General features: G+C 44.5%; 53 protein-coding genes (2 of these 53 cut by a window edge). 22 read left to right on the forward strand and 31 right to left on the reverse strand.

Annotated features, from left to right (window positions below; genetic code table 11):
* Both L3V32_RS04595 and L3V32_RS04600 read right to left on the reverse strand, forming a co-directional pair.
* A protein-coding gene (locus L3V32_RS04595) for an alkaline phosphatase D family protein (protein ID WP_237283889.1) crosses the window boundary here: on the reverse strand, positions 1-915 show its 5' portion. It extends 1,026 nt beyond the left edge of the window; 915 of the gene's 1,941 nt are visible here — the first part of the coding sequence; the start codon lies at positions 913-915; its stop codon lies beyond the left edge, outside the window.
* A gap of 9 nt (positions 916-924) precedes the next feature.
* Positions 925-1,275, reverse strand: a complete 351-nt coding sequence (locus L3V32_RS04600) for a hypothetical protein (RefSeq protein ID WP_182036576.1) — start codon at positions 1,273-1,275, stop codon at positions 925-927.
* Positions 1,276-1,512: 237 nt separating this feature from the next.
* Here L3V32_RS04600 and L3V32_RS04605 point away from each other — a divergent pair, with 237 nt between their 5' ends.
* Entirely contained in the window at positions 1,513-2,817 is a 1,305-nt protein-coding gene (locus L3V32_RS04605; protein ID WP_237283890.1) for a MipA/OmpV family protein, read from the forward strand.
* Positions 2,818-2,879: 62 nt separating this feature from the next.
* The gene (locus tag L3V32_RS04610; RefSeq protein WP_226977493.1) at positions 2,880-3,299 is read left to right on the forward strand and encodes a hypothetical protein; all 420 of its coding nucleotides are present in this window, start codon (positions 2,880-2,882) and stop codon (positions 3,297-3,299) included.
* Positions 3,300-3,378: 79 nt separating this feature from the next.
* Here the strand turns inward: L3V32_RS04610 and L3V32_RS04615 are convergent, their stop codons facing one another.
* The gene (locus L3V32_RS04615; protein WP_046875241.1) at positions 3,379-3,963 is read right to left on the reverse strand and encodes an FMN-dependent NADH-azoreductase; all 585 of its coding nucleotides are present in this window, start codon (positions 3,961-3,963) and stop codon (positions 3,379-3,381) included.
* Positions 3,964-4,148: 185 nt separating this feature from the next.
* Here L3V32_RS04615 and hrpA point away from each other — a divergent pair, with 185 nt between their 5' ends.
* The 5 genes from hrpA (at position 4,149) to L3V32_RS04640 (ending at position 11,975) form a co-directional block, all read left to right on the forward strand.
* Positions 4,149-8,135: an ATP-dependent RNA helicase HrpA gene (hrpA, locus tag L3V32_RS04620; protein ID WP_237283891.1), complete on the forward strand. Its 3,987-nt coding sequence runs from the start codon at positions 4,149-4,151 to the stop codon at positions 8,133-8,135.
* 182 nt (positions 8,136-8,317) lie between these two features.
* A complete protein-coding gene (locus L3V32_RS04625) occupies positions 8,318-8,797 on the forward strand; it encodes an outer membrane beta-barrel protein (protein ID WP_005394221.1) in 480 nt (159 codons plus the stop codon).
* A gap of 198 nt (positions 8,798-8,995) precedes the next feature.
* Positions 8,996-9,511, forward strand: coding sequence for an outer membrane beta-barrel protein (locus L3V32_RS04630; RefSeq protein WP_005394222.1), 516 nt, complete (start codon positions 8,996-8,998; stop codon positions 9,509-9,511).
* Positions 9,512-9,883: 372 nt separating this feature from the next.
* Positions 9,884-11,464 (forward strand): BCCT family transporter, encoded by a 1,581-nt coding sequence (locus tag L3V32_RS04635; RefSeq protein WP_005394224.1) that lies wholly within the window; start codon positions 9,884-9,886, stop codon positions 11,462-11,464.
* 121 nt (positions 11,465-11,585) lie between these two features.
* A complete protein-coding gene (locus tag L3V32_RS04640; protein WP_167426598.1) occupies positions 11,586-11,975 on the forward strand; it encodes an ATP-binding protein in 390 nt (129 codons plus the stop codon).
* Positions 11,976-11,994: 19 nt separating this feature from the next.
* On the opposite strand, the gene L3V32_RS04645 is transcribed toward L3V32_RS04640, so the two are convergent.
* From L3V32_RS04645 to L3V32_RS04720, 16 genes are all read right to left on the reverse strand, one after another.
* Entirely contained in the window at positions 11,995-12,633 is a 639-nt protein-coding gene (locus tag L3V32_RS04645) for a sugar transferase (RefSeq protein WP_005394228.1), read from the reverse strand.
* A 10-nt stretch (positions 12,634-12,643) separates the two neighbouring features.
* Complete coding sequence (locus L3V32_RS04650; protein WP_170902044.1) at positions 12,644-13,831, reverse strand: glycosyltransferase family 2 protein; 1,188 nt, start codon at positions 13,829-13,831, stop codon at positions 12,644-12,646.
* Positions 13,824-14,942, reverse strand: a complete 1,119-nt coding sequence (locus tag L3V32_RS04655) for a glycosyltransferase (RefSeq protein ID WP_237283892.1) — start codon at positions 14,940-14,942, stop codon at positions 13,824-13,826. The genes L3V32_RS04650 and L3V32_RS04655 overlap by 8 nt, the downstream gene beginning before the upstream one ends.
* A 220-nt stretch (positions 14,943-15,162) precedes the next feature.
* Complete coding sequence (locus L3V32_RS04660; RefSeq protein ID WP_046875245.1) at positions 15,163-16,596, reverse strand: chain-length determining protein; 1,434 nt, start codon at positions 16,594-16,596, stop codon at positions 15,163-15,165.
* Positions 16,593-17,717 carry a glycosyltransferase gene (locus tag L3V32_RS04665; protein WP_237283893.1) on the reverse strand — a complete coding sequence of 375 codons (1,125 nt, stop codon included), beginning with the start codon at positions 17,715-17,717 and terminating at the stop codon, positions 16,593-16,595. The genes L3V32_RS04660 and L3V32_RS04665 overlap by 4 nt, the downstream gene beginning before the upstream one ends.
* A gap of 115 nt (positions 17,718-17,832) precedes the next feature.
* Entirely contained in the window at positions 17,833-19,197 is a 1,365-nt protein-coding gene (locus L3V32_RS04670; protein ID WP_237283894.1) for an O-antigen ligase family protein, read from the reverse strand.
* Positions 19,194-20,624, reverse strand: a complete 1,431-nt coding sequence (locus L3V32_RS04675; protein WP_237283895.1) for a lipopolysaccharide biosynthesis protein — start codon at positions 20,622-20,624, stop codon at positions 19,194-19,196. The genes L3V32_RS04670 and L3V32_RS04675 overlap by 4 nt, the downstream gene beginning before the upstream one ends.
* The gene (locus L3V32_RS04680) at positions 20,617-21,789 is read right to left on the reverse strand and encodes a glycosyltransferase family 4 protein (protein ID WP_047008757.1); all 1,173 of its coding nucleotides are present in this window, start codon (positions 21,787-21,789) and stop codon (positions 20,617-20,619) included. The genes L3V32_RS04675 and L3V32_RS04680 overlap by 8 nt, the downstream gene beginning before the upstream one ends.
* A gap of 11 nt (positions 21,790-21,800) precedes the next feature.
* Positions 21,801-22,985 carry a glycosyltransferase gene (locus L3V32_RS04685; RefSeq protein ID WP_237283896.1) on the reverse strand — a complete coding sequence of 395 codons (1,185 nt, stop codon included), beginning with the start codon at positions 22,983-22,985 and terminating at the stop codon, positions 21,801-21,803.
* Between the two features lie 155 nt (positions 22,986-23,140).
* The gene (locus L3V32_RS04690; RefSeq protein ID WP_237283897.1) at positions 23,141-24,211 is read right to left on the reverse strand and encodes a glycosyltransferase family 4 protein; all 1,071 of its coding nucleotides are present in this window, start codon (positions 24,209-24,211) and stop codon (positions 23,141-23,143) included.
* Positions 24,186-25,709: a sigma-54 dependent transcriptional regulator gene (locus L3V32_RS04695; RefSeq protein WP_046875250.1), complete on the reverse strand. Its 1,524-nt coding sequence runs from the start codon at positions 25,707-25,709 to the stop codon at positions 24,186-24,188. The genes L3V32_RS04690 and L3V32_RS04695 overlap by 26 nt, the downstream gene beginning before the upstream one ends.
* A gap of 277 nt (positions 25,710-25,986) precedes the next feature.
* The gene (locus L3V32_RS04700) at positions 25,987-26,367 is read right to left on the reverse strand and encodes an Hpt domain-containing protein (RefSeq protein WP_005394262.1); all 381 of its coding nucleotides are present in this window, start codon (positions 26,365-26,367) and stop codon (positions 25,987-25,989) included.
* Between the two features lie 11 nt (positions 26,368-26,378).
* Complete coding sequence (locus tag L3V32_RS04705) at positions 26,379-27,065, reverse strand: AAA family ATPase (protein WP_237283898.1); 687 nt, start codon at positions 27,063-27,065, stop codon at positions 26,379-26,381.
* Complete coding sequence (locus tag L3V32_RS04710) at positions 27,065-29,167, reverse strand: SLBB domain-containing protein (RefSeq protein WP_046875253.1); 2,103 nt, start codon at positions 29,165-29,167, stop codon at positions 27,065-27,067. The genes L3V32_RS04705 and L3V32_RS04710 overlap by 1 nt, the downstream gene beginning before the upstream one ends.
* Positions 29,164-30,030, reverse strand: a complete 867-nt coding sequence (locus L3V32_RS04715; RefSeq protein WP_237283899.1) for an OmpA family protein — start codon at positions 30,028-30,030, stop codon at positions 29,164-29,166. Before L3V32_RS04715 ends, L3V32_RS04710 begins: the two co-directional genes overlap by 4 nt.
* Before the next feature lie 26 nt (positions 30,031-30,056).
* Positions 30,057-30,377: an STAS domain-containing protein gene (locus L3V32_RS04720; RefSeq protein ID WP_005394270.1), complete on the reverse strand. Its 321-nt coding sequence runs from the start codon at positions 30,375-30,377 to the stop codon at positions 30,057-30,059.
* 424 nt (positions 30,378-30,801) lie between these two features.
* Between L3V32_RS04720 and L3V32_RS04725 the strand changes: the two genes are divergently transcribed.
* On the forward strand, positions 30,802-31,647 hold the full coding sequence (locus L3V32_RS04725) for a DNA ligase (RefSeq protein WP_237283900.1): 846 nt from the start codon (positions 30,802-30,804) through the stop codon (positions 31,645-31,647).
* A gap of 15 nt (positions 31,648-31,662) precedes the next feature.
* Here the strand turns inward: L3V32_RS04725 and L3V32_RS04730 are convergent, their stop codons facing one another.
* Together L3V32_RS04730 and L3V32_RS04735 are read right to left on the reverse strand one after the other, a co-directional pair.
* On the reverse strand, positions 31,663-32,661 hold the full coding sequence (locus L3V32_RS04730) for a DUF3080 domain-containing protein (RefSeq protein ID WP_237283901.1): 999 nt from the start codon (positions 32,659-32,661) through the stop codon (positions 31,663-31,665).
* 133 nt (positions 32,662-32,794) lie between these two features.
* Positions 32,795-34,165, reverse strand: a complete 1,371-nt coding sequence (locus L3V32_RS04735) for an MATE family efflux transporter (RefSeq protein WP_005396222.1) — start codon at positions 34,163-34,165, stop codon at positions 32,795-32,797.
* A 394-nt stretch (positions 34,166-34,559) separates the two neighbouring features.
* Here L3V32_RS04735 and L3V32_RS04740 point away from each other — a divergent pair, with 394 nt between their 5' ends.
* A complete protein-coding gene (locus tag L3V32_RS04740; RefSeq protein ID WP_054867079.1) occupies positions 34,560-35,171 on the forward strand; it encodes a riboflavin synthase in 612 nt (203 codons plus the stop codon).
* Between the two features lie 75 nt (positions 35,172-35,246).
* Here L3V32_RS04740 and L3V32_RS04745 read toward each other — a convergent pair whose 3' ends face one another.
* Together L3V32_RS04745 and L3V32_RS04750 are read right to left on the reverse strand one after the other, a co-directional pair.
* A complete protein-coding gene (locus L3V32_RS04745; RefSeq protein ID WP_005396219.1) occupies positions 35,247-35,441 on the reverse strand; it encodes a CPXCG motif-containing cysteine-rich protein in 195 nt (64 codons plus the stop codon).
* Between the two features lie 253 nt (positions 35,442-35,694).
* On the reverse strand, positions 35,695-36,561 hold the full coding sequence (locus L3V32_RS04750) for a fructosamine kinase family protein (RefSeq protein WP_005396217.1): 867 nt from the start codon (positions 36,559-36,561) through the stop codon (positions 35,695-35,697).
* A gap of 224 nt (positions 36,562-36,785) precedes the next feature.
* On the opposite strand from L3V32_RS04750, the gene L3V32_RS04755 reads away from it, so the two are divergent.
* From L3V32_RS04755 to L3V32_RS04765, 3 genes are all read left to right on the forward strand, one after another.
* A complete protein-coding gene (locus tag L3V32_RS04755; RefSeq protein WP_005396215.1) occupies positions 36,786-37,760 on the forward strand; it encodes a response regulator in 975 nt (324 codons plus the stop codon).
* Positions 37,760-38,722: a GGDEF domain-containing protein gene (locus L3V32_RS04760; RefSeq protein WP_005396213.1), complete on the forward strand. Its 963-nt coding sequence runs from the start codon at positions 37,760-37,762 to the stop codon at positions 38,720-38,722. Before L3V32_RS04755 ends, L3V32_RS04760 begins: the two co-directional genes overlap by 1 nt.
* 190 nt (positions 38,723-38,912) lie before the next feature.
* The gene (locus tag L3V32_RS04765; protein WP_005396212.1) at positions 38,913-39,257 is read left to right on the forward strand and encodes a DUF3802 family protein; all 345 of its coding nucleotides are present in this window, start codon (positions 38,913-38,915) and stop codon (positions 39,255-39,257) included.
* A 44-nt stretch (positions 39,258-39,301) separates the two neighbouring features.
* On the opposite strand, the gene L3V32_RS04770 is transcribed toward L3V32_RS04765, so the two are convergent.
* Entirely contained in the window at positions 39,302-39,796 is a 495-nt protein-coding gene (locus tag L3V32_RS04770; protein WP_237283902.1) for an NlpC/P60 family protein, read from the reverse strand.
* Between the two features lie 134 nt (positions 39,797-39,930).
* Between L3V32_RS04770 and L3V32_RS04775 the strand changes: the two genes are divergently transcribed.
* The 5 genes from L3V32_RS04775 (at position 39,931) to L3V32_RS04795 (ending at position 44,015) form a co-directional block, all read left to right on the forward strand.
* The gene (locus L3V32_RS04775; RefSeq protein ID WP_237283903.1) at positions 39,931-41,949 is read left to right on the forward strand and encodes a methyl-accepting chemotaxis protein; all 2,019 of its coding nucleotides are present in this window, start codon (positions 39,931-39,933) and stop codon (positions 41,947-41,949) included.
* 283 nt (positions 41,950-42,232) lie between these two features.
* Positions 42,233-42,646 carry an NUDIX domain-containing protein gene (locus tag L3V32_RS04780; RefSeq protein WP_012841842.1) on the forward strand — a complete coding sequence of 138 codons (414 nt, stop codon included), beginning with the start codon at positions 42,233-42,235 and terminating at the stop codon, positions 42,644-42,646.
* Entirely contained in the window at positions 42,647-43,120 is a 474-nt protein-coding gene (locus L3V32_RS04785; RefSeq protein WP_237283904.1) for a hypothetical protein, read from the forward strand.
* 236 nt (positions 43,121-43,356) lie between these two features.
* Positions 43,357-43,737: a hypothetical protein gene (locus tag L3V32_RS04790; protein WP_005396203.1), complete on the forward strand. Its 381-nt coding sequence runs from the start codon at positions 43,357-43,359 to the stop codon at positions 43,735-43,737.
* A gap of 47 nt (positions 43,738-43,784) precedes the next feature.
* On the forward strand, positions 43,785-44,015 hold the full coding sequence (locus L3V32_RS04795; RefSeq protein WP_170902029.1) for a hypothetical protein: 231 nt from the start codon (positions 43,785-43,787) through the stop codon (positions 44,013-44,015).
* A gap of 90 nt (positions 44,016-44,105) precedes the next feature.
* On the opposite strand, the gene L3V32_RS04800 is transcribed toward L3V32_RS04795, so the two are convergent.
* Complete coding sequence (locus L3V32_RS04800) at positions 44,106-44,927, reverse strand: sterol desaturase family protein (RefSeq protein WP_167426585.1); 822 nt, start codon at positions 44,925-44,927, stop codon at positions 44,106-44,108.
* Between the two features lie 149 nt (positions 44,928-45,076).
* On the opposite strand from L3V32_RS04800, the gene L3V32_RS04805 reads away from it, so the two are divergent.
* The gene (locus tag L3V32_RS04805) at positions 45,077-45,826 is read left to right on the forward strand and encodes a tRNA-uridine aminocarboxypropyltransferase (protein WP_237283947.1); all 750 of its coding nucleotides are present in this window, start codon (positions 45,077-45,079) and stop codon (positions 45,824-45,826) included.
* A gap of 173 nt (positions 45,827-45,999) precedes the next feature.
* The gene (nagK, locus tag L3V32_RS04810; RefSeq protein ID WP_006742573.1) at positions 46,000-46,908 is read left to right on the forward strand and encodes an N-acetylglucosamine kinase; all 909 of its coding nucleotides are present in this window, start codon (positions 46,000-46,002) and stop codon (positions 46,906-46,908) included.
* 204 nt (positions 46,909-47,112) lie between these two features.
* Here nagK and L3V32_RS04815 read toward each other — a convergent pair whose 3' ends face one another.
* The 6 genes from L3V32_RS04815 to L3V32_RS04840 all read right to left on the reverse strand — a co-directional run bounded on the left by L3V32_RS04815 (position 47,113) and on the right by L3V32_RS04840 (position 52,087).
* The gene (locus tag L3V32_RS04815; protein ID WP_005377584.1) at positions 47,113-47,379 is read right to left on the reverse strand and encodes a DUF2960 domain-containing protein; all 267 of its coding nucleotides are present in this window, start codon (positions 47,377-47,379) and stop codon (positions 47,113-47,115) included.
* Positions 47,380-47,453: 74 nt separating this feature from the next.
* The gene (locus tag L3V32_RS04820; protein ID WP_237283905.1) at positions 47,454-49,232 is read right to left on the reverse strand and encodes a bifunctional molybdopterin-guanine dinucleotide biosynthesis adaptor protein MobB/molybdopterin molybdotransferase MoeA; all 1,779 of its coding nucleotides are present in this window, start codon (positions 49,230-49,232) and stop codon (positions 47,454-47,456) included.
* Complete coding sequence (mobA, locus tag L3V32_RS04825) at positions 49,229-49,816, reverse strand: molybdenum cofactor guanylyltransferase MobA (protein WP_025534433.1); 588 nt, start codon at positions 49,814-49,816, stop codon at positions 49,229-49,231. Before mobA ends, L3V32_RS04820 begins: the two co-directional genes overlap by 4 nt.
* Positions 49,794-50,513 (reverse strand): energy-coupling factor ABC transporter ATP-binding protein, encoded by a 720-nt coding sequence (locus L3V32_RS04830; protein ID WP_074191453.1) that lies wholly within the window; start codon positions 50,511-50,513, stop codon positions 49,794-49,796. Before L3V32_RS04830 ends, mobA begins: the two co-directional genes overlap by 23 nt.
* Before the next feature lie 50 nt (positions 50,514-50,563).
* Entirely contained in the window at positions 50,564-51,262 is a 699-nt protein-coding gene (locus tag L3V32_RS04835; protein WP_005396188.1) for an ABC transporter permease, read from the reverse strand.
* 6 nt (positions 51,263-51,268) lie between these two features.
* Positions 51,269-52,087 (reverse strand): substrate-binding domain-containing protein, encoded by an 819-nt coding sequence (locus L3V32_RS04840; RefSeq protein ID WP_005396187.1) that lies wholly within the window; start codon positions 52,085-52,087, stop codon positions 51,269-51,271.
* 333 nt (positions 52,088-52,420) lie between these two features.
* Between L3V32_RS04840 and L3V32_RS04845 the strand changes: the two genes are divergently transcribed.
* The 3 genes from L3V32_RS04845 to L3V32_RS04855 all read left to right on the forward strand — a co-directional run.
* Positions 52,421-53,872, forward strand: a complete 1,452-nt coding sequence (locus L3V32_RS04845) for a sigma-54 dependent transcriptional regulator (protein ID WP_005396186.1) — start codon at positions 52,421-52,423, stop codon at positions 53,870-53,872.
* Positions 53,862-55,901, forward strand: a complete 2,040-nt coding sequence (locus L3V32_RS04850; RefSeq protein WP_237283906.1) for a cache domain-containing protein — start codon at positions 53,862-53,864, stop codon at positions 55,899-55,901. Before L3V32_RS04845 ends, L3V32_RS04850 begins: the two co-directional genes overlap by 11 nt.
* A 217-nt stretch (positions 55,902-56,118) precedes the next feature.
* Positions 56,119-57,671: the 5' portion of an ABC-F family ATPase gene (locus tag L3V32_RS04855; RefSeq protein ID WP_012841837.1), read on the forward strand. The gene runs 40 nt beyond the window's last position; the window shows 1,553 of its 1,593 coding nt (coding positions 1-1,553); its start codon is at positions 56,119-56,121; its stop codon lies off the right edge, out of view.

A 57,671-nucleotide genomic window follows, 5' to 3' on the forward strand; every position in this document is an offset into this window, starting at 1 on the left:
TTCTTCGCGCCATTGCTGTTGCCATTTGGGTTCGAGAGTTGCTCCGCCGACAGTAAACTCATTTTCTAATAAGCGATCTGTCCGAATAAGCTTCCATAAGGTCGGAGACCAAACCAATAAGTACATTGCAAAGCATTCGGCAAAGCTTATTAGATGGTTTTCACACTCTTTGGCGCTGAATATTGGCGTCCCTCTGTGCGGGAAAAACGTACTCAGTAAACTGCCATCATTCACATAATGAGGCAACAATTTGTCCCGACCATAATAACAAGCTGAGTGCTGGTAGAGGGCATTGGTATTTTTTATCGGCGCTTGCTCGAATTCTTCGCCCGGTAAACCGAGTAGGGCAATGACTTGTTCGATGGCGTCCAGAGTAGGGCCTGCAACATGGTCTGCGTAGATTTGGTCACCACTCATGATGAGCATATCTGGTCTTTCTTCGATGGTTTGAGATGCGATTTTATGATCCGCAGCGACCAATGTATCTTTACTGAAGTGGTGGGGATTCCGGCACGAGCCATGCAGGACATAATCTGCTTTTTTGCTGATTAGGAACTCAACGCCCAAATTTGGACTGTTATCTCGTTCATAAGTCAGATGAGGAAGCAGTTCCGTTACTAAACCGTGTTGCGTTTGTATTTGATAGCGTAACGTTTGATGGGGCGGAAACTCGCCCTTTAATTGCAACAAACAGCACCACGCATTGAGACCGATTTGAAGCTGTTCTTTTTGCTCACTTAAGGGGGCTTGATGAAGGACGGAGGCGTTTTCATCCGTAATTTGCACCATACCCTCCAAGCGTTGGGTGGTGACTAGCCAAATATTGATTTCAGTTGCAGTCACTTTGCGCAAAATCGGACCTGCAACGATAAGAGGAAGTGAAGATGTTTCAGTCGTATTCATCAATGCTGGCAAAACGGCTCCTTATGTGTCAGCTTCTTCTTCTAATATTTCGATAACTTGTGAACTGCTAAGTTCATGTCCCATAAGGAATAAACCTAGCATGGCATCGGCTTTTGACGCGTTATCACTGTCTTCATCCAAAATCTGCTGAAGTCGCGTTCTGATTAGATCTATTTCGTGCTCGACGAAGCCGCGTCCCTCTTCGTCTCCCTGACCATCTTCTGGAGCATTATCAAAGTGCAAAAATAACATGTCACCATCAAGTTGAGTCCCTATCAACCTTTCAGGCAGCCATGCTTCTCCCATCACAATGTCTGGGTCCGTGTCTGCGGGTATATGATTCAAGGTAGAGATAAGTTCTGATGCTTTCACTTTTTACTTCATTATGTTTGATTTGGAACTAAGCTAGAGTTTTAAGAGCTTGTTACGATAGTAAAAATATTCACAAATAAGCTCATCTAGTCGTGCAATATTAATATAATCTTGGGACTCAAACTGTCACGAGGATGACAACATTTGTCATTGTAACGGCTATCATCAGAAGAACATAAGCTTTAAATGGCAAATCATTGATGTTTGCCTGCTTCTCAACCAACATTTTTCGAACTCATGAAGAGATTAATTCTAACAACACTCACTTTGCCTTTAGCTGCGATGGCTTCTTCTGCGTATGGTGTAGAAGAGCAAACGTGGGGAATTGCAGCGATGTATCGCACTGCATCGATCCCGTTTTATACCGCCGATAATGACTCGACGGTGAGTACATTTGTACCAATGATGTTCTTTGAAAACGAGCATTTGTATATCAATGGCATCGAAGGCGGCGTTTTTCTGTATGACGAGAGTGATTCTGATTGGCGCGCGAGTGCGATCATGCGATTGAGATTTGTTGATATTCCCATGTCGCTACAAAATGCCAATGAAGGGGACAGAGTCGACTTTGGTGGTCAAGTTCGTTATAGCATTAACGACAACTGGCGCACAGAAGTAGAAGTAATGACGGACGATGAGCTCCAGTTTCACTCTAATTATCGCCTTGCCGCTAATTATGCGTTTGGTGATTGGGAGTTAGAGCCATCTATCACGATTCGATACAAAGACGCTGACTTCAACAGTGAATATTATGCGTTTAAAGATGTTACTGGGGAAAGAATTGGAGCAGGACTTGATGCCAACCTCGGCATCAAAGCGCGTTATCATGTGACTTCCAACTTGTATTTATTGGGGGAGACGAGTGTCACTCGCTTAGATGATAATGCCTACAACAGCCAGCTTGTAGAGGACCGATATCAAGGTGAAGTGTTTGTCGGTTTTGGCTTTTTCAACGATAAAGGCAAAGCTCCGAAATCAACACTGAGCAATAAACCATACCTACGTATCGCGCATGGTTGGGCGACGCCTTCAAATATTGGTGAAATATTTAGCTTTGAGAGAGAAAAAGACCCATACGACAATCAACTTACTTCATTATTTTATGGGCACCCGCTAACGGACGAGTTGTTTGGCTTTCCTCTTGATATTTATTTAACGCCAGGTTTGGTTCATCACTGGTCGTCCAGTGTTCAGTCCGCGAGCACAGAATACGTGATGGCGATTAAGGCTTATTATACAGTTAATTGGCCAACGACTTGGCGATTTGGTGTTGCGGAAGGTATGTCATACGTCGACAACATTACCTACATCGAAGGAACCGAAATGGAAGACAAGGGTTATACACCAAGTAAGCTACTGAACTACTTAGACTTCTCGTTTGATGTAAATATAGGTGACTTATTCAACCAAAAAAACTGGGAAAATATGTGGGTGGGTTATTCATTGCATCACCGCTCAGCAATTTTCGAAAGTGCGTCCCAGTTTGGGCGCATTAAAGGCGGGAGCAACTACAATACCATTTACTTCCAGTTCGAGTTTTAGAGCATCGTAAGATGCATATAGGTCGGATTTGCAACTGACTTCTTTATCGCCCATTATGAGTAATGATGAATAATACAATGCTGCTTTCAACGCGAACCTTCGTGTATCGTGCCAAAGTTAAGGCTGTTTGTGATGCATCTGATGAATCGGATGGCATGAGCACCATGAGTATCGACTCCTCATTCAATATTCAAATTGAGGCGATAAACTGTACCAACGATGAATTTGCCAAGCGCTTTTTTGTCGTCCACGGGGAAGGACATTTAGAGGGTGATGAATGGTTAGTGTTGTACGTCAATTCTCTTGAGGTTGACGTTGGAGACGATCTCGAAATTCCGAGTGATGTCGCGTTTGATGCGATGATTGAGAATATGATAAACGAAGCTGAGCAGTCTTTGGAGAAGCTCTATCACGAAGCGCTACACAACTTAGAGAAAGTGAATCGCTCTGGGAGAAATAAGATAACTTCTAAACACGATTAGGGTATTTTGATCGACAAGGGATTGGCGCGAACCAATCCCTTGTTATTTGTATTCTACTTGTTCTTGAACTTAGGCCAATTTACGCTATCGCTGCAAGTTGGCTCTGCGCTTCAGAAATGCCTTTCGCAGCGAAATCTTCACCCATGTTTAGCGCTTCCGCATAAACAAATTCCACATCAGTGATACCAACGAAACCTAGCACGGTACGCAGGTATGGTGTGACGTTGTCTGTTGGTGAATCTTTATGGATACCACCGCGAGTCGTGATGACAATCGCTTTCTTACCTTCGATCAGGCCTTGAACGCCGTTTTCTGTGTATTTGAATGTCACGCCAGCGCGAGCAATCAAATCAATCCAGTTTTTAAGCTGAGTCGGAATCGTAAAGTTATACATTGGTGCGGCAATAACCAAAGTGTCTGCGGCTTTTACTTCTTCAATAAGGGTATCCGACAGTTCGACAACCGCTTGTTGTTCTTGTGAAAGATCTTCCGTTGCGCGAAGTGCAGTGGCAACGGCGAAGTCCAAAACTGGTAATGGGTTTGCAGCCAAATCACGAACAGTTAGCTTGTCTTGGTCTACATTTTTGATGAAGTCTTCAACCAGTTTGTTTGATTGAGAGTAATCGCCAAGGATGCTTGATTTTAGAGCTAGTACACGAGACATAATGGTTATTCCTTAAATAAGTGCTTTTGACTATGGGAGCCATTATAAGCGAGGCACGTTGGTTAAAAAGTATAGGGATTCGCTGAACATGTTCGAAAAATTTGAATGTGGTTTCGGTTATCTTGTTGCAGATCTTGTGTGATACAATCCGCGCAGTTTTTGTAATGAAAAGAATAGGAAACGCTTTGACTTCGTCACAGCCCCCAAAAAAGAATCCCGCTGAAGAGCAAGCGACACCGTCAAATGGTGTGCAAAAGGCGACAGCGAAACAAGATAAAGCACCTCAGGCTCAAGTGAATAGCGCGGCGTCTCTACGCAAAGCGTTAAGCCAGTGCATGATGCGTGACCGCTTCCGTTTAAGTAAACGCATTTCTGGTGCGAGCAAAATTAAGAAAGACGCAGCACGTAATGCTGTGTTTGATGAAATTGCACTCGACATTGCCAAATCAATGATGGTTGCGGAACAACGCAGCAACTACAAACCAACGATTGAATACCCAGAAATTCTGCCCGTCAGCCAAAAGCGTGACGACATCGCTAAAGCGATTGAAGAAAACCAAGTGGTTATCGTCGCGGGTGAAACCGGTTCAGGTAAAACCACTCAGTTGCCAAAGATCTGTGCAGAACTTGGTCGCGGTAAATTTGGTCTGATTGGTCATACTCAGCCTCGTCGTCTTGCAGCGCGTTCGGTTGCTAACCGTATTGCCGAAGAGATGGAAACCAAGCTTGGTGAGTTTGTTGGTTACAAGGTTCGATTCAACGATCAGATCTCTGAAAATACCCAAATCAAATTGATGACAGATGGTATCTTGCTGGCTGAGATTCAGCACGACCGTTTCTTGAATCAATACGACACCATCATTATTGATGAAGCGCACGAGCGCAGCCTTAATATCGATTTCATCTTGGGTTACTTAAAGGAGTTGCTACCACGTCGTCCTGATTTGAAAGTGATCATCACGTCGGCAACCATTGACCCAGAGCGCTTCTCAAAACACTTCAACAATGCACCAATTATTGAAGTGTCAGGTCGTACTTACCCAGTAGAAACTCGTTACCGCCCATTAAGCGGTGATGACGACAATGATCGTGACCAACTTGAAGGCATCTTTGAAGCGGTAGACGAATTGTGCGATGAAGGTTTAGGTGACATCCTGATCTTCATGAACGGTGAGCGTGAAATTCGTGATACCGCAGATGCACTGTCTAAACGCAATCTGAAGAGCACCGAAATTGTGCCGCTTTACGCGCGTTTGTCGGCGGGCGAGCAGAACAAGATTTTCCAACCTCATGCTGGTCGCCGAATTGTACTGGCAACCAACGTGGCAGAAACCTCGCTAACCGTTCCGGGCATCAAGTATGTTATCGACCCGGGCACGGCGCGCATTAGCCGCTACAGTTACCGAACTAAGGTTCAGCGTCTTCCAATTGAGCCGGTTTCTCAGGCGAGTGCGAACCAACGTAAAGGTCGTTGTGGTCGTGTGGAAGAGGGTATCTGTATCCGTCTGTACTCAGAGGAAGATTTTGAGTCGCGCCCAGAGTTTACCGATCCCGAGATCCTGCGTACCAACCTAGCATCGGTTATCTTACAGATGACCGCACTTGGCTTGGGCGACATTCAAGCCTTCCCATTTGTGGAAGCGCCGGACAAACGTAACATCCAAGATGGTGTTCGTTTGCTGGAAGAGCTTGGCGCGATTAATTCTGAGGTAAAAGACCCGAAAAAACGCCTGACTTCCATCGGTCGCCAATTAGCTCGTTTGCCAATCGACCCACGCTTGGCGCGTATGGTTTTGGAAGCGCCAAAATATGGTGCGCTTAAAGAAGTGATGATCATTGCAGCGGCCTTGTCGATTCAAGATCCACGCGAGCGTCCTTCAGACAAACAACAATCATCAGATGATAAGCACCGTCGTTTCTTCCATGAAGAGTCGGACTTCCTGACGTTTGTGAATTTGTGGGAATACATACAAAAGCAGCAAAAAGCGTTGTCTAGCAACCAGTTCCGCAAACAGTGCAAGCAAGATTATTTGAACTACTTGCGCGTTCGCGAGTGGCAAGACGTGTACTTCCAAATTCATCAGTCGATGCGTGAAATGGAATTCAAACTTAACGATGAGCCTGCGTCGTACCATGGTGTACACAGTGCGATCTTGGTTGGTTTGCTGTCGCACATCGGTATGAAAGACCAAGAAAAGAATGAATATCAAGGCGCGCGCAACGCTCGTTTCCACATCTTCCCTGCATCGGGTCTATTTAAGAAACAACCTAAGTGGATAATGTCAGCCGAGTTGGTGGAAACCTCGAAACTTTGGGGCCGTATCATTGCCAAGATTCAGCCGGAATGGATTGAGCCATTAGCCAAACACCTTATCAAGCGCAGTTACAGCGAACCGCATTGGTCGAAGAAACGTGCGGCGGTGATGGCGCACGAAAAAGTCATGCTTTACGGCGTGCCAATCGTACCGAAACGTTTGGTGAACTACGGCAGTATCGATTCGACCGTTAGCCGAGAAATCTTTATTCGTAGTGCGCTGGTGGAAGGCGAGTGGGAAACCAAACACGCGTTCTTTAAGCAAAACCGTAAGCTTCTGCAAGAAGTGGAAGAGCTTGAACACAAATCTCGTCGTCGTGACATCTTGGTGGATGATGATGAGCTGTTTGATTTCTATGACCAACGTGTTGGTACCGAAGTGGTGTCTGGTAAACATTTCGATACGTGGTGGAAAAAAGCATCGAAAGAAGATCCTGAACTGCTGAACTTTGAAAAAGAGATGCTGTTCAAGGGCGACGCTAGTCATGTCACCGACTTGGATTACCCGAACTTCTGGCATCAAAATGGTTTGAAGCTCAAGTTGAGTTACCAATTTGAACCAGGCGATGATAGTGACGGTGTAACAGTGCATTTGCCGTTGCCGATTTTAAACCAAGTTGAACCAGCGGGCTTTGACTGGCAGATCCCGGGTTTGCGTCATGAGCTTATTGTTAGTTTGATTAAATCGCTGCCGAAGACGATTCGTAAGAACTTTGTACCTGCGCCGAACTATGCCGATGCATTCTTAGCACGTGTAACACCAATGGAAGCACCGCTGCTAGACTCGCTAGAAAAAGAACTGCGCCGTATGACGGGTGTAGAAGTATTGCGTGAAGACTGGAACTTGGAACAGGTGCCTGAGCACTTGAAAGTCACGTTCCGAGCGGTTGATCATCGAAATCGCAAACTGAAGGAACATAAAGACCTTCACGAATTGAAAGAGAGCTTGAAAGACAAAGTTCAAGAAACGCTTTCCAAAGTGGCAGATGACGATATTGAGCAGAAAGGTCTGCATACGTGGAGCTTCGGTGAATTGCCGAAAGTGTATCAACAAAAACGTGGTGGCTACGATGTAAAAGCCTATCCAGCACTTGTTGATAGCAAAGACAGCGTTGAAATCAAACTCTACGAAACGGAGTACGAGCAGATAACGGCAATGCGTGCTGGTCAGCGTCGTTTGATTTTGTTGAATGTGCCGTCTCCAATTAAATATCTGCACGCTAACTTACCGAACAAATCGAAGTTGGGTTTGTATTTTAACCCTTACGGCAAAGTGCTTGATCTGATTGATGACTGTATCGCCTGTGGTGTCGATAAGCTTATTGAAGAGCAGGGTGGCTTAGTTTGGGAGCCAGAGAAGTTCGAAGCGTTGAAAGAACACGTTCGTGCTGAACTGGGTGATACCGTCGTAGAGATCGCGAAACAGGTTGAGACTATTCTGACAACGGCGTTCAGCATCAATAAGAAGCTAAAAGGCAAAATCGACTTCACAATGGCGTTTGCTCTGTCGGATATCAAAGCACAAATTGAAGGCTTGATCTTCAAAGGTTTTGCGACGGAATGTGGCTGGAAACGCTTGCCGGATATTCTTCGCTACATGCGTGCGATAGAGCGTCGTATGGAGAAGTTGCCAATCGATCCAAACAAAGATCGTTTACACATGCTGAAGATTGAATCTGTGACTCAAGACTATAAAGAGTTGCTGAACAAGATCCCGAAAGGTGTGGCCATTCCTGAAAACGTAAAGGAAGTGCGTTGGATGATTGAAGAGCTTCGCGTGAGTTACTTTGCTCAACAATTAGGCACTCCTTATCCTGTTTCTGATAAACGAGTCAAAAACGCGATTGATGCTTGCTAATCAACCAGTAAAATAGCGTCAGATTTGTAATTCTCGCGTATGAGATTACTGGTACACTAATTGCTAGTAACTCAATAAGCGTTATTTTTTAGTTCTGGGAGGCAATGGTTCGCCTCCCTTTATTTGTAGTACCAACGACTGAGTTATGCAGACGTGGGAATAATAAAGAGTAAAGGTAGATGATGAAAAAAACTCTATTAGCAGTGGCGCTACTTGGCGCATCTTCTGCGGCAATGGCAGATTCTTGGATTTACGGTGGTGCAACAGTAGGTCAGTCTGACTACAAAGGTGAGACGGATACATCATACTCTGTTCACGTTGGTACAGGCATTCTACCTATCATTGGTATTGAAGCTGGTGTGACGCAACACGGTGAATTTAACGTAAATGGTCAAGACACTAAGCTAACGTCTTACTACGCAGCACTTAAGCCAAGCATCGACTTTGGTCCACTGCATGTATATGCAAAAGGTGGCTTCCACCAGTGGGACAAAGAAGTGAAAGGCGGCAAAGACGATGACGATTTGGATCTAATGTACGGTGTAGGTGCTGAGTACTTCATTTTTGGTCCGATGTCTGTTGGTGCTAGCTACATGAACTACACGGCGGGTAAAGACGATATCGGCACGTTCTCTGTTAACGCAACACTGCATTTCCTATAAGCGTCTAGCTTTCTAACACCCATATGAAAAACACCGACTTTATGTCGGTGTTTTTTGTCTGGAAGTCACAAAACAAAAGTTGAACATAAATTATTCACTTTTGGATCTTAAAATGCTCATGCTTTCCAATATATAGTGGCGATTAAATACGCATATTTGCGTAATGTTTCGCTTAGGAATCGCTCAGGAAGGGATAGTATGAAAAAAACACTCTCGTTATTAGCTCTAACGTTGTGCTCAACATCAGCAATGGCTGACTCATGGATTTACGCTGGCGGTCAAATTGGTCAATCTGATATCGATAGCGAAAACGATACAACCTACGGTATTCATGTAGGTACTGGTATTTTGCCATTCATTGGCATTGAGGCAGGTTACTTTAACCACGGCAAAGTGGATTTATCACTGAGTGGCAGCAGGGGTAGTGCTGATTTTGATTCATTCTATTTAGCAGCGAAACCAAGCATCGACTTTGGGCCGCTTCATGTCTATGCCAAAGGTGGCATCAATGCATTCAACGTTGATTATGACGGCGGACTGAGAAATTTAGATAAAGATGATGGTGTCTCCTACATGTATGGTGTCGGTGCCGAATACTTCTTGCTCGATAATGTTTCTATTGGGGCAAGCTATCAAGCGTTTGGCGTGGATATTGACAGCGATAGTGACACCGTGAGCAGTGTGACGGGGAATATTACCTTCCATTTCCTATAATAATCAGTCTCTATGAAAACTTTACTGACTTGGTTTCATCGCTATCTTTGAAACCAAGTCAGTGTTACTTATCTCAATTTACGCGCCCATCAATGATAAAGCCACAGAGCGCAAGTATTTCCAGTGCTTTTCGAACGATCAAATTACGATAAAATCAATCGTTAGACCTCATAATTTTTGTATTGATATTACTTTGTTCTTATCTGCCTTTAACTGAGCCAAAAATGCAATAAATGGCGATTTTTTGCAAAAATATGTGATTGCTGCTAAACTTCGCCCCGCTTTAAAACTTTAGAGTTCAAATTAATGGAGGGCGGTATTGGAGTTCTTCTCACCTGAGGGGCGTTTCAAATTCACGTTAAATTTGTATTTATGGATAATGCATTTAAAAAATATAGTATCGACACAACAGACTATCAGGTTGGACAGGACAACGTTCAAAAGTGGGGATTCGACATACATAACCCCGTTTTTGGCATCAGTGCGGGTCTCGTTGTTTTCTGTCTAATTTCACTTCTTCTTGTTGAGCCAACCACTGCTCGTGATGTATTAAACGGTCTGAAAAACGGAATTATCGAACAGTTTGATGCGTTCTTTATGTGGTCGACAAACTTCTTCTTATTATTCGCTGTTGCTCTTCTTTTTTCTCCGCTGGGTAAAATCCGCTTAGGTGGCAAAGAAGCAACGCCGGATCACTCAACTGTTTCTTGGTTGTCGATGCTTTTTGCTGCTGGTATGGGTATTGGCCTTCTGTTCTGGAGTGTGGCGGAGCCGACCGCGTACTTCACTGATTGGTGGGGAATGCCACTGAACGCAGTGCCATACACAGAAGAAGCGAAATCTCTCGCAATGGGTGCCACCATGTTCCACTGGGGTGTGCATGGCTGGAGTATTTACGCACTCGTTGCACTAGCACTTGCGTTTTTTGCTTTTAACAAGGGTTTACCGCTTTCATTGCGCGCGGCGTTTTATCCAATTTTTGGTGACCGAGCATGGGGTTGGCTAGGACATGTTATCGACATTCTTGCCGTTTTATCCACGCTGTTTGGTCTTGCAACGTCGCTGGGTCTCGGTGCTCAGCAGGCGACCAGTGGTATTAACCATGTCTTTGGTCTAGAAGGCGGCATTGGTACACAAATGATTGTGATCACCTTTGTTACCTTTATCGCGGTGCTGTCAGTAATTCGTGGTATTGATGGTGGTGTTAAGCTACTGAGTAACGTCAATATGGTGGTTGCGTTTGCCCTGCTTATTTTTATTACCTTTATCACGTTTGATACGGCGTGGGGTTCGCTACGCGACACAACAATGGCTTACATTGAAAATATTATTCCGTTGAGCAACCCCCACGGTCGTGAAGATGAAACTTGGATGCACGGCTGGACGGTATTCTACTGGGCTTGGTGGGTATCTTGGTCACCGTTTGTTGGTATGTTTATCGCGCGTGTGTCTAAAGGTCGTACGGTTCGAGAATTCCTGTTCGCAGTGATCGTTATTCCTACTGTCGTTACCTTGATTTGGATGTCTGTATTCGGTGGTATCGCGCTTGACCAAGTGGTGAATAAAGTCGGTGAGCTAGGTGCAAATGGTCTAACTGATATTTCACTGACTCTGTTCCATGTTTACGATGCGCTTCCGTATAGCTCAGTGATTTCAATGCTTTCTATCGTGCTGATTCTGGTGTTCTTTATTACATCATCAGACTCTGGCTCACTGGTTATCGATAGTATCACTGCGGGTGGTAAGATTGATGCACCAATTCCACAACGTATTTTCTGGGCTTGTATTGAAGGTGCAATTGCAGCCGTTATGCTTTGGGTTGGTGGTAAAGAAGCCTTGCAAGCATTGCAGTCAGGTGTGGTTGCAACGGGATTACCGTTTACCTTTGTTCTGTTGTTGATGTGTGTAAGCTTGGTTAAAGGGTTAAGAACCGAACTGTCAGCTTACAAATAAACACTATCCACTATTGAATTTAAATGCCGAGCCTAATGCGCTCGGCATTTTTTATTTCTACTTTTCTTTTTCAATAATTCCGTTACAGTTTGGGCTTATTCCCACCTCATTTAACAACATTATGTCACTGGCTAAACTCATTCTTATTCGTGGACTTCCAGGTTCAGGTAAAACAACCTTAGCAAAGCAACTAGCGATAGAGCTTGGTGCTAAGCATTTTGAAGCTGACATGTATTTTGAAAATGATGAAGGTGATTATCACTTTAACCCAACTCAATTGTCCCAAGCGCATGAATGGTGTTTTCAGCAAACTCGAAAGTGGTTGAACAAAGGGAAAGTCGTGATTGTGAGTAATACGTTTGTTCGTCACTGGGAGATGAAGCGTTACTTGGACTATTGCGTGAAGAAGCGAATTGAGGTGGAAGTTAAGGTGTGTCGCGGCGCGTATCAAAGCATTCATGATGTGCCACCAGCGACCATCGAAAAGATGCGACGCCAGTGGCAAGAGTGACCGTTACCAGAACTAGGGGTTACTGACCTCGTCCGTCAATCATCACAACGAAAGTTTTGCTCATGATTGAAAGGTCCATTGAAATCCAAGAGTAGAACGAACCTAAGCTTAGTGCGTAACTGTGGTCAAAACCAACTTTACGTCTTACATCTTCAATGCATGCATCATAGCCTTGGTTAACTTGCGCTAGGCCTGTAATTCCTGGTAATACGCCATATGTGCGTTCTACAAAATAAGGGATTTCATCTTCCAACTTTTGGTAGAAAGCAGGGCGCTCTGGACGTGGCCCGATCATCGACATTTCACCTCTCAACACATTAAACAGCTGTGGTAACTCATCTAAACGCGTCTTACGTAAAAAACGTCCTACTGGTGTGATTCGAGGATCATTCTCGGTTGCCCAAACTGCACCGGAGCGTTGTTCCGCATCAATATACATGGTGCGAAACTTCATGATTTGAAAAAGATCCATTTTTTCTGGTGTACAGCGCCCAACACGCAGTTGACGATAGATCACTGGGCCTTTTGATGTGATTTTTATAGCTAGCGCGATAAATGGGAATAGTGGTGCAGTGACGAGCAAAATAAACATGGCAACCAGTACATCAAACGTTCTTTTCGCGTGGCATACATTTGAATCGTAGCGTGAGTTTTTCATGATGCTTTCCTTATTGGTTGACGCGTTTCCAACGTCCATTTTCCATTCCTAGCAAGTACTTCATACCGCCGATGAAATTGGCGAGATGACCAATGACGATGTAGCTAATCAGTTTAAAAGGCTTGACTGTGTTAAGTGCAGGCACCAAGTAAGTGACAAGTGCGATACCATAAACACAGGCTTGAGCGAGCAGCATTATTTGAAACAGCGGGTTGTGTGCCAGTAGTAGTGAACAAACCAAGCAAACAATCATCAAATAGGGTGTTGCTAAGCGCAGAACCTTTCCCGATAGAAATGCAAAGGCAGTGCCACGATAGCGAGGTAGCAGTAATTTCTTTAATTGCATGAGCTGCTGCATGTTACCCGCTGAAATTCTTAGGCGTCGCTTGAAGTCTGCGTCGTCTGAGCTTTGTTCGAGTTCAAGAGCCAGCATGTTAGGTTCGTAGATAGCGTTATAGCCTCGCAAAACGATTCTCATAGGGAGAATAAAATCGTCATTGATGGTGCTGACTTCAAGTGGTTCAAATAGGTGGGTTCTGAATGTATAAAACGCACCGTGAGAGCCAATCGTTGAACCTAGTAAGGATTCTTGGTGCTTCACTCGAGACTGGTATTGCCAGTACGCTGCTTCACCTTGATTATCGGTACTCATTATTTGATATGTCGCGTTAACCACTCCAACCTTCTCATTTTGATAATGCTGACTAGCTAGCAACAGAGAATCGCAAGAAATCAATGCCGATGTATCACTCAATGCGGTAATGTCTGAGTTAACATGACGCATTTCTTCGTTGAGTAGGGCAACTTTACCGCGATTGACTTGGTGGTCATTAATGATGAACAGTGTGTCGGAGCAGATTGCTTCTTGAATCGTCGCTTGAGCAATCTCGGCTGTGTTATCTGTGCAGCCATCACATGCGATCACCACTTTCAATTTATCTCTTGGGTAATCTAAGCTCGCAAGGTTGCGGATCTTTTCTGCTATCCATTGTTCTTCATTGTAGGCGGGCACGATGACAGTAATAGATGGTAACTGACTGTCTGTTTGAGAGGCTTTGTAAGCTCGCTCTACAAATGGTGCTGTGATTTTGTGCTGTTTTAAAGGAAGCCATTTAAGTAGTAATGGATAACCAACATGATGATAGACAATCAAAAATGCGGATAAACCAAAACCTGTAATCCAAAGTAAATCATTCATAGCTAGCCTCCTTGGCCAAACGTGAGTAGCGACCCACCATGTCTCTGATATCAAAATGTTTGAGAATAAAAGTTCGAGGAGAACCATGGGTTGATTTCAATTGCAGCGACAAAGCTTCCGCCAAAGAGAACACTCGGTTGGCTTCAACCAATGTGCTGTTAATCGGGCAGAGCGTCTCTTTCACGCCACCAACATCGGTTGCGACACAAGGAATGTCACATGCTTGAGCTTCTAGTGTTGAGAGGGGGAAACCCTCTTGAAGCGACGGTAAACAAAATAAATCGAGGCTTTGGTAAAAGCTGGGCATATCATCGACCAAGCCTAAAAAGGTAACGCGATCCTCAAGTTTTAACGTTCTAACTTGTGCTTCCAATTGAGCTCGCTGAGAACCATCTCCAGCAATGGCTAGGTGTGTGTTTGGCGTAAGATGAGAGAAGGCTTCGATAAGCACTTTATGGCCTTTAACAGCTTCTAAACGTCCAGCTACTCCAATTACGGTTTTGTTGGCTGGAAGCCCAAACAAGTTTCTCTTGGTTGCTTGGTTACCGCTTTGAAATTTCTGGCAATCGATCCCATTATGTATGGTGCAGACTTTGCGGTAATTCAGTTTTGTCTGGATTTGTTCGGCAACAAAGTTCGCATCGGCAACCACATGTGGACGAATCATTTTTAGCAGTAGGGACTGCAGTCGAGCTGACTTTCTGCTATTCAGATGCCAGGCGTCGTGCTCAGTATGGATAATTACTGGCACCTGCGCTAAGCGTGCTGCAATCCCACCATATAAGAGTGGACCGATATGGTGAGTGTGGACCACATCAGGCTTAAGTCCTTTGAGCATGGAAGTCAGCGTACTGATGGTTGTCCCGCTGAATCCAGGTTTCTTATTGAGAAAGTGCAGTTGGCCTTGGTAGGCCGAGAGTTTTGACCAGCATTGCAGTGCTTGCGCTTTGCTTCCCTCTAAACTTACGACAAACACGGAATGATTCGGTTGCGCAAAACGAAGCATCTCTAATACGAGCGTTTCCAAACCGCCAGGAGCTAAGTGCTGCACGACGTGTAATATCACTTTTTTATTGCGTTGAGTGCTATTTTGTTTTTGTCTGAATTCCATTCTCAAACCCTCGTTGAGTTCTTTGTTTATTCAGGAATTGCAGACTGCGTGCCAAAAAATTAAGTGTTTAAAAACATGAAGTTAATGGTGATGCATGTGAATGGCGATGTTTATTCTCAATTTGAGATTCATATTAGTGGAAACCTTACACGGAGTTAGAATAAGCACAAAAAGAAAAGCACTCGCTGAACGAGTGCTTGTAATGGAGTGTTAACGGCTGTTAGCTTCCGTATACCATTTTAGGTAGAGTGGTGATCACAGGAACGCCAAGGTGCTTTTCTAATGCTCTTTTAGAGCGGATAGAGTTATCGGCTAACTCAAGTATCGTCGCTAATCCAATGCCCAAACCCGCGCCACCGATAAACCCTAAAATGACAAACACAAAGCTAGGTAAGTTAGACGGAATGGTTGGTGTGAAAGGTTCATCAATGATTTTCACGCGTTTATTCTCTTCAAATACGCCAAGTGAACCAGTTAATTGAGCCATTTCATAACGCTCCACAAGGTCATCATACATTTCTCTTTTTACCGCTACATCACGAGCTAGGCGGTTGATTTCTGTTGCTGTGCTACCAAATCGATGCGCATTACTTTCTAACTCTTGAATCATTGTTCGTAAGCTATTTGTTTCTTCTGTGAGGGCTTCAAAGCGTCCGCGCATAATTTGCAGTTGGTGAAGCTGAGAGACCAGAAGAGGCTGAGCTTCTCCAAGACTGTTTACGGTCGTATTGCTTGCGATATCCCAAAGTTGGGCGCTGTTTAATTCCGGTTGTTTAGAGTTCAATAGTACTGAGCGCTCTTGCTCCAAGCGGTTTAACTCTCGTAGCTTGCCTTGAACCATGCTATGCGCCTCAGTGTACTTGGCGCGAAGCAAAGTGAGCTCACTACGAATGTCTATGATTTGTTCTTCAAGCTTACCGATAACCGGGTTGGTTTTAGAAAGTTGTTGGTCCAAACTACCTAGGCTTCGGGTAACACCAGCAAGCTCCGCTTCTTTTTCTGCCAAGGTTTGTTTAAGGCTTGCCAGACGAGTCAGGCTTTGTGCTTGCATTTCAGGCGTCGCGTGAGAGTAAGTATTCTTGTATTCCGCGAACGCTTGCTCTGCTTTATCCAGCTCTTCTCTGCGTTTATTAATATGGATGGTTAAAAAGTGACTTGAATCTTTAATTGAAGATCGTTCAGGAGCTAAAAGCTGTTCGACAAAATGTTCGCTGACGGAGAGTAACATCGACTCCATGCCATTCGGTTTGCCACTTCGTAGTTGGATTTGAATGAAGTCCTTACCGAGCTGCTGAACAGACAAACGCGACGCGAGATCTTTAATGATGAACTCTTGCTCTTTGGCACTCATTTCGTCACTAATCAGCGCTTGTTCTTTGGCAACTGAGTACAAAACATGTCGGCTTTTAAGCAGGGTACTGAGTGCGCTCAATCGATCTTTCAGCATGGTCGAGACGGCAAGATCTTGAAGGAATGGGTTCATTTTCGCTGTCTCTTGGATAAGCATACTTGTGTGAGCGACATAAGTCGTCGGAACCAGTTTACTTACGATGAAACCCAGCACAGGCAATACAAGCATAGGAATAACGATCATGTAGCGACGTCTCCAAGCACCATGTAACAGTACGCTGAGGTTTTCTCTTAAATCGTTCATAGCGCCCTCACTAATTTATCAACTTGGTTGGCTCTTGCTTCCCAGCTTTGCTGTTGAACAAATGACTTTGAATCTGTCGGTGGCGGTAGGAGGTGATCGAGACTGGCACGCACGTCTTCGACATCTTGAACCACATGAAGCATATGTTTGTAGGGTATTAATGCAGGAAACGGTGTGCTGATAACAGGGGTTCCTGTTGCCAAGTACTCAAGAAGTTTAAGCGGATTACATGCCTTGATTTGAGCGTTATCAACAAAGGGCAACCAACTGGCATCCCAGTGTTGGGAGTAACGTGGCAGAGTGTGATGCGCTCTCGGGCCCAGGTAGTATATGTTGCTTCTTTGTGGAAGCGGATTATCACTGAACTCGTTAGGGCCGATGAACACGAGATCCCAGTCAGGCGCTTGGTCTGCGACTTGGGCAATTAAGTCGTAGTCTAACCATTCAGACAAACTGCCATAAAAGCCCAGCACTTTGCGACCATTATTAGGAAAATCTTCAGCCTTAGGTGCTGGCTCAGAAAACAGACTAAAGTCGACACCGTGAGGCAAAGTGACGGTTTTACCAGATGGAAATTGAGTGGCGAGTTTGTCACTTGCTGTAAAAATCACATCAGCCGCGTTAACCAGTGTACGTTCATGCTTGGCAACCGTGTCGTGGTCAACACCAGCTAAAGCGCTAAAGTCATCGCCACAATAGTAAATTAGCCCACGTGAATTCATTTCCGCACAAACATCTGCGGCCGTCGGGAGCGATGTCCAAAATATAGGCTTATCAAAACTAAGAGCGTGTAATTGTTTATTGAGCTGGTATTTCATCATCTTAGCCGCTACTTTTCTTGCCAGCGCAGAACTTGGAGCAGGAATAGTGAGTAGGTTAATGGTGTGAATATTTGGGTTTATTGCAGACTCTAACGTTGGCTTATGCGATCCAGCGTTATTAAATACACGAGTGAGCTTGTTTAACGCACGTTGCATGTCTTTAGCGGTCAGCCTAGGTTGACGCAGACCGATTGAGTTAACCCAAAGGATGCGGTGGCTAGTTGCTAGTCGTTTGACAATGTGTTGAGTGGAGGAGGGTAACCCACCAAAATCTTCTCCAAATACTACGATGTCTGTCATGTGGCTCTCCTTGAGTCTTCGTTATTTGATTACTAATCAAGAGAGCAATCACAATACGTGCCAAGGATTTATTTCTTATAAAACAGCTAATTGGACTTTCTGTTGGTATTTGAAATTAGGGTTTCTCATTTTGACAATCACTTTGAACGATTCGGCTAACGACAACTGTTAATGCTGCCAGAATGTAAATTGGCCAAGTGAAACCTTGAGTGAGGAAAGTGCCTGATACGATGGTCCCGATCAGCCCACTTAAGACTGCGTTTGCTCCAACAGAGAGGGTGTAATCCGATGTTGGCGTCAGTAGTGAAATAGAATGCAAAGAGGTTCGAATCAATGACACAATCAATGTCATGAACACGGCGAGTCCAACAAACCCCGTTTCTGCTAATACGCCAAACCAAGTACTGTGTACGGCGTGATTGATGCCATCCCAGTGAGGGCTATAGAAATAGTAATTGAAGTAGAAATTATCAAGCCCAACCCCAGTTAACGGATGGTGGAGAGCCATTTTAAATGCGGCTTCCCACGCGTAAAGTCGCCCCATCGCAGAGGCATCTATACCATCCTCGGCTGCGCCACCCGATTCTCGTCCTGAGATACCAGCAAATGCGTAGAGTACGATGGCTGCGACGGCGCCTAGTACTAAGACTAACGTTTTGCTTTTGATGTGCTTAAAGGCAAAGTACGCAAATACCGATAGAGAGCCTAACAAGCCCCCGCGGCTTTGTGTCTCAATAATCGCAAAAAACAACACCAAACAGGTAACAAGTGCGAAGAGCCGGAGATGCTTAGGTGAACGTTTCTCCATTAACTGACTAACGGTAAAGGCGAGAGGAAACATTAACACCAGCGCCAAGTCGTTCGGATCGCCGAGTACTGAACCTATGGAGCGTCCAATCGATACGCGTGTCCCTTCCACTAAATCAATGCCATTCGCTGCGTTTTGTAATGCGACTAAACCAATCAACAATCCGGCGAAAATTATTGCTTTCGACATTTGTGCTAACTGAGCAGGCTTGGTAATAAGCCAGGTGATCGCCAATGTCATAATGATGATTTTCCAATAGGTATTTTTGAAAACTGTAATGGCAATGTCACGACTGGAGGCGAAGACGATACCGATGATCACCAGCCCCCAAAATATGCACAGCCATTTTAATGAAGGGTGCCAAAAAGCCGTAAGCTGGCGACTTATCAAAAGGTGGAAAGCAAGTGCGGCCAGTGCCCCCAATGATAGTAGCAATGGGATTTTAAAGTTATAGATAATGGGAAACGCTTCATGAATACGAAAGAATGAAAAAATAACGAACAGCGTGACGAGCCAAAACGTTTGGTTGAGAACGAACAGTAAAGCCAGCGGGGCGAAACATAGTGCGACAATTAAAATAGGGTGAGGCATAACAATCCAAAGCAGGCCGATACAGACGGTAATCGTCAGCGCTGCGATGGACTGCTTTCTTCTCACCTTGGTTTCAGTCATAACGAGTATCTCTTCACCTGTCCACGCCATTTCACCATGTATCGAGTGAGCGCATTTAGCGTCTCTTTACTCATATAGCGAGTGGCTATCCCTGCCAGCAAAGTGCATGTCAAAATGCAAATTGCGATGGCGATGCCTATTGATTGTGAAGAGTGAAGCAGGAACAGTGCCACACCGGAGATAATCTGCAATAAAACCATCAGACTTAGGTGAAAAGGCAACGGCATGCATTGTTGGCCTACCACATAAGTAAGGCCAAGCTTACACAGTTGAGCGTAATAAAGCGCAATGAAAACTCCATAGATACCTAGGGACGATAGGCCAAACAGCAAAGCAATTGCAACGCATGCTGAGACGACATTAATACCCAGTAACCAGCGAGTACGACGCTTGTACAAAATGGAAATATTAATGAGCTCGCTCCACTCTTTTAGCATAGCGATAGGCAGTAAGAACAAGCTGAACAGTACCGCCTCATGATAGGTTTCTGGTAACAGGTAAGTGATCATCATCATTGCTAATGTGCCGACTGTAACACTTAAACCTGTAATGTAAATCATGCCTAGATGAGTGATGCGCACAGCTTCTGTACTCTTACGACCTTCTAGGTAATTAAATCGACGTGGCATCCACCACATGCCAAATGGCTGAACTAAAATACACATGCCAACCGCAAATTTTACGGCTATCGCGTAAATCCCTAAGGTCGCAAGTGAGGCGTTCGCGCCGATGAACCAGCGTTCAGCGCCATTGAGACAAAACGCAACCAATCCAGCCATCATCATTGGCAGACAGTAATTTAGGTATTGTTTCGCCACTGTCATACTTGGCAGAGTCATGCTGTAGCGGTTAATGATGTGGAGCCAGACAAACTGAGTAATAGCAGCCAACAAGCCACCCCATAAAACAGAAATAACATGTGGGTGAACAGACAGCGCCGTGATGATGAAAATGACCTGAAAAACAGTGGTAGTCACCATGACGTTGAGTAGGGTTCTTGCTTTGTCGTCCTGTGTTCTCAACCAAGCTGTGCCGATTGCGATACTGCCTTCTAGAACGATAGCAAACATAACAATAGCAAACTCGACTCGCGTAAAAGGTGCAGGAATAGGCGCGAGCATAATGATAGCGAGTAGGCATAAAGCCACGATGCCAGCGATGAACAAAGCAAGTGAGTACAGCTGGTTTAGTAGGCTTGTGCGCGTATTTTGATCCTTTTCAACCCCGACGAATCGATACAGCGCTTCATGCAAAGCGAAACTGACGAATAAGGTTGTGACAACGCCAAAGGTGGTAAGCAGTTCAAGCTTGCCCATTTGTTCTGGTGAGAGAAAGTGGGGCAATACAGGCAGCATGATTAAGCTGATGCTTTTGTTTATCACTAACGCGATAGCGAACAGCGACATATTGGTCATTGCTTTAGACATGGTCATATCCTTTGATGTATCGCGGTGTTTTGAGTTTACAATCGCCATTCGGTGCGGATTCTGCTGCAAGGTGCTGAGCGATTGGCAGATAACAACGTTCGGCCGTATAAAGTTGAGAAACGTTGAGAGCTTCGATACCCATTGTCACTTTCATCCATGGAGACTCATTCAAAAGGCGAATTGCGTTATGTAACGACGCCACATTGTTTGGTGTGTACTTGATGCAATTGCGGCCGTGCGTTAATACGCGATCCCAGTAGCTATCATCATGTGGGATGACGATGCACATGCCTGCTGCGAGAGCTTCTAAAATGGATAATCCAAAAGGTTCGTTAACACTGGTGGAAACAAACACACCACACTGAGAGCGTAGGTCATCGAGGTTATCTGGGCATTCATGCCATTCAACACCTTTTGTGGTGAAGTCTGGTGTTGAATATTCCACACCTGCCACATTTGGTTTGATGTAACACACGGTAGATTTGATCTCTTTTGTCTTATCAAGTGTTAAAGCATCAAGAAAAAGATCGATGTTCTTCCATTTTAGTAAGCTGGCCGCCCAGAAGACGCGGTTTGAAATCGGATTTGCTTGTTTTGGCCAACGGTCTCTCGATAGTCCGTTAACAAACGTAGACGCATTCAAACCACACCAATAGCGTTCAGTGGCTGGCTTCTCTGTTTTGAGGTAGACCTGTAAGGCCTCTAGCATCGATTCTCGGGTGTTTGCCAAGTAATAAATTGCGGATGCTTTTACCAAGCAGTAGCCGGAAGATCTTGAACGACCAATTGGACCATGAACCATTTGTACCACAGGCTTTTTGCTGATTAATCTTAGTAAGTACAAAGGCATATCATTACTTGGGCAAGATAGACCTAAAAAGCTATCTATCTTTGGTAGTTTCATGCACGCAAAAATCAGTTGGATAAAGTAATACGCGTTCATTAACCAGTAAGTGAGGCCATGAGTGGAGCTCAATGGTGATGGTTTGATTTTGATAATCTGCACACGAGGCGTATCGCTAAGTAGTGACTCCCAATGCTCTGGATTCGTGGTCAGCAGATAACCAATTACGTTCAGTTTATCGCACTGTTTGAGGAGCTCTGCATTCGCAATTTTAGAACCACCTTGCATTGGGATGGCGTCGAACATTAATACACGTTTCATGACTGGCCTCCTCAATTGATGCTCAACCAGCGTGAAAGAGGCTTCATGCAGTGAGTCATTGGCATTGGTGTAATACTGTTGTTCTCAAGCTCACCTTCATAAATACGTTCAATGGCGCTTATGGATGCTGCAGTCGTGAGGTTTTGGCTAGCATGAAGATAGGCGTTTTCAGCTAGCTTGTTTCTTAGCGCTGCATCTTGCATGACTTGTTGGATAGCGTTTAATAAGCTTGCCATTCCGCGATTCTGGTACAGTAGTGCAGAGTGATTATGCTCGAACAACTCAGGGATGCCTCCTGTTTTAGGAGCCACGATAGGCAGTTGAGCTAAAGCCGCTTCCCCGAGCACGAGACCAAAGGCCTCTTCATAGGCGCCGCTAATAAAAGCGTCTGCATTCCCAGACATCCATGCACCAGCATTGCTTTTTTCCCCTACAAAGTGGACTCTGTCTTGGATACCGAGATCCGAAGCAAGTTGTTGCAATGTTTCTCTTTCCTCGCCATCGCCAACGATAACAAGATGAGGGTTATCGTGATGGTAATTGTGCATGCGCATAGCGCGAATAAGGCGGTCGAATCCTTTTCTTTTAATCAACGAACCTACCGAGAGAAAGGTAAATGCTTGTGGAGGTATTCCGAGGTGAGTCTTGATATCAATGGGCGTATCAGAGTCCAGAAGCGATACACCGTTGTGCACAACATAAAGCTGGTCTTCTGGGTAACCGTCCTGAATAATTTCACGACCGACATCTTTACTAACGCAAATCAATTTTGGGGAGAGGTGTAGCCCAAGAGAGAAGCGATCTCGCAATGTATAGTGACAATGAAGTTGAGTGACAAGTGGGATGTGATTCATGCGTGCAGCCAAACACATCCATTGACAAGGACCACCGCTATTAACGTGTACCAAGTCGATATTGTGTTTTTCGATCAGTGCTGAGCCCTGTTTGATAAGGCTATTCCATCCGCTAATATCCCAGCGAGGCGCACTCCAGCCACCAACGAGATTGAAAACAGAATGTTCCGCTTCAATTCCGAGCGATTGACACTTATCGATTAGTGGCTGGCAGTTTGACCACACGAATGGCTCAAACTTATCACGGTCAATCCCTGAGATGAGATCCAGAAGTACCACTTCACTGCCGCGAATCCAGTTATCACCATAATGAACATATAGAATGCGTTTTGGAGTAGTCATAAGTCACCTCTGTCTCATCATTAACTTGTGTTAACTGCTGAGTTGCAACAGAGATGCCAAAATATGCCATTAGTTTATGTGTTTGAATATTATTAGATATTTGTGCTTGGCCTTAAGGGGATAAGCAATATTCTCATATTGAGAACCAATATGGCTTATTGCTCCGTTTCAATTTGATATTTTCGTAGCAATACAGGAATAACGCTTTGCGCCGAGAAATCATCAATAATGGTCTGCCGAGCGTTTTGACGAATGAGAGATTGCTGCGCTTCATCAAGAGACATCCAATGTTTAAGGCATTGAGCGAGAGATGGGACGTCATCGACAATAAAGCCATTTTCGCCAGTTTGGATAATATCGGGCAAGCGACCCACGCGTAGGCTCATCACTACTATTCCTCTAGCCATTGCTTCAAGCGCCGCCATAGGCAGGCCTTCATAGCGAGAAGAAATTACCAGCACGCTAATGTTTTTCCAAACGGTCTCCATTTCAGTTTGATGACCGAAAAATGTCACATTTGAAGGGGCAATGTGGGCGAGTGATTCTCTTTCGGGTCCATCACCGTAAACACTAAAATGCAATGTTGGGCAGAGCTTAGCCACTTCGATAAATTGGTCGGCACCTTTTTCTTGGCTCAATCGGCCGACGAAGGCGATTTCTTGATAGTTGAGATTACAATCGGGAATCGAAACAAAGTTATTCAGCAGTTCCGAAGGGAAAATGACTTTGCGCTGAATGCTTGGGCTGACGGAAAAGCAGTGGTTAGAGAGGTAGCCTGAACTTCTATCAAGCCAATCATAGAGCCACATTTTGCCCGAGGATGATTCTCCTGCATGATAAGTTGAAATCAAGCGAGGAAATGTGCGCGTGAGTAGCTTGGCACAGCGCGCTAAGATTGACGCTTTGTAACCGTGGGAGTGAATGACCGATGGTTGGTGATTGGCGACCGCGCTTGTTAGGTGTTTGATCTTTAATGCCTTATGTGGCTCACCAGACAAATGGTTCAAGTAACTCACAGGGATGGTGGATTCTTCTGCTTTCTCTACAATCTGTGCTGGTGGCGAGTACTCAGTCGTTAAGACAACACGTGCTTTGTGCCCAAATGTCATTAATCCACGAGCAAGCTCTATGACGTGACTTTCGATACCGCCAAACAGGCGGCTATCAAGAAAAATCCAAATTTCACCAACGGCAAGTTTCTCAAGATTGTTCGAGATTAATTTCATCCGCTTCCCACGCTTGTTTTTTTCGGTAAACCGTAGATGGGCTTAGCTCCAGCATTACGGCGGCATTGAGTACGTTGCCATCACAGTATGCGATTGCGTTTTGAATCGCCTCACGCTCCACTTGCCACATAGGGCGAATGGTTCCATCAGAGTTAAAGTACGGCGAGGCAGCCGCTGATGATTGTATGTTAGGTTCCGGTGTCGGTATTGACGGCTCTCTAGCGGGGGCCGACTGTTCCTCAACATACACAGGTTGGGATGTTATTGTTGTAGGGTTTGCTGGCTCTTGAGTTACATGTGTGGGAGTGGATGTTCTCACCGTTTTAGACTTTCTAGTCAGTTGAGCGGGTAGGTGATTCACCGTGACTTTTTCGTCATTATTAAGCACTACAATGTTACGTATGATGTTTTGCAATTGCCTTACATTACCCGGCCATTCGTAGTGCTTGATGATATGTTGAGCTTCGCTGTCGATTGTTGAGAATTTCTTTTTGTCCTGTTTGGCATAAGTGGTCAAAAAGTGCTTGGCTAGCGTGACGATGTCACTTCCTCGCTCGCGCAGAGGGGGCATATCGATAGGTATTACGTGTACGCGGTAATACAAATCTTCACGAAAACGACCTTCTTCCACTTCTGTTAATGGATCTCGGTTGGTGGCACAAATGATTCGAACATCCACCTTCATCTCTCGAGTGCCACCAAGCGGTGTGTAGGTTCCTGTTTGAAGAAAACGGAGCAACTTCTTTTGCATCTCAAGTTCCATTTCACACAGTTCATCGAGAAAAAGCGTACCACCGTGAGCCAGCGTCGCAGCACCTTTTCGGTCTGTTGTGGCTCCGGTAAATGCGCCTTTAACATGGCCAAAAATCTCACTTTCCATTAAATCTCGTGGGATAGCCCCGCAGTTTATAGCAATAAAAGGTTTGTCTTTACGGTCGCTCTGACGGTGCACGGCTTCAGCACAGACTTCTTTACCTGTGCCGCTTTCACCCACAATAAAGACACTGGCAGATGTTGGAGCAACGGCATCAATGGTTTTATATACCGCCTGCATTGGGAGACTTGAACCGATAAATCCGTGATAGTTATGGCGATCAAACTTGGACTGAATGTTTTCTACTAAATCTTCCAATTTGGCGCGTTTGAGGTGTAATGCAACAGAAGTTTTTAGGCGATCGGCGTTAATAGGTTTTTCTAAGAAATCTTCCGCACCTTTTTGAATTAGGTTAACGGCTAAGTCTACGCTGCCGTGCGCTGTAGCAATAATAACTGAGGTAGGAATGTCATTCTGGTTGATCCAATCCAATACGTCTTCACCAGACATATCGGGCAGTTTCAAATCGAGAATGATGAGTTGAGGTTTGCTTCTTTCAATAAATTGAATTGCTTCGCGACCTGTTTCAACATGAAAAATGTCATAAGGTTCGTCTTTGACATACTGCTTATAAAGTATGGCTAGTGAAGTAGAGTCTTCTACCAGTAACACCCTTGGTCTCATAGTCCTATCCCAACGTAGTTCGTTTCACTTTTATGTTTTTTTGTCAGCACTATTATTTGTATTTGGCGTGATGAGCGAGTTATATGACTTAGTGCTCTCTAGTGCTGAATATTCTCAATTTGAGAAAAGCGTTATCTAAGTATTAGCACAAGGTGGGAAATTTGCGAAAAATCCATACTTTTTAATTGATTAAGTTAAATTGTAAATGTCTTAGATGATATCGGTATCGCACTTTAATAAGTGCGATGATTCATAAGATAATTTATCATTGAAACTGTTACTCGAACCCTTGATCTTTTCGCTTTTCTAGCGCGTCAAACGATTCATTGGCCAGCTGGGAGAGAGACTCACAGAGAGCCAATGCTTCTAGTGTTTTTCCTTCCACACAATATTTCTCAATCATTCTTGCTTGTCTGGAAAGCGTTCGGTTACCTAAAGCAAGGGCAGAGCTGCCGAGTGTATGAACTTCGAACTCTAATGTTTGGAGGTCTCTCGCGCTTAATGCTTGCTCTATTTTCTCCATGCGCTCTCGTGACTCTTCAATATAGTGTTCAATCAGCGTAGGGATGATTTCGGCGCACGTATCTTTGATCATTTGCTGGAGAATGTGTTCATCCACCAATTCTTGTTCGATAGTCGGTGTGTTATTTGCAGTCATATTGGCGCTCCCTATAACATAAACAGTTCACTTTTCTTAATTTGTTGAGATATCTTTTCTTTCCACTTTTTGGGTAAAAAGCGTAGCTTGGAAACTTGGCGGATCAACTCATCTTTCAGGCTAGGTGTATGCTTCATATTCAGCACGGAACCAATCAAATTCGCATCGCTAGCATCAAGTAGTTTTTTGGCTTGTTCGAGTTGGGTTGCCGTCGTAGAGCCATAATGTGCGACTAATAAGGTGGCATCACATACGCCCGCAATCACTTGAGGGGTAATATTGCTTCGGTTGACACTCAGAAGTGGAGATGTGTCTATCACGACGCGCTCGTATTGCGTTAACCACTCTGCAATATTGCGCTTCAGCATTGTCGGGTCTCGGTACGCCAATTGAGTGCTGGCGAGAGATGGAGCAGGGAGACCGACTAAGGTTTGATGCGTATTTTCTCTTGTGATCAGGTGGCCAACTTTTTCGGCATCATCAAACTCGTGAATGGTGCGATAAGCGGGCTTGAACAGGTTAAGATCCACATACAAAGTATTGTGCCCAGCTAAAACCAGACGCTCTGCTAGAGATGAAGCCACGGAAGTGACGCCGTCTTCAGACTTACAACCCACAACACAAATCGTTTTGTGGCCTTTCTGTTCACTCTGAAGATAAATTTGCTCAATCTCAGCGTGAGTGGCAGGAATAGTCATTACAACGCTCCTATTAACACGATGGTTGTGGTGATTTGTAGAATATCTCTTAATCCGGCTCTCGCTTTTTCAGCAAAGCTTTCGTCTTTATGTGGAATGTAAATAGTGTCGCCTGCACGGATGACTGGTAAATCATAAATGTTGGCGGTTTTGCTAAAGTTCACCAAATCAAATGTTCGAGCTTGGCCCTGACAGCAAGACATGTTGACCACACTGATTTTTTCAAGATACGCATTGTTTGTCGGGCCTCCTGCTTCGGCCAGCAAGTCAAGTACCGTCATGTTGTCATTAAATACATAGCGCCCAGGGTCTCTTACTTCACCTAATACACGCACGGTGGATTCTTTGGAGCGATCCAACCAGTTTTTGTTTTTTTCCGGAATGTAAATGGTATCGCCGGGACGAACGTGGGGCAGAATAGACTCATCGCCCGTTTCAAAGTACATCGACAAATTCAATTTACTCACTTTGGCATAGCCTAGGCCACGGTGCGTCACACGAATATTGTGAATATCGGCATCCATTGTTGGTCCATCGGCGGCAGATAAAATATCCAGAAAGTGCATCTCTTCGGTAAAGCGATAGCGGCCTGGGGCATTGATTTGACCGAAAACATATATCGAGGCATCAGAGCTCTGGCTTACCCATTGCGATTTGTTGTCTGATGGATCGTCAGGTAATGCATGGACTCTTACTACCGTGCCAGCAGAAACTCGGGGCAGATTCGATGTTGGTGAGCCATCTAAAATGTATTGATCTAAATCGAACTGTGTCATTTGACCATTATTGGCGACTTCAATTTTGGTGGTGTCAGCTCTACGTGTTGGGCCGCCAACATGCGCAAGCAGATCAATTAAATCCATTTCGTCTGACCATTCAATACGTCCCGGGCGCACGACTTCTCCCATCACAGCGACCGCTCGACTTGGCGCCACTTTTAGCCATGACTTCTCGTTGAAATCGGTTTTCTCAGGGACGAAAATCGCGTCGCCAGGTCCGACATTCGGTGGTCTAACCGAAGACAGCCCCTCGGTATGCGCGGTTAGGTCGAATTTGATGACCTTACCATCGGCTTTTATGACACGAATTTGGCGAGATTCTGCATAGCGAGTAGGCCCGCCTGCATTGGCGAGAATATCCATGAAGCTAGCGTCTTGCTTTCCTTCATACGCGCCAGGGTGGGCAACTTCACCCATGACATAAACCACATTTGCACCCGCTTTGATTTCTTCTTCCTGTTTTGGAACAAAGATGGTGGCACCCGGTAGGATTTCTGGTAGTAAGCTTTGATCACCCGTATCTAGATACTTTTTCAGATTAAACATGGTTGGGTTGTTATTTGTGATCACGCGAATTTGCTCAACACTGGCATATCGTGTTACGCCGCCAGCTCTCATCACGACATCAACGAGCGTGGTGTTCGGTTTGTAAGAGAATGAGCCGGGTGCATTCACTTCACCAAAGACTTTTATGGCACGAGTGGAGTCTGCGCTGTCGCCTGAATTCGCGAGTTTTGCTGCATCAAATTCCTGCTCAATATTCCCAACGAGTGGAGATGCTGGAACAAACAGTACGTCCAGCGATTCCAATTTCGGGAGCTGGCTATTGTCACCAGTATCAAGGAAACGTTTGTAGTCAAACTCGATATTTTTGTCGCCGCGTTTAACGATCATTTTATCGAGCTGAGCACCAGCGCGAAGGCCGCCAGCTTCGTATACAAACATTTGAATATTGGAACCTGAAGGTAAGGTATATTCCCCGGGTTTGACCACGTAGCCTTGGACTGACACTAATAACTGTTGTTGTTTGATAAAGACTCGAGCGTTGTTTACGTCACGATACACGGTTTTTAGCGTTTCGATAATCACGTCTTGGAGTTGTTGCTCATTATATCCAGCAACAAATACAGGGCCGACTTCCGGTAAGTTAATACGCCCACGGCGATCGACTTGAAACCCTTTATTTAAAGACGCTTCTCCAGGTAGGTTAATCTGAATTAAATCGCCGACCTTAACAGTATTGTTTTCATCAGCTGACGAAGTAGGTACCCAAGCGACCAAGCACAAAAGAACTAAGGTGATAAATGGTTTCATCGTGTTCATAGCGCACCTCCTACAGATAGATTGCGATTTACTGAGGTATCGCTATCTGAATTAGGGCTAATAACCTCGATGCTTACGCGGCGATTGGTTAAACGCACGGCAGGTGTTTCACCCTCGTAAAGCGGCAGGCTATCTCCCACAGATTTGGTGGTTACGCGTTCTGAAGTGATGCCAAATACAGTCAGGTAACGCTTCACTTGTTCTGCACGCGCTTGAGCGAGTTTCTGGTTGTAATCTGGTGAGCCAGTGACATCGGCATGCCCAGTCACCACAAGAGTTAGGTTAGGGTGGTCACGTAAAGTGTAGGCAGCTTCTGCCAAATGTCCCATGTACTTTGGATTAATTTCTGCTGAATCGACAGCAAATTGATTATCAATATTGAGGAGTGCATAAATTTCAGCGACGACGTTCAAATCGCTACGCAATGCTTCAATATCATCGGGTGGCGTACAAGTGGTTTGGCTTAATACATAGTCGAGTTGCTGTTCAAGTTGGTTTAAACGTCGACGTTGAATCACCAGATCGTTAGCTGCATCGAGTAGAAGTCCGCCTTCTAGCTCACGTGCGATTCTGTTTTGCTTCTCTAGCGCTTGCACGACTGCTGCAGGAAAGCACCAGCGTGCGCCTTCTTGAATCAACGCGTCTAGGTGTAGCTTGGTGAGTTGCCAATCAAACCTCAACCCATGCTCTGGACCTAACGGTTCATCGGGCATGACTGGGGAAAACTGATAATTTTCAATTGAGATATCTTGATAGTTTTCCGCCAAGCCACCTTTTCCGTGGTCTGGGTAGTCAAACGACGAACAACCAAACATGCCGACAACAAGACCGCTTACTACATATCGTCGTATAAGATTTACCATGCCAACCTCCGTTTAAACCGGTATTTTTAGTGTCCTTTTGAGTTAACGGGAATAGCATGGTTAATACGAAGCAAGCTCATGATTTCCAAAGGTTGGCCTGATACGTTTTCAATACTCATGCTTCTTTCACGTTCAACTAGACGCTTATATAAGTAAACAATGGCACCAATCCCTGAAGAATCAAGAAATTGGACGTGCTGTAGGTTAATTTCGACTTCTTTGTGATGATTGTCGTGAATTACTTCATCAATGTGATGTTGTGCTTGTCGACAGCCACTTGCGTCTAAGTCACCAAAAAACTCAATGGCTAATTTGTCTTGATTAATTTCTAGTTTGCGTAATTCCATGACTCTATCTCCGTTTGTTTTCTCTACTTGGACATAGAGCAGGTAACGTGCCAGATTAAAATGCGTATAAAATCAGATGGTTATGATTTTTTTGGTGGTGTCATTCAAATTGAGAAGGAATAGGTTCTCAATTTGAGAATCAAAAACGCATAGACAAACGGCTTGTTCAGGAGAGAGGTCGAATTAATATCGAGTGCTAAAGCAAGAGTCTCATCGAGATTAGATTGCGACTTGATTTGAGACTCACCCATCTTATTGTGAACAATGTGTAAATATTAAATGCAAAATCTGTCTAAAGTTTATGATTGTCCTTGCAAATCATTACTTAAGTTGATTGTTCTGAGTCGAAGAATGACTAGTAACAAATAGGTCATCGAGAGGAGTTACGGTTCAATAAAGGCGCTTTTTTGTACAAGGTCTTCTTATGCCATTAAAAATGACATTAATCGCGCTGGCTGTTATGACAGCGTCTTCACAGCTTCAAGCTGATACTTCTCTCACGCCTCCAGTTTCTCTTGCGCAAAGCTATCAAGATGGCATCGATGTATCTGAATACTGGTATAGCGAAAAACTCGACGGCATTCGCGCCTATTGGACAGGACAACATCTCGTGACGAGAAATGGTAACCGAATCTACGCTCCAGATTGGTTTATAGATTCACTCCCTGACTATCCGTTAGATGGTGAGCTATGGGCGGGACGAGGCAATTTTCATCTCGTACAACAAACGGTTTTGGATAAAACGCCTGTGGAGTCAGCTTGGCGAAACATTGATTTTATGATCTTTGATATGCCGTATTCTGCTGGTGATTACCGGAAGCGTTATTACAACATCAAAGACTTAGTGCTCGAAGTAGACCAACCTCATATCAAATATGTCGAACACCGAGCGATCCAAAATGAAGCTCACATGTTTGCGCAATTGGATAAGATTTCAATATCCGATGGTGAAGGGGTGATGCTACGTAAGGTATCAAGCCGTTATCAAGCTGGACGTGGTAGTGATTTACTTAAACTGAAACGATACGCGGATGATGAAGCGCTAGTCGTGGGCTATAAGCCAGGCACGGGGCGTTTATTGGGTATGATGGGGGCGATGTTAGTTCGCTTACCAGATGGTACTGAGTTTTACATTGGTAGTGGGTTTACCGATGAAGTGCGTCGTCAGCCTCCGAAAATAGGTTCAACCGTCACGTTCAGGTACAACGGTTTTACTCATACCGGTAAGCCACGTTTTGCCCGATTCTTGCGTGAGAGGCTGAAGGAATAGAACGCTCTGCACTTACTAGTTGCCAACGGTTACGCCGCACCGCTTGAAGAGACCCTGCCAAAACTGAACGTGGTTTAGGGTTTCTTGTCTAAAGGTTTTGTGTGCTTCTTTTATCCCATATTGATGACCATGAAGTTGCATACGCTTTTCTATCAAGGTGGCGCCATCATGAAGTTGCTGATAGGTACTGTCTAAATAGGCTAAGTAAGGTTGCACTTCTTCAACGTAAATAGATTGGAAGACATTTCTTAGGTAGCGGAACTGGGTGGTGTCTCGATTTGGCCCGCACAATACATTATTCTGATGTTGTTCAAGTAACTGAGTCGTAGCTTTTAGCCAGTGAGAAGCGTTTATCATCGAATAGTAAAGCCGTCCGATTAAACGAGATTTCTCTAGCTCTTCTTGATACTGCACAATCTCAATATCGGGCAGACGTGAAATGGCGCGATGAGGCAAGCCGTACATTTCACTGAAAAGGCGATAGACGTCGTTAAGACGTGCAATATCATTCGTCGTTTCTTGAGATAGCCAATCCGACGCCGTTAGCTGCTTTTGCATTGCATCACTCGCGAGTAGCAAGTTGTCAAGATGAGTACCTAAATGTTGCCACTTAGTCGAATAAAGCTCTGTTAATGTGGTACGTTCTTCATCGCTGAGCTGAAATTCGGATAGACATCGATTCATGACTCGTAACAGTGAAGTTTGGTAATCAAAATCATGAAATGCATCCTGCACCTTACCAAGTTGCGAGTTTTTCTCGGCAAGTAGATTGAATAATCCACACTGGCGTAATTGGTAGCTTTCTAGTAAACCAATCGATAGCCTGGGAAGTGGCTCGAATAAGTCGCGTTTTGCAGGTATGGTCACCGTAGGTTGCGATTCGATTGGAAGAGTAGGAGCGTCCAACACATTGGCGACACGTTGGTGATACTTGTCAAACATTGCTCTTTCTGGGTTGAACCAGTTATCGCAACCGTTAAGAAACAAGACTAAAAACAATAAAATAGACCGCACAAATATCCTTTTTATAACTTCGTATTCGTCACCAAAAGAGCAGGCTGAACTGGCTCACAAGCTTGTTATAAGTATACTCAACAGCGTTATTATTCGATCAAAAAAGCCAGCGTGTGCTGGCTTTTTCTTATTATCACTGAACTGAAAAGTTCAATTGCACCTCTGGTTCTTGGCGGTGCATCCAGCGCATTCTTACCCCTAACATAAGTGCGGCAGAAGAAAGGCCGATGATAAAGCCTAGCCAGAAACCTTGCGCACCCATTGGCTCGACGATCCAGTCTGTGCGGCCAAGGACGTAACCCATTGGTAAACCAAGAATCCAGTAGGCGATAAAAGTACGGTTGAAGATGGCTCGCATATCTTTATAGCCACGCAGTGCACCTGCCGCGATTACCTGAACTGCGTCCGTACATTGATAAACAGCAGCAAATACGAGCAGTTGCATCGCTAGAGTGATGACCTCTGGGTTGCTAGTGTAAAGTTCGGCAATCCATTCACGAGACAATACGGTTAATATCGCTGTAAGAACAGATAAACCTAGACCAACCATTATGCCCACTCGTGAAGCAACGCGAGCGCCATCAACGTTTTCTTCGCCAAGTCGGTGTCCAACACGAATACTTACTGCCGCACCGATACTCATTGGAAGCATAAATACTAGCGACGAGAAGTTAATCGCAACCTGGTGCGCCGCAACGATGATTGGTCCTAGTGGTGAGACCAATAGTGCAACGACAGCAAATAGTGTTACTTCAAAAAACAGCGCTGCTGCAACAGGAAAGCCGAGCCTGAACAGACGAACTTGCGCTTTCCATTGTGGTCGATGCCATTCACCAAATAAGTTGATGCTTTTAAGTCGATCTGATGTCATTACATAAAGCAATAGTAGGGCAAACATAACCCAGTAAACAATCGTAGTTGCAACACCACAGCCAACACCGCCTAATTCAGGTGCGCCAAACTTGCCATACACGAAAATCCAGTTTAGAGGAATGTTGAGCAGTAAACCGATAAAGCCAATGACCATTGCTGGTTTCGTCAATGACATACCATCCGTAAAGCTTCTAAGCGTTTGAAAAAGCAAGAAGGCAGGGACTGCTAAGATAACAGCATGAATGTACCCCACTGTTTTTTCTGCCATCAGCGTTTCAACATCCATAAATCCGAGAATAAATTGGGTTTGAAGCAGCACTGCAATAATCGGCACACTGATCAACAATGCCAAAACGACGCCTTGTTGAATTTCAAACGGGATTTTTACTCGACGACCAGAGCCATTTAACTGTGCGACAACAGGGACTAACGCCATTAACAAACCCACACCAAATAAAATGGATGGAAGCCAAATACTTGAAGCGACAGAAACCGCAGCCATGTCGGTGGCACTAACGCCTCCGGCCATAACGGTATCAACAAACCCCATACCAGTTTGAGCAACAGATGCGATCAATACCGGGGTCGCCAATTTGATGAGACTTGATGCTTCTTCTTTATAGCGATGCACGAAAAATACTCCAGAGCGGAACAATAAGTTGAAAGAATGAGAGCGCTCGAGGACAAAAGATGTGGTGAACTGACCTGATGGTTGATTTTAGTCACGATAAGGTGAAAAAATGCCTCGGAGAAACTCCGCGCAAATGATAAACAATTGTATGTTTATATTCCATAGTTAGGTTGCGAATAGTGGATAACACTAACTTAATGCTCGCTAAGCTCAGGATACGCTAATACTGAGAGCTGTAATAAATCATGTTAATGTAAGAAGCATGTATGAGAACAAGGCTCCATTTTTCAATAGGTCGTTGCTCTATAATCTACAGGTTTTATCTCGATACACAGTGCTGTGCTTCAGGCTCTGTCATCGATTGCAGCTTGTATGAAATCAATAGGTAAAAAGAATGTTTACAGGAATAGTTCAGGGTACGGCTAAGGTCGTTAAAATTGATAAAAAAGAACGCTTTCAAACGCATGTTGTCGAGTTAAGCGATGAGCTTTGTAAAGGATTAGAAATAGGGGCATCTGTCGCTCACAATGGCTGCTGCCTGACCGTGACCAATATAAATGGCAACCTTATCAGCTTTGATTTAATGCAAGCGACATTGGCTCTCACCAACTTAGGCGAGCTAGTTGAAGGTGACAGCGTAAACATTGAGCGAGCTGCCAAGTTTGGTGATGAAATTGGCGGACATAGCATGTCTGGCCATATTAGTTTGATGGCTGACATTGTCGAGATCATCGATACGCCTAATAACCGCACTATTTGGTTCCAACTGCCGCAAGAATCAATGAAATATGTGTTAGCGAAAGGCTATATCGGCTTGGATGGTTGTTCTTTGACGATTGGTGAGGTTGAAGCGTGTCGTTTTTCAGTACATCTAATTCCAGAAACCTTGCAACGAACACTCTTTGGAGTAAGACAAGTAGGGGACCGCGTTAATATCGAGTTTGACCCTCAGACTCAAGCCATAGTTGATACTGTTGAGCGAGTTCTCGCAGCAAAACAGCTTTAGAATGATAAAAAGGAGCCAAGCGCTCCTTTTTAATTCAAGTGACTTTGTGTTTCCAACGCTTACATGCTCGAGTTGTTATTCGTAATTGTCATCGATAAACAGTTCGACTTTATCTTGCAGCTCATCTACTCGCATATTTAAGTGAATGGCATGGCAACAAGCTGGGCAATCATCATAAAACTCTTGGTCACCATTACTTGCATCTAGTGTAATGCCGATTGAATGTCCACAATGGGGGCATTTGACATGCCTTTCGGTATAATTTTTCATACAACAACTCCTAATATCGCAGGGCTTTTAAACACTCTATTCTTTAAGGAAGTACAGCCCTTCACTTACTTTGCCTACAAGGAAAATAGGCACAATCCAAAGTTAAGTCTCCTTTGATATTAGGTGGAGTTGTTGCTAATTGAGTCGAAATAAGTATAAAACTTGACCCCAAACTCAACCTTGAGCTTAGGGTCATTTTCTGTAGTGATGTGCCTCGAGGTTTTACATCTTGAAATATGCAGTGGCTTCCAAATTAATAAGAAATAATTTTATTAATAACTTGTTGAGCCTGCTCCAAGTAATGGCCGCCAAATAAATTGCAATGGTTGAGAACATGGTAAAGGTTATAGATATCTTTACGCTCTTGATAACCAGCAGAAAGTGGCATAACAGATTCATAACCTTGATAAAATTCCGGTTGAAATCCACCAAAAAGCTCAGTCATCGCAATATCACACTCCCTGTCACCCCAGTAGCAGGCGGGATCGTAACAGATAGGGCCACATGCCGTGAGAGCCGCATTCCCGTTCCATAAATCGCCATGCAGCAAGGAGGGCTCTGGAGCATGGTTTGCTAGCAGTTGTTTTACGACATCTATAAAGTCGTCGATATCAACTAAAGTGACGCCTTTTTCTTTAAGGAGCTGTAATTGCCATCCTATGCGTTGTTCAGCAAAGAAGACACACCACTTCTTGTGCCACTTATTGGGTTGTAGAGTGGACCCGAGATAGTTATCCGTATCAAAACCAAATTCCTTTTGCTCGCCCCATTGATGAAGGTGAGCTAATTGCTGTCCTAATTTAAAGCTGTTTGGGCCATCTTCTAATGGCTTTGTTGGAAGGTAGTTAAGAATTAGGAATGAGGCATTTTTGGTTTTACCAACCAACACAACCTCTGGAACAAATAGGGTGGATGTCTCACGCAAAAGATGCAGACTTTCTGCCTCAACTTCAAACTTAGACAAAAACTCGCGATCGTTAATTTTCACGAAATAGCGCTGTTCGCCGTCATTAATCATGTAGCTTTCACTGATATCCCCGCCAGACAGTCTTACTTTTTCCGTGATCTGGTACTCGAATAATAAAGTATCAGAAAGCTGTTGCGATATTGCTTGCCACATACAAAACCTCGCGAATCTATTTGACCACCAACAGTTTAGGATAAAAAGCAAGGTGTTGGCGCTACGTTGAGCATACTTCGTAAAGAAACCTTCCTCTCAGTGTAGTCAATTTGTATAAATGTGAATCAAATCGCTTATAAGCCTCTGATTTGTCGGCATAGCATATGGAGATGAATGTATACAACAGGTATTATTATTTTTTTGACGTTAGTTCCATTGGTGACATGAAAATACTGATATGTGATGACTCAGCGGTTGCAAGAAAGCTCATTGCGCGCTCCATCGTACAAGATACATCATTGCACCTGATCGAAGCTCAAGATGGGTATGAGGCGCTAAATATTCTTGCGGAGCAAAATATCGATATTTTGTTTCTCGATTTAACGATGCCGATCATGGACGGTTTTGAAGTCCTCGAGTCATTACCTGTTAGTCACTACCAGACTAAAATCGTCATTATTTCTGGAGATGTTCAACAAGAGGCAAAACAGCGCTGCATAGAGCTCGGTGCTCAAGCTTTTATCGCTAAGCCTCTGACAGAAGAGCAGGTGATACCGCTCTATGAACAATTGGGGCTGCACTATGCGTTCAAGCCTAGCCATTCGATTGACCCTAAAAGCCAGATTTGCGAGGAGTTCTCCTCATTAGCCAAATTCCGCGAGATTGCAAACATTGCCCTTGGTAAAGGGGCTGCGATTATGGCAGACCACTTACACGAGTTCATCCAACTTCCTGTTCCACATGTTGGTCCGTTATCCTACGGCGAACTTCATATGACGCTTGTCGACGTTGTTGGGCGTGATGGCTCCGTCGCGGTTGCACAGAGGTTTGTTGGTGGCGGTATTCATGGTGAAGCTCTGGTGTGTTTGCGTGGTAGAGACATCAATCAAATTGGCGAGAAGTTAGGCTATCTGCTTGAGTTTACACCTCATAATGAAATCATTTTGAATATCTCGAACTTACTGGTTTCTTCATTTCTCACATCGTTAGGGGATCAGCTCGACAAGCAATTCTCACTTCGTCAGCCAGGCATTGTGGATACGTTAACGCCTTACTGTGAAGAGCAGGGTGAATTAGGTGAGCTGTTTACTATCGAATACACCTACATGGCAGAAGCGCTCGATTTTGAGTGTGAGGTACTGTTTTTAATTGATAAACCATCCGTAGAAATTATTTATGAAATCATGGAGCTAATCTAATGTCCGATATTACGCTGGACATAGCAGACTTTCATTGGGTCACACAAATTCTCGATACGATGGATTCAGGGCTTATCGTGTTGGATCAAGAGTATAAGGTCTGTGTGTGGAACAGTTTTATGCAGTCATACAGTGGCGTTCTGTCACAAGAAATCCTTGGCCAATGTTTATTTGATCATTTTGAAGAGCTGCCAAAAACTTGGCTAGAAACCAAGATAAAAACCGCCGCCGATCTGGAAACTCGTTCCTTCTCTAGCTGGGAAAACCGACCGTACCTTTTTAAATTCAACAATTTTTCTCCGGTTTCAAACAGCAGTGATTTCATGTATCAAGACATCGTAATCACCCCGTTAATCGGGCTCTCAGGAGAGGTCAGCCACATTGCTATTCAAGTGAATGATGTCTCTGAAACGGCAAGAAATCGCATTCATTTGAAAGAAACAAATCAACATTTGTCTGAAATCAGTCGCAAAGATGGTTTAACAGGTTTATTTAATCGTGCTTATTGGGAGCAATCTCTGAAAGAAGAGTTTGCTCACCTAAAAGTTATCGACGGACCATGCTCATTAGTAATATTTGATATCGACCACTTTAAAAAAGTGAATGATACCTATGGTCACCCGACGGGAGATGAAGTCATTCGTCGTACTTCTTCGTTATTAAGAAAGACAGCAAGAAGCAGTGATGTGTGCGGTCGTTTTGGCGGAGAAGAGTTTACGGTATTGCTTCCTCATACGAATCAAGAACAAGCTTGCTATTTCGCGGAGCGTTTACGTAAAAGAATTGAGCAAGAGATCGTGAAAGTGGAAGATTTTTTGATTAATTACACGATAAGTATTGGTGTTTGCGAGTATAAACCTTATTTTGAAACTCACACTCAATGGTTAAAGAGTGCCGATGCTGCGTTGTATCGTGCAAAAGAAAACGGTCGTAACCAAACTTGTTTGCATGAAAATGACTGAAATACAAAAAGGTTTGAAGAAACCCTGTATCCGAACGCAGTGAGGCAAAGCGCAATTGTTTGAAAAACATCCAGTTGGTTCGTGAATGTTTGTTAATATGAAATAAGTTAATGAAATTTTCTCGGCATGTCTTACTATTGAAACTATTCCGCTTTCAGCTTCGAAGGCTTGCAATAAACGGAGAAAAACAGTGGTTTTAGAAACCGATGGATATCTCGCTCTTATCGAGCACTTGTCGCTAAATCTAGATATTTTCACGACTGAAATTGGCGACACTGGATCCGAAAGCATCGAAGATGTCGTCACCGATATGGTGGCTTCAAACATCATGGCGATCTTTGAGCAAAACCCAGAGCTTCACTCAAGCGTACGCTTCAAATTACTAAAAGAAGCGGATGCGGTTGTTGAAGATCTTGGTGAGATATTGGCTGGTGTATGGCATAAAAAAGCGACTAATGAACAGATCACGTTCCTTGATGAATACATCGCTTTGGTTAAAAACCTATTCGATACTGCCGTTGCTACTTACGATTGATATTGTTTGATACCAGTCATCTCCAATTCTAAAAGTAAGAAGAGTTACATTGTAACTCTTCTTACTTGCCAAAACTTAGATGCCCAGTATGGGTTGTCGATTCTTGAAATGATCACACCTTTAGACGTTGACGCATGCATGAACTGCTTGTTACCCAAGTAAATCCCTACATGATAGGTCGTCCGTCTTGTCTTAAAAAACACCAAATCTCCTTGTTTGGCGTCCGTCCAATTTAATTCCACACCTTGTTTCGATTGTTGTCTCGTTGTCCTGGGTAACGATAGCTGATAAGCCTCGACAAAGGCTTTTTGCACAAATGCCGAGCAATCAATACCAGATTTTTGTGTGCCGCCTAAGCGATAAGGTGTGCCATGCCATTCTGTATAAAACTGGAACAAGTCAGGGTTATTGTCCAATAACTGATTTGTAGGTGTTGTCACTTGCACTTGCTCGTTAGGTTCAGGCCCAGAAGAGCAGGCGCTTAGTAGCACACTGATTATCAAAGGAAAATATACTCGACGCAAATCACCACCTGTCATCTCTACGACTCACAACTGAAATATTAGTGTCATAACCAATCCATAGTATGGGCTGAAAATCACGGTTTTGTCTCACAAATGTGACGGAATCACTGCAAAACCGATTCAACCTTAAGAAAGAATAAAAATTGATTATGGCAAAGCGAAAACGCTCACGCACATCACTTTCACTGATTCAGGCTGTTAGTGCAACATTTTTAACTATCATAGCTCTTGTTATAGCCCTTTCTGTCTCAAGTTTCAAAGGAATGGAACAGGTAGGAGAGCAATTTGAAGACTTGTCGCAAAAAGCGTTACCAATCGCGATGGCGAACGCAAAGTTAACCAGGAATGTATTGGAGATGGTTAAGCTACTCAACCATGGTATGCAAATTACTGAGCCAAAAGAGTTGCCTCTAATAAAAGAGCAAATCGATTCACTTGCGACTCAAAGTAAAAGTTTGGTTGGAGAAGCTTCTGGTGTTGCTGAGCAACTCTCTGAGGAGTTAGATACAAATTTAGCGCGTTTACATAACATCACGCAGTCCATTTTACTGAAGCAATCTTCAGTGATAAAAATTCAAATGGATATTGATGCAGGAGTTGGTGGGTTCCGCTATGGACTCAGCTCTATCGGCCCGGAAATGAATCGAATTAGCTCGTTTCTTAGTGCCGAAAATCCTGAATCGAGTGATGCCGCCAACCGATTTATTGCCTCAGCGAGCTCAATGGAAAGCACGTTCTTAGTAATGATGATGCATTCTGAGCTGAGCAAAGCCGAAAAAGAATACCGAGAAATGCGTAACCGTATTGCAGGTATTAATCTCGCCTATGAAGATTTCCAGTCTTTACATCCAGAAGTAAGCGAATACGCAAGCCTAACGGCACCGTACGAGATGGTGAAGCAAGGCTTTAGTGAAAAGGGCGTGCTGCGTTTGATCCTCGCCAAACTAGAACAAGGGGAACTGCAACGTTCAGAGTTTAAACAGGCTTCGATTCTTGCGGATGAAACCATGCGGTTGCTTGATCAAATATCACAAGCTGCTGGTGAGTTGATTGCGGATAAAGAGAGTGTGGTCAATGACACTATTCAGTCAGTGAGTGTTATGATCGTTTTTGCAGCGTGTGTGATATCTTTCATTATTCTGATCACTTGGTTCAGTCTGAAGTCATGGACAAACCGAGGGTTAAGGAATGTACTAACGCGTCTTTCCGCACTTACCGAACATGACTTCCGTGACAATGCACAAGAGGTTGGTCCTTATGAGCTAAAAGAAGTGGCACGAAAACTAAACCAAGTGATTGATTCAACAAACAACTCTATCCAAACAGTTACACGTAACTGTGAGACGCTTTATCAGACGGCTGAAGTAAGCCACAGTGCAGCTGAACAAACGAGCGATGGGTTGACGACACAAAATGAAGCGTTGGCGAGCATGATCACGACCATTACGCAACTTGAAGCCTCCATTCGTGAAATAGCGACAGTGACAAATGCCTCGTCACAGGACTCGATGCTTGCTACCCAGCACACTGAAAAAGGCGTTCAAGTTGTGGAACAAAACCGTGAACGTTTGGAATCACTTGAAAGCTCTTTGGATATGAATGAGCAATCTATTTTAGAGCTAGACCAGCGTGTTAAGCAGATTCGTGAAATGGTCGATATGATCAGTGGTATTGCTGACAACACAAACTTGCTTGCTCTCAACGCAGCAATAGAAGCCGCTCGAGCTGGTGAACAAGGGCGTGGGTTTGCAGTTGTCGCGGATGAAGTCCGCAAACTAGCAAGTGATACTTCTCAACAAACAACGAACATCCGAGCAATGATGAGCGAGCTTATTACTGCCGCAGAGCGTTCGCGCCAAGCAGTCAATGATTCAAGAGAAGAAATGGCCCACGCGCTGCATTCCAGCAATGAAGTGAAATCGACGTTCTCTGACATCAACCTCGCGGTTAAGCATATTCAAGAGCGTGTTGAGCAGATCTCTGTTGCCACGGAAGAGCAAGAACGTGCGACGGCGGATGTGTCTCTATCCATCAATAATATTTCCGAGCTTGGAGAGCGTACAAAGCTACAACTTGAATCCATGGTTGAAAGCTCTGAACAAGTGGCAGAAATTGCAGGGCATCAACAAGCGATGTTGCATAAATACGAGCTACATCAGTCCGCCTAAGTGACATGTTTTTATCTTCTACAAGCAGAACTTCGGTTCTGCTTTTTTGTTGCTTCTACGCAACTTCTCATTGCTATTCAAATCGCAAAAGTGAGTTATATCGCATCTTGCTCATTTCTTAAGGGCTGAGTTATCACTACGTGGTGTTAATGCTATGTCGGTAAAACAAGATGGCTAGAATGTTGTCCGAATTCAAAGGAATGGATAATGCAACTTCATGCGATTCCTTTATATCCAGAACAAGCCAAAGATTTCTGCTTAAACAACGAGGAGTGGTTTTGTGATCATCGATAAAGTTTGTCCCGTCGTTCTGCGTAAGCAAAACCAAGAGCTCCTACTTTTTAAACATCCGTTGGCGGGTATTCAGCTCGTCAAGGGCACTATTGAGACGTTTGATGAAAGTTACATCACGGCTGCAAAGCGGGAGCTTGCTGAAGAATCTGGAATTACGCACGTTATCTCCGCTCGGTATTTATGCTCATGGGACAGTGGCTTTCAAAATCAAGTATGGCACTTTGTTTCGTGCGAGTGTGCTGACCTAGCGGATTCATGGACGTTTCATACGCAAGACGATGGCGGACATGATTTTGCGTTCTTTTGGCACGATATAGGGAGCGATATTTCCTCACAAGCGCATACCGTTTTTCAGAACGCGCTGGAAAAAGTTCGAAAACTGATAGACCAAGGAGTGGTGTAAGTGAAGTTGCGAGTTGGAGGTTTAACAAAGACGAATTTGTTAAAGCGCCTGAGTCAAAAGGGTGTTAAATTGAATCCCTTCGCCCAACAACTATTCGATGATGACAAAGTCGAGTGCTCAGATGAGATTCAATCGTTCTGTTTAACGATAAAAACACCGTCTGACTTCGGACTTTATTTTGGCGCGACCCTTGGAGAAATGATTGAAGCGGCGTCGACACAAAATCTATCACCTTGTCCTTTAGCTGTTGCGCCATACCTCCGTTTGCAAGAAATTGATTTGGAGAAGGAAGAGTACCTTACTGTGGTGTCTTGCCTGCTTTCGAATGACAAATCTTATCCACGTGGTTTGTATTTAAGGGAGCTCGACGACGGATTCTGGCTACGAGGCTTTAGATGCTCGGAAGATTGTATCTTTCCGCCGTCGAAAAAGTTTGTTTTTGTGTCTGAAATAGTGAAGGAGAGTAGAGTGTGACATGCCTTTATCATCGCGCGCCTGACAACCTTTCTCACCTTATCACTTGGGAAAACTAGCGGATTTGAGCGAAATGCCAAAGCTAACACTATGCTTCTATCAGGAGCGAATAAATTTCTTTCGCACGCCTCTCGTACTGTTTAAAGGCACTGTCGATCTCAAAAATGGCTATGAGATTACAAATGTTTAACTGACTTCTATATGCTTTGCGCATTCATTCAGATAAGGAAACGATAATGGATAAATTCGTCGTGTTTCTCTTATGCCTTTTTATGACAGTTGGCGGTGTGGTTCATCTTTATGACAACATTGCTAACGGTTTTTTGCCTTATGATTTTGCGCCACGCTGGTTGAATATTTATTGGAGCTCGTTGGGGCTGTTAGACTTACTAGCGGTGTATCTGTTGGTGAAGCACCGTCGTTCCGGATTAGTACTTATGCTATTGATTCTGACGACCAATGTTATTTTTAGCTCGCACGCTCACTATACATTAGAAATATTGGACAACAATGCCGCACTTCAAATGAAAACACTCTTTTTAGGTTTTTCATTCGGCGTATCTATCTGGTTATGGAACGCGCGTAAACATCGACAATCACGCCAGATATTTCGTTAACTTTCACTTTTCATCACTCAATTAAGGATAGTAAACAGGGATTCGTTATGAACGATTTTAAAGACTTGGCCAGTTTCGCTGGTTTCAGCGTACTGACAGGTTTAAGCTTTGGTACCACTTTCTTCAGTCTGGCTTTTCTATACAGCTCAATAGAAGCACAACAAGCAATGAATACTAATGCTTTGGTGTGCACGGTGCTTGGTGTGGTTGGTTTATTTGTTGGTATTACTCAGTTAAACAAAAAACGTCAACTAACGGAGAGTGAATCCACTAGCTAGCATCGCAAGGATGAAGTGGTGTTTAACTGGTTGGTGTTTAGGTTTAGTCTATTCGCTTTGTTTACGCACTTCATCCACAAAAACTTTTCTTCAACTGTTGCGTCTTCTTCGGTTATAGCGAAAAGGTTGAGTTAACAGCTTGTCTAATCGTTGTTCTGCTTCATTCCTAATTTCCGGTATACCAATTACGACATCATCATGGCCAAGTTCAGGCTGAGCTCGATATGTCCCAAAAAGTCGGTCCCAAACAGAAAGGAAGAAACCGAAATTCGAGTTGGTTTCTTTTGCTATCACGGAATGATGAACGCGATGCATGTCTGGCGTCACTATGACGTTTCGCAGTTTCTGATCCGCTGATAAAGCCAGTTTTGCATTACTGTGATTAAACATCGCACTGGCATTGAGCACTATTTCGAATACCACGATAGCGATAGGAGAAACGCCTAAGATAAATACGGTGGCAATTTTGACACCCATCGAGATGATGATTTCGATGGGATGAAAACGTGCGCCAGTAGTGACATCAATGTCGAGATCGGCATGATGCATTCGGTGAATCTTCCACAGCGGTTTTACATGATGAAAGACAACATGCTGAGCGTAAATGACGAAATCAAGCAAAATGACGGTTAGGAAAATGTTTAACCAAGCGGGCAGGGAGAGCAAATTAAATAGTCCCCATTGTTGCTCCTGAGCGATAATTGCAGCTTGAAAGGCCGCGATAGGCATGACTAACGCAACAATCAAGCTATTCACAGCAACCAGTGATAAGTTATTGACCCAGCGAAACCCGCGTGAAGCGGTAAGTGTTTTTCTCGGCAGTTTGTTTTCCCAAAGGGCACAAAGTAATAATACGCCGAGAAAAAAGCCTAATCTTATCCACGAGGGATCTTGAAACGTCGTTTCTGTCACTGTCATTTCCTTATTTATTACTTTATCTATGACCGAGATAAGAGTGAAATTATTTCAACAAACAGTAAGGTGCTTTGAAGGGCTTATCTTGAGGCGAAACCATAATGTCAGTAGAATCGCGCTCTACTTTTTACTTGGCATTACTTACCATGAGAATTCACGCTTTCCACCGTTTATATCAGTACCGACAATCTATCTCAACCAAGCCTTTCAACGCGCGTGGATGTAAAGTGGTTCGTTGCCAATATTGCCAGGTTTCTGAGCAACACTGTTTGTGCGATCTTCAGCCAAACATCAAGGCTAATATTGCATGTATGTTGATTGTTTCTGAAAACGAAGTATTTAAGCCAAGTAATACCGGTCGTCTAATTGCTGATACGATTCAAGAGGCTTACGTGTATCAATGGAACCGAACAGAACCGTCTGAGGAGATGCTGGAGCTACTACAGGATGACAACTACCAACCAGTGATTGTATTTCCTGCAGACTATGTGGATGACCCATCTCGTTTAATTGAAGATCTGGAGCCTGCGCGATTAATAAACGAAGAGGCTCAGAACAAAAAATGGTTGCTGATCTTTATTGATGGTAGCTGGCGTGAGGCACGAAAGATATTCCGTCGTTCTGACTTTCTTAAACCTTTGCCTGTGCTTTCTATTGAGCCAGAATCTCTGTCTGAATACATCATGCGCCGTTCTGAGAATGAGCAGCATCTTTCAACCGCCGAAGTCGCGACGTTAGTTTTGAAACAAGCCGGTGAGAATAAAGCATCGGAATGCCTTCAGTTGTGGTTTGAAGCCTTTAGAGAAACCTACATGTTGACCAAGACCCGAGTCAAAAACGATCCCAACCGACCGCATTTAAAACGTTTCAAAGAGTGGGTGAAAACCGAGAGCTGACTCTAAGGAATGAACTTTTGTTGATGGCATGTTGTTCAACTGGCTGCGGTGAGGGGATAAATCTGCATTCGGTCACGGTTTGCAGGCGTACAGATATGGATAATGCCACTAGTTTATACTTTTGACTCCAGCCATTTTTGGAGTCGTTTAAGCATTTTTTAGGAGAGAAATACATGTATTACGGCTTTGATGTCGGTGGCACTAAAATTGAGTTTGGTGCATTTAACGAGAAGCTTGAGCGTGTAGCGACGGAACGTGTACCTACACCAACAGACAACTACGAGCTGCTGGTTGATACCATTGCGGAATTGGTTAACAAATACGATGCAGAGTTTGGTTGCGAAGGCACAATTGGTCTTGGCCTACCAGGCATGGAAGACGCAGACGATGCAACGGTATTAACGGTTAACGTTCCTGCGGCGAAAGGCAAACCACTGCGCGCGGACCTTGAAGCGAAAATCGGTCGCAGCGTAAAGATTGAAAACGATGCTAACTGTTTTGCGCTATCAGAAGCATGGGACGAAGAGCTTCAAGATGAGCCTTCTGTTCTTGGTTTGATCCTAGGTACTGGCTTTGGTGGCGGTTTTATCTACGATGGTAAAGTTTTCTCTGGCCGTAACCACGTAGCAGGTGAGGTGGGCCATACTCGTTTACCTATCGATGCTTGGTTCCACTTAGGCGAAAACGCACCTCTGTTGGGCTGTGGTTGTGACAAAAAGGGGTGTTTAGACAGTTACCTTTCTGGTCGAGGCTTCGAGTTGCTCTACGCCCATTACTACGGTGAAGAGAAGAAAGCGATCGACATCATTAAAGCGCACGCAGAAGGTGAGGCGAAAGCCGTCGAGCACGTTGAGCGTTTTATGGAGTTGCTGGCTATCTGTTTTGCAAACATCTTTACAGCGACTGACCCACATGTTGTTGTGCTGGGTGGTGGTCTTTCAAACTTCGAATTGATTTATGAAGAGATGCCAAAACGCATCCCTAAACACTTATTGTCTGTGGCTAAGTGTCCTAAGATCATCAAAGCAAAACACGGTGATTCAGGCGGTGTACGCGGTGCTGCGTTCCTAAACATCAAGTAGTGACTGAAACGTTACTCGATATAAAGTAAGAAGAAATCTACGCCCCGTTTAGACCATCAAGGTAAAAACGGGGCTTTTTACTTATATATAGAAGTAACTCATATACCCAAGTAACTTCTATATGCTTGGGTATAGAGCACGAACAAAAATAGCATGCATAAAAAAACTCGCGACGAATCGCGAGTTTTCTGTTTACAGCTAAGCTTATTTGTTCTTTTTGCCTACGCCTAGGTTTTCTTTTTGAGCTAGGGTAATTTTGCTAAAGCCTAATTTTCTGAAGTAGTTATCGCGGTAGTTGCGCACCGCTTTAGTGTCAGACACTGCTTCGATTTGTTGCTCCATCTTTAGGAACTCAGTGATATCGATACCTTCTGCTTCGGCAACCGCTTCTTGAATGTTGCGGTGCTGCTGGTATGAGAACGTCAGTTCTTTGTCTTGGTCTTTGTAAGTGTAAAGAATGGTACGAGCCATAGCTGTCTCTCTGAAAAGGTTTCTGTATTAAACAAAAAGGCCAGACTCGCTGACCTTTGAATTTCTAGTTTGGGCTAGATTCTGCCTTGAAGTGGGATAATTGTCACGCTTTCTCCCGCTTTTACTGTATCAATAGCTGGGGAGATTTCGATCAAACAGTTTGCCTCACTCATTGAGCGCAAAATACCAGAGCCTTGCTTTCCTGTTGTACGAACGGTTAAACGGCCAGTGTCATCCAGTTCATAGACTCCTCGACTAAACTCGGTACGACCTTGGCGAGAGCGAAGATTCTCAGTCGCGATGGCATTCACTTTCAGAGGCTTCCAGCCTTGTTCGCCTTGCATCTTACGCAGTGCAGGCTCAACAAAATTAATGAAAGAGACCATCACGGCAACAGGGTTGCCCGGCAGACCAAAGAACGGCTTGTTGTTGATTTGACCAAACGCTAGTGGACGTCCCGGACGCATGTTGATTCGCCAAAAATCGATTTGACCAAGTTTATCCAAGGCAAGTTTGATGTAATCCGCATCACCAACGGATACGCCACCAGAAGTCATAACCACGTCCGCTTGCGCCGATGCGTTTTCCAACGCTTCAATCATTAACTGTTCGTTGTCTTCCAGAATACCGAAATCCAAAATCTCGCAGCCGAGCTTTTCAAGCATGCCCATGATGGTAAAACGGTTGGAATCGTAGATAGAATTCGCTTTTTGCTCTGTTCCCGGCGCTTGTACTTCGTCACCGGTGGAGAACACGGCAACTTTCAATTTGCGGAACACATTCGCTTCACCAAAACCGAGAGAAGCGATCATGCCCATTTCTGGAGAGGCTAGGCGAGTGCCTGCGGTAAAGACGTCACTGCCGATAACGAGATCTTCACCTGCTTGACGAACGTTTTGGCCTGCTTTGATATTCGCACCGTTAAAGGTGACCTTGTCACCTTCTTGAGAGGCTTGCTCACGCATGACCACTGTGTCGCCGTTAAGTGGTGTCGGTGCGCCGGTCATGATCTTCACCGCTTGACCAACTTCCAGAGGCTGATCGTAAGCATGGCCCGCCATCACTTCAGCAATCACTTGGTAGCTATCGCGGTCAACATCATCACTGCGGATGGCATAACCGTCCATCGCAGAGTTGGTGTACTGCGGCACGTTTACTGGTGAAATGATATGTTCCGCGAGAACGCGGCCATAGGCGTTTTCAATCTTGCATGCTTCTATTTCCGAAACCGTGTTCACCAAAGAAAGGATTTTTTCTTGGCCTTGAACCACAGAAAGGAAAGCAGGAGAAAGTGTGTCGCAACATGCGGCTTCTTTCTCTTTGTTTTTTGGCGCTTTCGCTTCTTGAACATACTGAATAACGAACTGAGCAATCGCTTCAAGATCATTGATGTTCATTTGTGGCAGTTCAGAATCTAACTCAGCACTGTCGGAAGCGATAGCAATGATGTTTTCATCGTTTGGATAAAGCCAAGGTTTTCCCACTTCTTCACGATGCAATTCAATTTTAGGAAACGCGATGTTTTTACAGCCTTCAACTAAAACCACATCAAGCTTGTCTTCATCAAAACGTGTCAAGAGGTATTCAAACTCTGCTTCGGCCTCTGGCGTTTCTGTCATTAACGCAAAACGGTTGCGAGAAGCAATCAGCATTTGAGATGCGCCAGCTTTGCGTAAACGGTAGCTGTCTTTACCCGGCTTATCGACATCGAAGTTGTGGTGCGCATGTTTTAGCATGCCAATGCGTAAACCTGCTTCAGTCAGCTTTGGCAATAGGGCTTCAAGTAGCGTGGTTTTGCCTGTGCCTGAATAAGCTGCAAAACCAAGAATAGGAATGTTTAGCGTGTGTTTCATGATTCTAATTGTCCAAATTGCGCCAGTTCTTCCGGAGTGTTCAAGTTGACGAAACAGTTTGGTGAGTCGCTAAAGTCAACGTAACTGGTGTTGCACTCTTTGTAGAGCAGAATGATTTTGCGGTCACCACGTTCTAAAAATGCGGTGAGTTTTGGCAGTACGCGTTTGTGGTAGAGCGTGAAAACAGGTTGCTGATGGTCACCATCATGCGCGACCAAAATATCACTGTCTTCTTTGGCGGCTTGGCAGAAACGCTCGACAAGGTCGGTGTTAATTTGTGGGCTATCGCAAGGTACAAATCCGACCCAGTCAGTTTCAGCATGCATCAAACCCGCGTGAATACCGCCCATAGGCCCAGGGAAATCTTTGAATTGATCACTAAATACGAAACCAAATTTGCTGTACGCATCTTGGTTTCGGTTGGCATTAATTAAAATGCGTGGTGTTTGTGGAGATAAACGTTCAATAACGTGTTCGATGAGTGGCTTCTGATTTAATTCAATCAGACCTTTATCTTTTCCACCCATACGGCTGGCTTGGCCACCAGCTAAAATGACCCAACTAGTTTGTGTTGGTTGAAGCATATGCATTCTCTTGGGATATTTCTTTTGGTATGACATACAACAGAGGAGACTCTATCAAAGTCTTGTCTTTAATCCACCACTGTTTTTTACACAAGTCGGTCAGTGCGTTGGCCTGATGGCTTGTCACCACGATACTCGAACCACGATCCAAAAGATCTTTCGCCATCACCACCAATCGTTCAATGGATTCTTGGTCTAAAGACGCACTTGGCTCATCCATCAATAAAATCGACGGTTTTAAGATCCAAGCCCTTGCCATGGCAACGCGCTGTTTTTCACCGCCGGACAACACGGAAATATGTTCGTCCGCTAAGGTTTCTAAACCTACCATGCGCAGCGCGTGAATAACTTGAGCTCGCTTATCTTTTGGTGTGTCTTGTTGATATTTCACTCCATAAACTACGTTCTCATATACAGTGCCGTCAAAAAGGTAAGGAGATTGATGGAGATAAATCACATCGACACGACCATTGCGACGCGTCAGTCTTTTCAGCCACGTATCTTTTGGCGCAACAACATCGCCAGTAGAAGGTTTGAGCAAGCCGGCAAGGATTTTGAGTAGGGTAGTTTTGCCCACACCATTGTCCCCCTTGAGATAAATGGCATCATTTGGGCCGATGGCTAACTCAGGGATGTGGAAAAGCACACGCTCTTTAAAGCGCATGGATAACTGTTCGGCGGTGATTTTTATAGTCATAATGCGCCTCTACATGGGGTTAATGGTGAGTCGTTTGTTTGCTTCATGTTCTATGTTCTGAGGTAGCCTTTGCCTCTCATGCTTGATAAGAAGAAGTTTAGTGCCAACGCTAAAGATAGTAATACAATTCCTAATGCAACTCCTTGCGCAAAAGCACCTTTGCTGCTTTCCATTGCGATAGCGGTCGGAATATTGCGCGTTACGCCCATAATGTTTCCGCCTACCATCATTGAGCAGCCCACCTCGGTTACGATACGTGAGAACCCTGCAATGATAGCTGCGAGTAGAGGAAAGCGGGTTTCCCAAATCATCGTAGCGGCCACGCGCGGAATGGAGACGCCTAGGGTGATGGCGGTTTCCACTGCACGACGGTCGCTAGATTGCAATGCACCATGCATCATCGATACCAAAACAGGGAAACAGATCACCATTTGGCCGAAGATCATCGCCTTCTGAGTGAACAGCATTTGCCAGTCTCCCCAAGGGCCAGCGCGTGATAGCAGCATATACAGCAACAGGCCAATCACGACGGTAGGAACCGCTTGCAGCGTATTCACGATCGACAGCAAAAACCATTTACCGCGAAAGTCGGTATACGCCAGTACAAAGGACATCAAAATAGCCGGCAATACCACTAAAGATATTGCCGTGATAGAAACACTAAAGGAGACCGCAACGATCTCCCATAGGTCTGCATCAAAATTCACCAGTAAGCGAAGCGCTTCCAGTGTTGTATCAGCAAGATTCATATTGCGTTATTTGCTCTCAGCATTCGCAACAAACAGTTGTTTACCGTTTAGGCGGAAACCATTGATAAGTTCCTGTCCGCGAGGGTTCACCAACCAATCACTGAATGCTTTCGCGCCTTGGTAGTTGATTGTTGGGTAACGCTCAGGATTAACAAGAATAACTTGGTACGGGTTAAACAGTTTTTCATCGCCTTGGAACAGAATTTCTAGATCCAATTTGTTTTGGTAAGCCAGCCATGTGCCGCGGTCCGTCATGGTGTAGCCTTGCATTTCAGACGCCATGTTTAGAGTTGGGCCCATACCTTGACCTACGCTACGGTAGCCACCAAAGTTCGGTTCGATTTTAGTTTGAGCCCAAAAGCCCATTTCTTTTTTGTGCGTACCAGAATCATCGCCGCGAGAAATGAACGTTGCGTTTTTGTTTGCGATCTCTTTGAATACATCTAACACGCCTTCGTCATTTTTGATTTTTGCTGGGTCAGCTTTCGGGCCAACAATTACAAAGTCGTTATACATCAGTTTACGAGGTAGAACGCCGTAGCCTTTCTCAACGAATGTGCCTTCGGCTTTTGGTGCGTGTGTCATCACCAAATCTACGTCACCGTTTTCGCCCATTTTTAAGGCCTTGCCAGTACCCGCAGCGATAACATCGACTTTGTAGCCCGTGTCTTTCTCAAATTGTGGAAGCAGGTAATCAAGTAACCCTGAATGGTAAGTACTGGTAGTGGTTGCTAGGCGAACGTGCTCGCCATCTTGAGCGGAAAACGCAGAGTAACTTACAAGCGTGATTGACGTCGCAGCCAGAGTTAGCGCAATTTTTTTCATTTTTATGTGTTCCTTTCCAATGATTCTGTGGCTTTTCTCCCGATGTATTGGGAGAGGCCTCTTGGGCGAGAGCGATTAGTTCAAAGTGCAAGTTGTCTTAGGGTGTTGGAATAACAAACACCAACATCCTGAGATCACTTGAATACGCCCTGTAGCCACCTTATAGCAAACAAGATGCCAACCTTTTACAAGCGAAAAGTGCTCGATTTATGCACTAAATCATGGGGTTATTTGCACAAAAGTTTGCGTTGGTACAAAATGTCGCACTTTTTGTAGGGTATCTCTGTTTAAACTTGGTACACTCTGTCCCATCCGAAGCCATCTGGGGTAAATATGTCTACTCAATCCCATATTAGTACAAACCAACAATATAACGCCTTTTCCGTACTGGTCGTTGATGATGAATTGGGCATGCAAGCCATTTTGAAAAAGGCATTGGGGAAGCTTTTCTCACATGTCGACACTGCTGGCAGCATCGAAGAAGCAGAGCAACTGCGTAATTCTCGACATTATGATCTGATTTTACTGGATATTAATCTGCCGGGGCGCTCTGGGATTGAGTGGGAAGAAGCGTTTGAAGATGACGACAAACGTGCCGATGTGATCTTCATGACGGGCTATGCGGATTTAGAGATTGCTATTCGCGCACTTCAACTTGGTGCTTCCGACTTTATCCTCAAGCCCTTCAACCTTGAGCAGATGCTAAAAGCGGTCAGCCGCTGTATGGATCGCCGTTTGAACGAGCGCATGCAGTACGCAATGAAGCGTGATTACCAGCGTCACAATACTTCCGAGATCATCGGTGGTTCAGAAAAAACGCGTCAGCTTAAGCAGCTGATTAACCAGTTTGCACCATCGCGAGCTTCTGTTTTGGTGGAAGGTGAGTCGGGTACGGGTAAAGAGCTGGTTGCGCGAGGTATTCACCAGGCGAGTGGGCGAACGGGCCCATTTGTGCCTATCAACTGTGGAGCAATTGCGCCAGAGCTACTTGAAAGTGAGTTATTTGGTCATACATCGGGCGCGTTTACCGGTGCTAAAAAATCTCGTGAAGGTTTGTTCCGCGTAGCAAATGGCGGCACCTTGTTCCTCGATGAAATCGGGGAAATGCCACTTGCAATGCAAGCGTCGCTGTTACGCGTTTTGGAGCAGCGTACTATCCGTCCTGTTGGTTCAGAAAAAGAAATCAGCATTGATGTCCGTATCGTGGCGGCAACCAACCGTAATCTGCAAGAAGAGGTCAACCAAGGCAATTTCCGCAGTGACCTGTATTACCGTTTGAATGTGCTCAAAATCGAAGTGTGTCCTCTGCGTGAGCGCAAAACCGATTTGTTTGAGCTCGTGCCATTTTTCAGCAATATGCTGACGCGGGAGCTTGGTATGCCTGCGCCAAAATGGGCGCACGAAGATATGGAAGCGATGAGCGAGTACGATTGGCCAGGCAATATTCGTGAACTGAAAAACTTGATTGAGCGATGCATTTTGCTTGGCAAACCGCCTGCGCATTATTGGCGGGAGCTGAATGGTGGACACTCATTGCCTAATGTGTCGATTACTGTTTCTCATTCTGCTGAACTACCGACGTTTAAAGAAGGTAGAGAGTTCACCGGTGAAGGGTATCCAAACAACTGGACACTGAAAGAAGTCGAAAAAGCCCATATAAAACAGGTCGTTAATTTGCACGAAGGCAACAAATCAGCCGCTGCTCGTGACTTAGGCGTGGCGCGTAAGACCTTAGAACGTAAGTATAAAGAATGGGATTCTGAGGATGAGGAATATGCCGACTAACGGCCCGCAGCACAAAGGATTGTCGAAATGGACGCACCGTTTTAAAACTATGGTGCGTTATCGCTTATTATTTTTAACCTCCGCACCTATCTTCCTCACTTTGATAGCCCTGATCGGGATTACCATTTATTGGTCCATCCATTATACGTGGCAAAATGCACTGCTGGATGTTTCTGAACGTTTGGGTGTTGCGAATAACAGCGTAACGTTGTTACAGCAAAAGCAATCGAATTACGTACGTGCGTTTGCTGACTCATACGATTTTCGTATTCGCATCAATCAAGGGATACCGCAAGATGAGTTGCAAAAGTGGGTCACTGAGCAGAAGAAACGATATGCTTTAGATTTTCTCTCTTTCCAACGCGTTAACTCGATGGAAAACAAATTCCGCTTTATGGATCTCACTAAGCGAGAATCGTTTTTTGATGTACTCAATAAAGAAGAACTCGAACGCCTCGATCCTGAACTCGCTAAACGAGCGGAAGTGCCTATTCTTGCCGATGGGGGCATGGAAGCACGTGGGCTAGTCAGTCGAACCGTGATTCCTGTGCATAGCCAAACGAATGATTTGATCGGCTTTCTTGATGGTGGTTTGCTTCTCAATAACAGCACTGTATTGGTAGATCAAATTCGCGACTTAATCTATCTCAGCGATAATGATCGCCTTCGTCCGGTTGGCACATTGACCGTATTTCTTGATGATTTGCGTGTGAGCACCAACGTTCCTCTAGACAGCGAGCATAGGTTAGGGCGCGCCATAGGCACTCGCGTGAGCGCAGAAGTGTATAACCAAGTACTTTCAAAAGGTGAGCAGTGGGTTGACCGAGCCTATGTGTATGACGCTTGGTATATTACGGCGTATCAACCGATCAAAGACCAATACGACAACGTCATTGGTATGCTTTATACCGGTTACCTAATGTGGCCATTCGTTAAAGCCTACATGACCAACATTGCAGAAATTAGCTTGATTACGGTTATGTTATTGCTGGTTTCCGGCGTGATGGTATATCGCGGTTCTTATGATCTGTTTCGACCGATCGAACGCATCCATAAAGTGGTGAAGCAGGTCCAACAAGGAAAAGAAAAACGGATTGGTCCGTTGGGATTGGATGCCGATCATGAACTTGCGCAGTTAGCCAGACAGTTTGATGATATGTTAGACGCGCTAGAAGAGCGCAAAATTGAACTGAAGAACTCCGCAGCGCAACTTGAATGCAAAGTTCAAGAGCGTACGGCAAGCCTTAGAGAAAAAACCCAAGATCTAGAGCTGCATATTCAATTGCTTAACCAAACCCGCGACAAACTCGTTGTTCATGAAAAACTGGCAGCACTGGGAGAACTCACCGCGGGGATTGCTCACGAAATTAATAACCCAACCGCCGTGATTCTTGGCAACGTAGAATTGATTCATTTTGAATTGGGTGACGATGCAAGTCGAGTACAAGAGGAGATTGATGCGATTCACGCGCAAATCGACCGTATTCGCAATATCACGCGCAGTTTATTGCAATACAGTCGCCAAGGTGGTGTTCAAGATGAAATCACTTGGCAACATGTCAATCCTATTATTGATGAAAGCATCACCTTAGTTAAAACGGGCACCAAGAAACGCGACGTTGAGTTTGTGACTGACCTACAAGCGCATACTTCCGTTGAGATAAACCGTCACCACTTGCTACAAATCTTAGTTAATTTGCAAATGAATGCCATTCACGCAATGAACGGCAAAGGCACGTTAACAGTAGTCAGTGAAGACTGGATTGAAGAGGGCGAAGTGAAAGGAGCTGCGATTCATGTTATCGACGAGGGTTGCGGTATTAAACCAGAAAACTTGAGTCGAATCTTCTCACCATTTTACACAACGAAGCGAGAAGGTACAGGGTTAGGGCTGTCGGTCTCCCAAAGTATCCTCAGCCAAACGGGTGGTGAGCTAAAAGCCGAGTCGGAATGGGGAAAGGGCAGTAAATTTAGTATTTATTTACCTAAAAAAGCCGAGCTGATCCTAGAGGTGACGAATATCGCTTAGTCACTTTTTGGAAGTATTAATGAAAAAAGAGCCAGTGATGATGCTGGCTCTTTTTGGTATTCAATGACGCATTTATGCTTGAGTTTTTTGCTTTGAAGAAGCACTGCGATGGTTTCACTAGCGATGAATTAATAAAAACAACACTTGCAGTATGTAGCATGAACAAGTACCGTTGCCCGGTTTTTCTAAATACACCCCAATTGCTAAGGTAAAGGTTTTGATCTCCACAGCGAATATTACTCAACAATTCGGCGCTAAGCCGCTATTCGAAAACATTTCAGTTAAGTTCGGCGAAGGTAATCGCTACGGCTTAATTGGAGCTAACGGTTGTGGTAAATCAACCTTTATGAAGATCCTCAGCGGCGAGCTTGAGCAAACCAGCGGTAACGTGAGTTACGATCCAAACGAGCGCGTTGCAAAACTAAACCAGGACCAGTTCGCTTACGAAGAATTTACGGTAATCGATACCGTTATCATGGGTCATAAAGAGCTATGGGAAGTGAAGAAAGAGCGTGACCGTATCTACTCACTTGCTGAAATGAGTGAAGAAGACGGCATGAAAGTGGCTGACCTAGAAGTTCAGTTTGCGGAAATGGACGGCTACATGGCAGAAGCAAAAGCGGGCGAGCTTCTTCTTGCGGTGGGTATTCCAATGGAACAACACTTCGGTTTGATGAGCGAAGTGGCGCCGGGCTGGAAACTTCGTGTGCTTCTAGCGCAAGTTCTATTCGCAGACCCAGACGTTATGCTGCTTGACGAACCTACCAACAACTTGGACATGGATACGATCCGTTGGTTGGAAGACACGCTAAACGCGCGTAACTGCACGATGATCATCATCTCGCACGACCGCCACTTCCTAAACTCAGTATGTACGCACATGGCTGACTTGGATTACGGTGAACTGCGCATTTACCCAGGTAACTACGATGAGTACATGACAGCAGCTTCTCAAGCTCGTGAACGTCTATTAAACGACAATGCGAAGAAGAAAGCACAAATTGCAGAGCTACAAACGTTCGTTGCACGTTTCTCAGCAAACGCATCGAAAGCAAAACAAGCGACATCTCGTGCGAAGCAAATCGACAAGATCAAACTGGATGAAGTTAAAGCGTCTAGCCGTCAAAACCCATTCATTCGTTTCGAACAGTCGAAAGAGCTGTTCCGTAACGCTCTGATTGTTGAAAACCTAAGCCAAGGATTCGAAGAGGACTTGTTCTCAGACTTCAATGCAATTTTTGAAGTGGGTGAGCGCGTTGCGATCATCGGTGAGAACGGTGTGGGTAAAACAACACTTCTAAACACGCTTGCTGGTGTGCTTGAACCGCGTGCGGGTGAGTACAAATGGTCTGAAAACTCAAACATCGGTTACTACGCGCAAGACCACGCGCATGACTTTGCAGAAGACATGAACCTAACGGATTGGATGGGTCAATGGCGTCAAGAAGGTGATGACGAGCAAGTCGTTCGTGGTTTCCTTGGTCGTATGCTGTTTGGTCAAGACGACATTAAAAAGTCAGTAAAAGTACTGTCTGGTGGTGAGCAAGGTCGTATGCTGCTTGGTAAGCTGATGATGCACAAGCCAAACATGCTGCTAATGGACGAACCTACCAACCACATGGATATGGAATCGATTGAATCTTTGAACACCGCGCTTGAGCAATACAAAGGCACGTTGTTCTTCGTATCTCACGACCGTGTATTCGTAGACTCGCTAGCAACGCGTATTATCGAAATCCGCGATGGCAAGATCACGGACTTCAAAGGCAC

The sequence above is a fragment of the Vibrio sp. J2-4 genome (assembly GCF_021728155.1).
In the GTDB taxonomy this organism is placed as follows: Bacteria; Pseudomonadota; Gammaproteobacteria; order Enterobacterales; family Vibrionaceae; genus Vibrio; species Vibrio diabolicus.

Coding starts and splice junctions, on each gene's coding strand:
- L3V32_RS04605 (WP_237283890.1), top strand. CDS start 1,513: ATGAAGAGATTAATTCTAACAACACTCACTTTGCCTTTAGCTGCGATG.
- L3V32_RS04610 (WP_226977493.1), top strand. CDS start 2,880: ATGATGAATAATACAATGCTGCTTTCAACGCGAACCTTCGTGTATCGT.
- L3V32_RS04615 (WP_046875241.1), bottom strand. CDS start 3,963: ATGTCTCGTGTACTAGCTCTAAAATCAAGCATCCTTGGCGATTACTCT.
- L3V32_RS04625 (WP_005394221.1), top strand. CDS start 8,318: ATGAAAAAAACTCTATTAGCAGTGGCGCTACTTGGCGCATCTTCTGCG.
- L3V32_RS04630 (WP_005394222.1), top strand. CDS start 8,996: ATGAAAAAAACACTCTCGTTATTAGCTCTAACGTTGTGCTCAACATCA.
- L3V32_RS04635 (WP_005394224.1), top strand. CDS start 9,884: ATGGATAATGCATTTAAAAAATATAGTATCGACACAACAGACTATCAG.
- L3V32_RS04640 (WP_167426598.1), top strand. CDS start 11,586: ATGTCACTGGCTAAACTCATTCTTATTCGTGGACTTCCAGGTTCAGGT.
- L3V32_RS04645 (WP_005394228.1), bottom strand. CDS start 12,633: ATGAAAAACTCACGCTACGATTCAAATGTATGCCACGCGAAAAGAACG.
- L3V32_RS04650 (WP_170902044.1), bottom strand. CDS start 13,831: ATGAATGATTTACTTTGGATTACAGGTTTTGGTTTATCCGCATTTTTG.
- L3V32_RS04655 (WP_237283892.1), bottom strand. CDS start 14,942: ATGGAATTCAGACAAAAACAAAATAGCACTCAACGCAATAAAAAAGTG.
- L3V32_RS04660 (WP_046875245.1), bottom strand. CDS start 16,596: ATGAACGATTTAAGAGAAAACCTCAGCGTACTGTTACATGGTGCTTGG.
- L3V32_RS04665 (WP_237283893.1), bottom strand. CDS start 17,717: ATGACAGACATCGTAGTATTTGGAGAAGATTTTGGTGGGTTACCCTCC.
- L3V32_RS04670 (WP_237283894.1), bottom strand. CDS start 19,197: ATGACTGAAACCAAGGTGAGAAGAAAGCAGTCCATCGCAGCGCTGACG.
- L3V32_RS04675 (WP_237283895.1), bottom strand. CDS start 20,624: ATGTCTAAAGCAATGACCAATATGTCGCTGTTCGCTATCGCGTTAGTG.
- L3V32_RS04680 (WP_047008757.1), bottom strand. CDS start 21,789: ATGAAACGTGTATTAATGTTCGACGCCATCCCAATGCAAGGTGGTTCT.
- L3V32_RS04685 (WP_237283896.1), bottom strand. CDS start 22,985: ATGACTACTCCAAAACGCATTCTATATGTTCATTATGGTGATAACTGG.
- L3V32_RS04690 (WP_237283897.1), bottom strand. CDS start 24,211: ATGAAATTAATCTCGAACAATCTTGAGAAACTTGCCGTTGGTGAAATT.
- L3V32_RS04695 (WP_046875250.1), bottom strand. CDS start 25,709: ATGAGACCAAGGGTGTTACTGGTAGAAGACTCTACTTCACTAGCCATA.
- L3V32_RS04700 (WP_005394262.1), bottom strand. CDS start 26,367: ATGACTGCAAATAACACACCGACTATCGAACAAGAATTGGTGGATGAA.
- L3V32_RS04705 (WP_237283898.1), bottom strand. CDS start 27,065: ATGACTATTCCTGCCACTCACGCTGAGATTGAGCAAATTTATCTTCAG.
- L3V32_RS04710 (WP_046875253.1), bottom strand. CDS start 29,167: ATGAACACGATGAAACCATTTATCACCTTAGTTCTTTTGTGCTTGGTC.
- L3V32_RS04715 (WP_237283899.1), bottom strand. CDS start 30,030: ATGGTAAATCTTATACGACGATATGTAGTAAGCGGTCTTGTTGTCGGC.
- L3V32_RS04720 (WP_005394270.1), bottom strand. CDS start 30,377: ATGGAATTACGCAAACTAGAAATTAATCAAGACAAATTAGCCATTGAG.
- L3V32_RS04725 (WP_237283900.1), top strand. CDS start 30,802: ATGCCATTAAAAATGACATTAATCGCGCTGGCTGTTATGACAGCGTCT.
- L3V32_RS04740 (WP_054867079.1), top strand. CDS start 34,560: ATGTTTACAGGAATAGTTCAGGGTACGGCTAAGGTCGTTAAAATTGAT.
- L3V32_RS04745 (WP_005396219.1), bottom strand. CDS start 35,441: ATGAAAAATTATACCGAAAGGCATGTCAAATGCCCCCATTGTGGACAT.
- L3V32_RS04750 (WP_005396217.1), bottom strand. CDS start 36,561: ATGTGGCAAGCAATATCGCAACAGCTTTCTGATACTTTATTATTCGAG.
- L3V32_RS04755 (WP_005396215.1), top strand. CDS start 36,786: ATGAAAATACTGATATGTGATGACTCAGCGGTTGCAAGAAAGCTCATT.
- L3V32_RS04760 (WP_005396213.1), top strand. CDS start 37,760: ATGTCCGATATTACGCTGGACATAGCAGACTTTCATTGGGTCACACAA.
- L3V32_RS04770 (WP_237283902.1), bottom strand. CDS start 39,796: ATGACAGGTGGTGATTTGCGTCGAGTATATTTTCCTTTGATAATCAGT.
- L3V32_RS04775 (WP_237283903.1), top strand. CDS start 39,931: ATGGCAAAGCGAAAACGCTCACGCACATCACTTTCACTGATTCAGGCT.
- L3V32_RS04790 (WP_005396203.1), top strand. CDS start 43,357: ATGGATAAATTCGTCGTGTTTCTCTTATGCCTTTTTATGACAGTTGGC.
- L3V32_RS04795 (WP_170902029.1), top strand. CDS start 43,785: ATGAACGATTTTAAAGACTTGGCCAGTTTCGCTGGTTTCAGCGTACTG.
- L3V32_RS04805 (WP_237283947.1), top strand. CDS start 45,077: ATGAGAATTCACGCTTTCCACCGTTTATATCAGTACCGACAATCTATC.
- nagK (WP_006742573.1), top strand. CDS start 46,000: ATGTATTACGGCTTTGATGTCGGTGGCACTAAAATTGAGTTTGGTGCA.
- L3V32_RS04815 (WP_005377584.1), bottom strand. CDS start 47,379: ATGGCTCGTACCATTCTTTACACTTACAAAGACCAAGACAAAGAACTG.
- L3V32_RS04820 (WP_237283905.1), bottom strand. CDS start 49,232: ATGAAACACACGCTAAACATTCCTATTCTTGGTTTTGCAGCTTATTCA.
- mobA (WP_025534433.1), bottom strand. CDS start 49,816: ATGCTTCAACCAACACAAACTAGTTGGGTCATTTTAGCTGGTGGCCAA.
- L3V32_RS04830 (WP_074191453.1), bottom strand. CDS start 50,513: ATGACTATAAAAATCACCGCCGAACAGTTATCCATGCGCTTTAAAGAG.
- L3V32_RS04835 (WP_005396188.1), bottom strand. CDS start 51,262: ATGAATCTTGCTGATACAACACTGGAAGCGCTTCGCTTACTGGTGAAT.
- L3V32_RS04840 (WP_005396187.1), bottom strand. CDS start 52,087: ATGAAAAAAATTGCGCTAACTCTGGCTGCGACGTCAATCACGCTTGTA.
- L3V32_RS04845 (WP_005396186.1), top strand. CDS start 52,421: ATGTCTACTCAATCCCATATTAGTACAAACCAACAATATAACGCCTTT.
- L3V32_RS04850 (WP_237283906.1), top strand. CDS start 53,862: ATGCCGACTAACGGCCCGCAGCACAAAGGATTGTCGAAATGGACGCAC.